Raw genomic sequence first — 57,671 nt, forward strand, 5'->3', positions numbered from 1 at the left:
GCTTGTCAATCACTTTTTGAAAGTTTTTTCCGCTCGAAGAATGCCTTCGGCAACCCTTCGGGGACCAAGAAACTTTTGGAAAAGTTTCTCTGGACTCTTCAAAACCTCTTAGCGTGCTTCGCTCTGCCCCGAACTCATTAAGGTGGGATTCGTCCAGAATACCCGCTCTCCAAAATGTGTTCTAAAAATCGATCCGAAGCTCTTCGTTTTGAGTCTCAAACTTTCATTTAGTTAATGATCTTAGCACGTTGTTTTCACTCAGTGCGGAGAGGCAAACTATTCAAACTCGCCGTCCCTGTCAATCATTAATTTCGATGTTCTCATAAAATATTTTTTCAATGATCTCAGTGCCTTGCTTTCACTCAGCGCGGATTGGGAAACTATGTAATCCCGTTCCGAATGTCAACCGTTTTACGACCGGTTAGTCACAAAAAATCTCGACGAGCTTGTGACTTCCAGCCGTTGCTGCGTCGAGAAAAACTTTCTATGGAATACTTAGCTCTGCGTCAATAGGTTTTTTAGTTATTTATGATATATTCGAGGGTTTGTTTACAAGGATGGCTTAATGATGCGGGCTACATCAAAATTGAGTATTTCTCCAATAAAAAAGGACAGAGACTCTGCTCTGCCCTCATGTATATCTTTATCCCTTACAGACTACTTCTGATCGCTAGTGATCATATCAAGGACTTCCACCGCTTGTGCTGGATTAACACTCACGCCAGCCTTCACTTTAGTCGACGAAGACTTCTTTGTGTAAGTATTGCCATCCCATCCTTCACTGGAAGATCCGCCTTTAGCTGTTACGCCACCATGTATAGTCGGGGCAGCCATAGCACCGGCCTTAACTGCATCCTTTAAAAAGGTATCAGAGTTCATTGTAGCGGGTTGTGAAGTTTCAACCCCGCTACCGTCATCGGTAATCATTGATGTGGATGCTCCATTACCAAGGATGTCCCACTTGCCGCCACCTACTCTGCTAGCTTTGGCATCATAGGTAGATTTTTGCCCGTGCGAAATCATCTTTAAAATAAATGAACGAGTCGGTGCATCATATCCGGGCAGAACAGTCCCCACCTTCACAGCATACTTGATACCAGTCTGCGCATTCGTCCAATTGAAGTCTGTCCCGGACTTCATGCTTTCCAGTATATAACTGATCTGGGCTCGGTCAGTAGGTGTGAGACTCTGAATGTTCGGTGCAGTTGACCCGGTCATTTCATATTGAGCTTGGGCTGTTAAAGGCGCGAGACGGACAGAGACAGCAGAGGGAGTCAGAATATATGCATCTCCGGTCTCTTCCTGTGAATCAATGGAGTTAACACCCTGCATCACTCCCCATGCCGTCTTATCCCCTCCACTACCAACGGCCATAGACGAAGACTGCATTCCCTGGGAAACGGCCTTCATCATGACCTTTTCCTGCTGATAAACACGTTTGATAATTACATCCTGCTGCCGATACTGATCTTTCTTCAACGTGAGTATATGATCGGCATTGCGTGGAAGATCGACTGTGCAAGGAGAAGTGCAGACAACTTTACCATCAGCGTAGACTGTGGCGCCCATGGGATTTGTCGAAACGGGTATAGACTGAGTCTTAACCACCGGAGCACAGCCTGACGCCAAAATCAAACTGCAACACACCACTAGAAATCTTTTTCTCATTCAATCCTCCCTTTTGATGCCTTCTCTATACATAATATATGGGAATAAAAAAAGGCGCGGTTTACCGCGCCTTTTTAATAGAGCTATTAAGCTTTCTTAACCTTGTTCCCGTCGCCGAGAAGGACAACCTTAGGCTTATGGAGCCCGAGCTCATCTTCATCCAGCCACGTGTAGGTACAGATAATAATCTTCTGCCCGGCTGCGCCCTTATGGGCAGCTGCGCCGTTCAAACAAAACTCACCCGGACCGCCTTCAATAGCGTAGGTGGTAAGTCTTTCCCCGTTATCGACATTCAGAACATCAACTCGTTCGTAGGGAAGGATTCCTGCTTTTTCAAGCAGGTCCACATCAATTGAAATAGAACCTTCATAATCGACGTTAGCGTCGGTGATGGTTGCTCTGTGAATTTTCGACTTCAAAAGGCATCTACTGCCCATAATTTCCTCCTTCAGGAGTATTTAATTTTCCTGAACGGATATGCCGATACCACGAGCCCAATAGATTATCAATATAATAAATTTTACATTGATTTTTATTAGAATACAGCCGCCATAAAAAATCTATTAGCGGCAGAACTTACGCCGCAGAAAAGCCAGTATAGAAAGGCCTCCGGCAAACGACAGAACTGCTCCTGGAATTGGGGTAGGGACATAAGAAATATCCCCTTTGGTATATTTCCAACTTTTATTGATATAAAAATTGGTCCCGGTAAGAGTGTTTCCCTGACTTAGTTCGGCCCATTCAACTGAAAAATCGTACTTTTTATATGGAGAAGTATGCAGGAAGTCCGGTCTTATTGCATTAACTCCGGAAGCTTTGGGGCCGTTCATAATCACGGATTGCTTTGTGTCATCCATGTATTTCCATGACCACAACGCACTTTCACCGTTCTTAAATTTTACACTCTTGATAGAGACATCCGGCTCTACATCCCAGATCTGCATTGCATATGCGCCTGGAGTTTCGTTATACCAATTTTTACCGTTAATGGTTGCCGCACCAACGGATGACGCCAAAACAGCGGTCAGAAAAAGATTTAAAATCAGTGCCCGCACAATAAATGACATACGCAGTCTCACCATTGGAAACAAATCAGCCTCCACCGACAGCAGGAAAAACACCTACTCGATCTCCATCCTTAAGAGCAGCATCAAACTTGGAGGACTTACCGTTAATAAAAACGATCTTTACCTCTTCAATTGGAATCCCGACCCTTTCAAGAACATCTGAAACCGTTTCACCTTCGGAGATTGGATATGCCTCAGAATTTTCGGGGCTTTTTACAGCAAAAGTAGCATAACAAAGCAGAGTAATTTTCATAAGACCCCATATTTAATGCCCATAGGCAGTTAGATAAGATTAGGAACCGTAAAAAAATTAATGCGGGAAATCAACCTTAACAAGGATGCTGCTGAACAAATAAAAAAAGTCCGGCAGGACTAAACCCGCCGGACTTACAGAAGCGATGTATACTTAACTTATGCGGAGAAAGCTTTCTCGAAGTTAGGTACAACCTGCTTTTTGCGGGACATTACGCCTTCGAGGTATACTTTGGTACCTTCGGGAGCAACGCCGAATGCTTTTTCAACAACGGAAGGATCATCGGAAACGATGAGCATTTCGGAACCTTCTTTCATGATGTCGGTAAGCAGCAGGAAACAGCTGTGACGGCCGTCAGCTTTAACTTTTTCAAGTTCAGCGTAGAGGTCATCTTTGATGTCGTTGAATACGGACAGGTCAACAACTTCGAGCTGGCCGATGCCAACTTTGTTGCCGGACATATCAAAATCTTTGTAGTCACGGAAGATCAGTTCGTTCATGGAAGCACCTGCAACAGCAGACTTCACGTTGAACATTTCCATTCCGAGAGCCATAACGTCTTCAACACCAGCGATCTTTGCGAGTTCTGCAACAGCTTCTTTGTCAGCTTCGGTGCAGGTTACGGACTTGAACATAACGGTGTCGGAGAGGATAGCACAGAGAAGTACGCCAGCAATGTTTTTGGGAACTTCTACGTTGTAGAATTTGTACATTGCGTTGATAACGGTACCGGTGCAGCCTACGGGCCATACCCACATTTCGAGGGGGTTGGGGGTAGTAACATCACCAAGTTTGTGGTGGTCAACTACTGCTACAACTTCACCCTTATCAAGGTTGTCCATGGACTGAGCGAGGTCAGAGTGGTCAACAAGGATAACTTTCTGATCGGTAGCGTCGGTCATTACTTCGGGAGCAGCGCAACCGAATTTTTCCAGAACAAAAGCGGTTTCAGGAGCGATTTCGCCCTGTGCAACAGCTTTGGTTTCTTCTTTTACTTTGGACCAGAGGTCAGCAATTGCGATTGCGGATGCAATGGTATCGGTATCGGGGTTTTTGTGTCCTACTGCGATAATAGCCATAATGATTTCCTCCTAAGAAATATGGTAGCTAATTGAGCTTGTGTCTTCTATCACAATCTTTTTTCTCTGCCAAGCCTATATAATCCCGGCAAGGATAAAAAAGCCGAACAAAACCACTCCGAAGACAAAAGTGGCATAGGCTTTCCGCAGTCTGAGGGCCAGTAGGCCTCCAAGACTTGCTGCAATCCATAGAAAAGACCATTTCATATCCACACCGGCGACCAGCGGTCCCCATTTGTGAAAAAATATACAAAGGATATAATGAAGGATTATGGTGCTTGTCCAGAAAAAAAGCCAAGAAGTGACAAAAGTTCTTAAAATAGATCGAAAAACCAGCTTTTGCGGGAGTTGATCGCCAGCTTTTCCCTTGCGAGCCCAGCCGATAAGCTTATTATGCCCCCTATTATGCCACTGCCTTAGTGAAGAATCCATCCACGCACCGATGCGTGCCAAAGGCAAACAAGCAAGCAGAATGACCATAACCTGTCGTGCTTCTGTAAACGCAAAAGAAGTGGTCAATGCAAGCGCGGCAAATGTAGGTGCTAAAATATGAGGAGGTATATAGGTTCCGGCCGGGATATTATCCAACCAGAATAGCTCAAAAAAGACGGCAATCTTAAGACTGGTAGCCACATCTCCGGTAACAGCACCCCAAAGAGCACCTACCACGAGCGGCCGTTCAAGAAGTCCGGGATTTATCGTAAAGCGGAAAAGCGAAAAAATCGCAAAAAAAAACCGATCAATGCAACCCAGACGGGAAAGGATAAAGCTAATCCTTGAAACAGACTCATGAGAACCTCACCTGTACAGGATCATTAGGAACGCAGCGGAAATCCAGTTCTATACCCTGTCCTCTAAAATAATGAAGACAGGATTCATCATCCGAACTTAAAGCCACGCTGGGGGAAATCTGTTTTTTACCGGGACCGTAATGAATGTTGCCGATATTAACCGAACTGAAAATGAAACCGGAATCCAGGGCCCTACGCACATCGGCACAGGATGAAAACAGAATGATAGTACTGCCGTTACCGTTGTTAAGAGCAGGAATCGTATCGTTTAAATCATCTACCGAACAAAAAGAGCAGCTCACCGATTGCGGAATCGCCAGCGACATGATCTGCTGCTGCAAATCATCCCGGGCAACAGCATCGTTAACCACGATTATATGTTTTGCGTGGGTGTACGGTAGCCATGTTTCAATAATCTGCCCATGAACAAGACGGTTATCAATTCTCACCCACATCATGGTTACCCTTTGGAAGTTCGTTTTCGCAGCATTTCACCGGCAATGACAATGCCTTTCGCCGCTGCTTTGCTGACCTCTTCGGCCATCTTCTGCAAAGACTCGTTACGCATCTGAAAAGCTTTCAGAAGCATGGGCAGGCTGACCCCGGTCACAACCTCAATATCATCCCCCTGCAGCAGGGAAAGACTGAGGTTAGTGGGTGTTCCACCAAACATATCGGTAAGGATGAGAACTCCGTTCCCGTTTTTCACTTCGGCAATATTGCTCTTCAATGAGTCCACCGCCGCATCGATGCCCTGAGAGACATCGACACTAAGGGAGAGCACTCCCTCCTGAGGACCGACAATAAGTTCACCCGCTTCAATAAGCGCCTGTCCGAAGTTACCATGGGTAACAAGAACAATTCCGTTTTTACTAGATTCTATGCCCATCTAAATTCCCGATATATTCTACAAAAAACTATTTCAAATGAATGTGCTTATGTTCAAGAGAAACAGAATAACCATTATCTTTAAGAGTTGCAAATACCCTTTCTGCTGTGGCAACGGAACGATGCCGTCCTCCAGTGCAGCCTAAAGCGATAGTCAGCCTGTATCTTCCCTCCTCCTCGTAAAGAGGAAGGACATATTGAAGGAAATCGAGATATTTCTCAATAAAAATAGAGCCCGGTTCAGTACCTAAAACATAATCTGAAATAGCTTTATCCTGACCGGAAAGTGGGCGGAGCTCTTCTTCGAAATATGGATTGGGAAGAAATCTCAGGTCCATAACCATATCGGCAGCGGTAGGCACGTCATGCTTAAAACCGAAAGACATAACATGTACGCGCAGTCCGCGAGTCTTTTCACTAAGCTCTGCCCATTTTTCCTGAATACGGCGGCGCAGATCGTGAATAGAATAGGTGGTGGTATCAATAACCAGATCGGCCTGCTGGCGCACTTCGCCAAGGATTTCCCTTTCTTTCTCAAGAGCCTGCTCTAAGCCGATATCTCGGGACTCAAGAGGATGCAGACGACGTGTAGTAGCGTACCTGCGCACAAGCTCCGGCAAGCGGGCTTCAAGGTAAAGAATGCTTGGGCGATACCCCTTGGAGGTTAATTCTTCGCGTGTGGCCTCCCAGTCAACACTGAACTCAAGCTGACGTAAATCCATACCCAGCACCAGACCGCGATATGCATTGTCACGAGTATTGAACAGCTCAACCAGGCGCGGAAGCATGCTCGCAGGCAATCCGTCCACACAAAAAAAACGCAGATCCTCAAAGACCCTTAGAACGGTAGATTTACCGGCTCCGGAAAGACCGCTCACAACAATCACAGGAAAGGAATCTACATCGACCACCTCAATATCCTCCTTGCGCAATAGCCTACAAACAAAATTAGCAATGACCCAAGTTCATTGCTAATCTGATTTGTTAATTTGAAAAATGTCGATTCTAGCTGAGACCGAGGAGCTTAAGCAGCTCCTGCTTGTCATCTGTCTCTATAAATGCCTGCCGAAATGCTTCATCTTTAAGTTGCCGGGAAATCTGTGCCAAAACCTTCAAATGAGCACCGGCCCCCTGTTCGGGGGCCAGTACCATAAAGAATATCTTACATGGCTGCATGTCCAGAGATTCGAAGTCGACTCCCTCGCTGGATCGGCCGACCACCACGACAATCTCTTCAAGACATTCCAGTTTACCGTGGGGGATGGCTATGCCATCCCCGATTCCGGTTGTTCCAAGTTTTTCGCGATCATTAAGGACCTTAAGGGCATTTTCCACATCCACTTCCAGACCTGCGTCCTTTAGGGTGGAAACCATTTCTTTCAGAACTTCACTCTTATCAGAGGCCTGCAGTTCATGAATTACAAGGTCCTTTGCCAGATTATCAGTTATATTCATCAGTTAGTATCCTGGGTCAATTAAACCGAAGTCGCCATTATTGCGGCGATAAATTACGTTTATGGCTTCATTATCCGCGTTGCGGAATACGAGGAATTCGTGGTCGAGAGTCTGAAGCTGCTCTGCGGCTTCATCGACACTCATAGGCTTGGGAACAAAGGAGTCAGACTCCACAATCACAGGTTCCCTATACTCTTCCTCTCCATAGCTGAGAATATCCATTCGGGCAGGAGCTGACTCCTTACGCCTATGGCTTCTCATCTTTTCGTTTGCGCGGCGAAGCTGGGCTTCAAGCTTGTCCAGAACCATATCCACGGTGGAATACATGTCCTCGGACACTTCGTAAGCTGAAACATGAAGATGATCAGAGCTGAAAACAACTTCCGCAACATGCCTGAACTTATCTACTGACAGATTCACCTGCATATCAGTGTTGTCAGGATTGCTTACGTACTTTACCAACTTGGAGAAACGGCTGTTTGCATATTCCTTAAGATGTTCGGATGCGTCGAAGTTCTTAAAAGTAAATGCTACGTTCATAAAGAGCCTCCTTAGTAAAGGGTGAATATGCGTTGATTTCTCCGGACTACATTAGAATACTTTTTTCCTCTTGGAAGAGGAGAGAATCCCCATTGCAGTCCTATACTTGGCTACGGTCCTTCTGGCTATGTTGACTTCCAGTTTCTCTTTGAGAATCTCAGCTATCTTTTCATCGCTGAGGGGTTTCTTTCCGTCTTCTTCACCGATCAATTTCTTGATCGTCGCCTTGACGGACTCGGAACCGACCTGAGAACCGTCATCCAGACCGAGCGCACTATTAAAGAAAAATTTAAGTTCATAAATCCCATGCGGAGTAGAAACATACTTATTAGTAGTGATTCGGCTCACAGTGGATTCATGCATCTCGATGTCTTCCGCAACCTCCTTAAGAATAAGCGGTTTTAACTTGGTGACACCGTGGGCGAAAAACTCTCGCTGGAATCTCACTATGGATTCAAGAACCTTATATAAGGTACGTTGCCGCTGATACAGGCTCTTCATCAGCCATTGAGCGGAACGCATCTTGTCCTGAAAATATTCCTTGTCATCTCCCTTGGTTGATTCAAGAGTCTCCACATAAAATGCATTCATTTGCAATTTCGGAAGACCGTCTTCGTTCAGAACTATGACAAAATCACCGTCATATTCATAAACATAAGCATCAGGGCTGACATAGAAAGAGTCTCCACTTGAAAAACTTGCTCCGGGCAGCGGATCAAGTGTCTGCATCAAGTCCAGATAACTCTTTAAATCCTCCATACTGAGCTTGAACTTTCTTGCCAGAGGCTTGTAGCGCTTCTTTTCAAGATCATCCAAATGATCCCGGACCAGCGAAACCAGAATTGGATCATCGTCAAGCTTCAATGCTTCCAGCTGGATAAGCAGACATTCCTGCGGAGTCCTTGCCGCCACGCCTACCGGATCGAATCGCTGAATGCGATGCAATACCTTTTCTACATCTTCGATTTCAGCATAGCATGTTTCACAGACTTCTTCCAAGTCTATCCGCAAAAAACCTCCCGAACTTAAATTACCAATAAGACATTCACCTATGGCAATATCCTTCTCAGTAAAATCGGAAAGAGTCATCTGCCAATGCAGATGGCCATCAAGGGATGCCGACTTGGTCAGGCGTGCTTCAAAAGAAGTTCCTTCTTCATATGATTCCGACTCGCGGGAAGAGGACTGCTTTGATGTACTGGAAAATTCACCGAGATAGTTCTCCCACTCGGCTTCCTTGGAAATTTGTGCTTCTTCGGCAGTAGCGGTGCCTGCATCCGCATCGGGAGAGTCTGTACGCTCCTGAGCTTCAGCTTCTTCAAGGATAGGATTCTCCATGAGTTCCTGGTGGACGGTATCCACCAACTCCAATCGGGAAAGCTGCAACAACTTGATCGCCTGCTGCAGCTGAGGAGTCATTACCAGCTGTTGAGTAAGCTTTAATTGTTGTCTAAGTTCCAACCCCATATATTCAGGCCACCTTGTAAATTGATTCGTGTATTTTCAGATTCAGATTTATTGTTACACTATATACTGGACTAAACTTTTTTTTCATTCTTTTAATCCGAGCTTGATTCAACTATGCCACATCCCATTGCAAGATGCAACAAAGACCTCTGATTTGTCTGAAATTTAAGGATTTTTTATAAAATAGAAATGCATATGAAAAAAGTGTACCAATGTTCTGCCCGACTGTAAATCGACAAAGACAAAATTCATCAAACTTTACCAAAAAAAAGCCGAAACTCATTAGAGTTCCGGCTTGTAAAAAATCAATTCTCAGCACGCAAAGCTAAAGACTGAAACTATCACCCAGATAAAGTCTGCGGGCCTTGGTGTTTTTCACGATGTTCTCAGGTGAACCATTCAAAATCACTCTGCCCTCATAAACAAGGTAAGCACGATCACAGATAGAAAGAGTCTCGCGAACGTTATGGTCGGAAATTAAAATCCCAAGCCCCATATCCTTAAGCGTGGAAATAATATCCTGAATATCAATTACCGCGATTGGGTCAATACCCGCAAACGGTTCATCAAGCAGAATAAACTTGGGGTTATTAATCATGGCGCGGGCGATCTCAAGCCTGCGACGTTCACCACCTGAAAGGTACATTGCCTTCTGGTCGGCAAGACGGAGAATGCCAAGCTGATCCAACAGCTCGTCCGCCCTTTTCGGCACATCCTTACCGGAAAGGCCCGTATGCTCAATAATTATCTCAAGATTCTTACGCACGGAAAGCTTTTTGAAAATTGAACTTTCCTGCGGAAGATAGCTTAGTCCCAAGCGGGCCCGCTCATGCAAAGGCAATCGGGTAATCTGCTGCTTATTAAAATAAACATCCCCGGACGTGGGTTTAACAACACCTACGAGCATATAAAATGTTGTGGTCTTACCGGCTCCGTTCGGACCAAGCAACCCCACAACCTCACCCTCACGCACGGTCAAACCGATTCCACGGACAACCTCTTTGGGTCCGTAGTTCTTAACCAGTTTTTTGGCGATAATTGCAGACATAAAATTCCTTTAATGACCTAAGGGGAAACATTTTTAGGGGTATAGAAAATGGCTTCGATAGGCTTATTACCGCCAACAACCTCTGCTCGGTTATCCTTCAGATAAAATTTAATTTCATCACCCTGAATAAGGTTGGGACCATCCTGCAGTTCTGCATTACCATTCATATAAATGATTGAATCACCCACCACATAGGTCAGCTTGTCGCAATGCCCTTTGCGTTTCTTCATGACTACTTTTACGTTACCGGCAGCCACGATCTTCTTAATCTTGTCCTGAGTATCGGAAAGAGAATCACCTTCAGGACGCAAATGAGCGGTCAAAGTGTCAGAAGTAAGAGTCACATCAAGGCGCACAACCTTAACTTTACCGGAAAAAGTAATCCGGTTGCGATTTTCACTGAAAGTCATCTTGGTAGACGTAATCTTGATGGGCACTTCGTCCGGTCCACCGGGCTTGCGCTTCTTGCTAGGTTTTTCTTTTTCCATGACCGGAGCTTCCGCCTTAAGATAAGTACCGAAAACATAGCCGACACGCTTCAGTTCATTATCCTTACCCGGCTTGAAAACAGGATACCATTTTCCTTCCCCCTGCCCCACGCTCACAGCTTCTCCAAGCTCAAGCTTATCTACAATCAAAGACTTGGCATCAGGTTCGGAACGAACATTAAGCACAGCTGTAGCATACATGGTTTTAGTTTTAACGGGAGCCATCAGCATTTCATCCATGGCTTCTTCCATGGCAGCAAGTTCGCTGCCACGCTTAACTTCCGCCTTTGCCTTACGCACCTCTTCAGCTTCAATCTCAGCTTTACGGGCGTCTATTCCGGCCATCTGGGTTTTCTCCAGATTTTTGGGATAAGGGGCAAGAAACGGTCCCCATGCATAACCCCAGACAGGGGTATCGTCTTTGACCATGGCATCAATGCGATAAAGGGCGTACATGCCACCCTTCTCAGCCCCGACCTGTGCGCGGTGTCCGGGACTGAGCACACCTACAGCCTTTGAAGTGGCCACAGGTTTTTCTATCACATTGATTTTGCGTACGGCGTAACGAATACGGGCATCATCAAGAACAATGTCCACATCATCCTTTTTGATATAACCAAGCGCATCAGCCTCGGAATATACCGGAGCGTCAGCTTTGAAAATTGCGTACCAGCCGTCCTTGAGAAATCCGACCTTGATTTTATCGCCGGACTTGATCATCCCGCCGGTTGAAGACTTAACTGTCCGCTCAAGATAAAACTTTAAATCCTTGCCTACATAACGGATATCACCCCAATCGGCCAAGGGACTGTCAGCTGCAGCGGAAACAACAACCTTGCGTGAAATATACCCTACAGGCGCGGCAGTCTTTTCAGCAGAAGCAGGATACACCGGAAACCAGCTCCCCTGAGCTTTACCCACCAGAAAACTTTCCGCCGGAGAAAGAACCCAGACGACCTCGCCTTTAAAATCCGGCTTGGAACGTACGTTGGCAATTGTCCGAGTAATTTTCAACTCGGATTTGTCATAGGCATGGGCAACAGGGCCGACCAAAACAAAGGCAAAGAAAAATACCGCACAGACAATGGCGGGAGAAAGCAGCGCAAATATGGACCTGCCGCGCAACAATGAACTCTTTTCAACTATATTATTCAAATGAATGCTCGCTTCTATTGAGGCATTACCACCATGTCCGGTGAAATCAGGGCTTCCATTCCGTCTTCAATCATAATTTCACGGGTAACAAGGTCCACCTTGACCCGTTTGGAAGTAATATAAACAGTCGGACTCTGCACCTTCACATTCCCTTCGAGGAAAAGCAGGTTATCCTTGGGTTTAAAATCAAGGCGATCAGCCACAAGCCCCATATCACCATAATGTCCTTTGACATCATCCCAGAGCTTAAGACCTTCACCTTTCTGGCTGACCTCACCATGCAAAGCACTAACAAAAACTTCCTTGCGGTCCCGACCAAGATAATATGTAACCCGGGGTTTGTCAGCAATGACCAGTCCTTTCTCCTGATCATAATCTGCACTTCCGGCCCGCAGAATCCACTCAATATCACCTCCGGTACCCTGAATCAGCTCAATCTCCTCAGCGGAAATATCAGACTGGTTCTTATTGGAAAGAAGCGGATTCTCCACAGCCTCACGGGCCATATGCGGAAAAGTTCCATACTTCTTACCAAGCAGGGTTCCGGCGCAGACCCCGATAAACAGGGCCAGAATCAAATATAAAACTAAGCCGACACGGCCCATCTAGCCTGCCCACTCTTTCCAGATGTCATTCAACTTGCCCTGCGCGTCAAGAATAAAAGAAATCGCTTCGCGCACGGCGCCATGCCCGCCATCCCGGCTGGAAATCCATTTGGATATACCAAAGACCTCAGGCTGGGCATTTTTTACTGCCATAGGCAAGCCCACACGGAGCATTACCGGGACATCAATCCAATCATCACCAACGTAGGCGACTTCATCGTCGTTGAGTCCTTTTTCCTTAAGCAGTTTCTCGTAAAAAGGAAGCTTTTCCTTCTGCCCCGGATAATATTCGGTAATCCCAAGCTCGGTAACACGCTTTTCAACGGCACCATGATTCAATCCGGTAATTACCGCCAGCTCGATACCTGCCTGCTGCGCGAACTTGATGCCAAGCCCGTCCTGCACGTTAAAACGCTTAGTTACGTTCCCGTCCTTATCGTAATAAAGACCGCCGTCAGTAAGCACGCCATCCACATCAAGGATAAGCAGCTTAATTTTTTCAGCACGAACTTTAGCAGACATAATCAATGCTCCATGCAGCCAGAAGGTCCTTGATCAGATCTTCAGCACGGTCAAGGGGCCAGCTGTTGGGACCGTCGCAAAGTGCGCAATCCGGATCCGGATGGGTTTCCATGAAAACACCGGAAGCCCCCGCAGCCACGGCCGCACGGGAAAGCACAGGAACGAACTCACGCTGGCCGCCCGACTTACCGTCCAGACCGCCGGGAAGCTGCACTGAATGGGTGGCATCAAAAACCACCGGGCAGCCCAGTTCTTTCATAATCGCCATGGAACGCATGTCTACCACGAGGTTATTGTAACCGAAGGAGGCACCACGCTCCGTAAGCCAGATACGTTCATTGCCGGCTTCGCGCAATTTACCCACAACATGACGCATATCAAGGGGCGCAAGAAACTGTCCCTTCTTAACGTTGATAACCCGCCCTGTATTGGCAGCGGCAACAAGAAGGTCGGTCTGGCGGCAGAGAAATGCGGGAATCTGGATCACATCAGCCACTTCACCTACAGCTGCGGCCTGATCCGGAATATGAATGTCGGTAACAACGGGAAGTCCGGTTTCATCCTTAACCCGCTGCAACCATTTAAGCCCTTCCTCCAAGCCCGGTCCCCTGAACGAAGTAATGGAGGTCCGGTTAGCCTTGTCGAAAGAGCTTTTGAAAATTACCGTCACATCAAGACGGGAAGCGATGTCAGCCAATACTTCTGCAGCACGCAGGGCAACATCTATGGTTTCCAGTGCGCAAGGTCCCGCTAGAATAAACGGTCCCTGCAAACTTTTTTGATATAATTCATCGGGGCTCAAAAGGGACTGCCCTCCAATTATAAGATTGCCCGGAGACACTGCATACCAGTATCCCCGGGCAATACAAAGTTAATTCTTATTTCTTTTTATTGTCGCAAGAAGCCTTGATGAAATCCCTGAACAGCGGATGTGCATGCATGGGATTAGACTTGAATTCCGGGTGGAACTGGCAACCCAGGAACCAAGGATGGTCGGCAACTTCAACGATCTCTACCAGAGCTTCATCAGGAGAGAGACCACTCAGCACCAGACCTGCTTCAACAAGCTGATCTGCAAATTTTTCTTTGTTGAACTCGTAACGATGACGGTGGCGTTCCTGAATTTCAGTTTTACCATACGCAGCCATCGCTTTGGTACCTTCAACAACTTTACAGGGGTATGCGCCAAGACGCATGGTGCCGCCCTTGTCACTTTCTTCGCAACGGTTTTCAGTCTTCTTGGTACGGTAATCGTACCATTCTTTCATCAGATAGATAACGTTGTCATCACCTTCGGGGTTGAACTCTTCGGAGTTTGCACCCTTAAGGCCCATGACGTTGCGGGCATATTCAATAACAGCACACTGCATACCGAGGCAGATACCGAAGAAAGGCACCTTATTTTCACGTGCATACTGAATAGCAGTAATCTTACCTTCAACACCACGGTTACCGAAACCGCCGGGAACAAGCACGCCGTCACAACCGGCCAGTTTTTCCTTAACGTTCTCAGGAGTGATCTCTTCAGAGTTCACATAACGCAGGTCAACCTTGACCTCATTTGCAACCCCGCCATGAATAAGCGCTTCATGCAGGGATTTATATGCTTCCTTGAGATCCACATATTTACCAACGATACCAATTGTGGTTTCACCTGTCGGATTCTCAAGGGTATGGTTGAGTTTTTTCCATGGTTCAAGATTACAATTTTTGGCCGGAAGCTTAAGCATAATAGCAATCTTCTGGTCCAATCCTTCGTTGTAAAAGCTGAGCGGAAGCTGGTAGATGGATTTTACATCAACAGCAGTGAAAACCGCATCACGATCAACGTCACAGAAAAGTGCAATCTTGCGTTTAATATCTTCATCCAGATCAACTTCACTACGACACAGAATGATATCGGGGTGAATACCGATGCTCCGCAGTTCCTTCACGGAGTGCTGGGTAGGCTTGGTTTTAACTTCACCGGCAGCAGCAAGGTAAGGAACAAGAGTCAGGTGGATGTAAAGTACATTCTCGCTGCCAAGTTCGGAACGAAGCTGACGGATGGCTTCAAGAAAAGGAAGACCTTCAATGTCGCCGACAGTTCCGCCGATCTCGATGAGAGCAACATCTTCGCCGTTGGGAACATTCATAACAGCATTCTTGATCTCGTCAGTAATGTGCGGAATTACCTGCACGGTACCGCCAAGGTAGTCGCCACGACGTTCTTTGGTGATTACGTTGTGGTACACACGTCCGGAAGTCATATTGTTTTTCTGACTCAGCGCAACATCAAGGTAACGCTCGTAATGCCCGAGGTCGAGATCAGTTTCTGCACCGTCGTCAGTTACATAAACTTCACCATGCTGAAAAGGGTTCATGGTGCCGGGGTCAACATTGATATAAGGATCAAGCTTCTGAATGGTTGCGGTCATCCCTCTGGCTTTAAGAAGTGCGCCGATGGATGCTGCTGCAAGCCCTTTACCAAGTGAGGACAACACGCCCCCGGTGATGAATATAAATTTGGTTTTCATAACGCTCCCGTCCCGTGGCGGACAATTTATTTTAAAATATCGCTGTTACATAAAACAAAATGGACAGCGAATAAAGTCGATAGCTATGAAAAAAACACAAAAAGGCACCCGCCCCGTTAACATTCTCATATTCAGGCGTATCCCACTTAAAAAAAATGTGTTAGCGGTACGTCCTGAGGAATATAGAGTGTTGACGGGAGGCTGACCCGCAATTATGTTCCTCTCTTCAAACACGCATTAGATAGTCTTGGAATATTTCTATTGTCAACATCTGGAGGACAAAAATATATGGCCCGCGTAAAAGTTTTGGTCATCACCGGTTACGGAACCAACTGTGAACACGAGTCTGCTCATGCCGCTAAAAAAGCGGGCGCAGACGAAGTAGACATCACTTATTTTTCCGATCTTGCTGCAGGCAAAAAAACTCTGGAAGGATATAACTTCCTGATTTTTCCCGGCGGCTTTCTTGATGGAGATGACCTCGGAGCAGCACAGGCTGCCGCGCTCCGCTGGAAACACGCACATACCACAGACGGCACCCCGCTTGTGGATCAAATTAAAAAATTCTTTGAAGACGGCGGCGTTATTCTCGGAATCTGCAATGGCTTCCAGCTGCTGGTCAAACTCGGCCTGCTGCCCGCAGTCGGTGGAGAATACTTCACCCGTCAGGTTTCGCTAAGCTACAATGATTCCGCAAAATACGAGGATCGCTGGGTACACCTTAAGGCCAACCCCGATTCCCCTTGTGTTTTCACCAAGGGAATCGAAACCCTTAACGTTCCCGTACGTCACGGCGAAGGTAAAATTATCCCCGCTGATGATGCCATGCTGGAAAAAATCGTGGAAAACAACCTCCACGCTGTTCAGTACATTGATCCCGAATCCGGCGAAGTGACCATGGATTATCCTGCCAACCCCAACGGATCCCCGCTGGGTATCGCAGGCCTCACTGATCCCACCGGCCGCATTCTCGGACTCATGCCTCATCCTGAGGCATACAACCACCCCACCAACCATCCCAAGTGGACCCGTGGCGACATCCCCACCCTCGGGTTGGCGTTGCTCGAAGGTGGCGTGAATTATATTAAATCGCTCTAAACAAAAAAGGGGGAGTTTGACTCCCCCTTTTTTTATTTATGACAAATATTATTACTAGAGGAAACCCGCCCGCTGAACCTCCGCAGGGTCAGACATGGCGATCCATGATGGATGTTGCCATACGCGAAGCTTTCAAAGCCCGCCAGCACGATGAAGTCCCCATCGGCGCAGCTCTTTTCACGGCTGAAGGCGAACTCCTCGCCACCGGAAACAATACCCCGCTCACCCGGAATGATCCCACCGGACATGCAGAAGTAAACTGCATCCGCAATGCCTGCGAGAATCTGGATAACTATCGTTTGCCACGCGGAACAATTCTTGTTGTCACGCTGGAGCCGTGCATCATGTGCCTTGGCGCTATTATCCATGCGCGGGTAGGAGGAGTTGTTTTCGGCGCTCCTGACCCCAAAGCCGGGGCCGTTGTCTCCAATCTGGAAGGTACGGACCTATCCTTCGTCAATCACAAATTCTGGACCATCGGCGGGGTTTGTGAGAATGAATGCAAGGAAATCTTACAAAGTTTTTTTCTGCATAAACGCAAAAAGTAAAGACAAGCTTGAATTTTGAAAAATAGCCCGTGCAACATAACTCGATTAATCGTTTTCCTGCTCTTGGCATTATGTCTTATGCCAAGCGATGGCTTGCGTCCAATCGATAGCAGGGAACAGCTTACATACGACTCCAGTTTTCTCCATCCTGCTCCTAAAGCTGCCGGATCACCGGCATACATAGTCGAGCTATCCCAGCAGACTGATAACTTTTTTTCCGAACAAGAACGCCCCCTGACTTTAACCACCGCAAAATTTCGTGTCGATTTTGTCAGGGCTACCGCATTTCTATCTAAAGAAGTAACTAGAGGTTTCATACCACGCATTGCGCATAGGATCATCCCTACCCGCGCACCTCCGTTTGTTTAAATCGAGTACTGAATCCAACTGATCCCACCAAGACCCATTTTGTCTTAGGTGAATTAATTACTCCTTTTAAAAAATAGAGGATTACTTCCTTATGTCTAAATCAACTTCTTCTAATAATGAAAAAAAACTTTCATCAGACTACAAAGCTAAAAAAGATTCCAACGGACAGTTGTCCATAGGACTCACACTTGCTGCAATTGCAGCTTTTTTTGCCCTGTTTGTATGGATTTGCGGCGTATAATAAATAACCCTTAAAAATAAGTCCCTAGACGATATCCTCGCTTAGGGACTTATTTTTAATAAACTGTCTCAACTTTTACTTCTTTTTATTCTTCTTTTTTTTATCTTTTTTCTTATTACTCTTCCGTTCTTCGCGCTCAACCTTTTTTTCCTCTTTCAGCCTCGCACGCTCCTCTGCTGCATCTTCTTTACGCTTTGCCTTATCCGCCTTTGATCCTTCCTTGCGGCTCTCACGCTCATCTTCTCTTTCATCCTTTAAACGGTCACGCTCTTCTTTATCGCGCTCACGCTCGGATTCTCTATCTTCTTTAGCGCGCTCACGTTCTTCTTTGTCCCGCTCGCGCTGTGCTTCGCGCTCTTCTTTTTCACGTTCACGCTCAGCTTTAGCACTTGCCTGCTCATCTTTATTCTTGCCTTTACCTTTTGCAGCGAAAGCAACACTGCCTATCATCGGCACACATACCAGTACTGACGCAGCTGCAATACGTTTAATGATGCTACGACGAGTAAATCTTGTCTTCATAACGATTCTCCCTATGTTTATTTTTTCAACCAGTCACAATTTTTCTTACTATGTTGTATAATACGGGCGACTTTAATCATTCGATCCGGTATCAAAAATTCCGATCTGATTCCCCAATCGGACTTTAATAGCTCCGGATTTATACTTACCCGGCTCAAAGATCAGGATAACCAACGAGCCTCCGTAAAGGAAATGACCAAGCTCATCACCACGCTTGACCGCAACAGAATTATTCCCTTTCAAAAACTTATTTTCAAATACAACTGATCCTACGGTGCTTAATCCAACTGGTACAACTCCTACCAACCCATACTTTCCGGTATCAATGATAAAGTATCCGCGTTGATAACTTTCAAAGGCACCGAAACTGGCTCCAAAATAGCCAACATTACCACTGGGGGGTACGAACTTCGGAAAGTCCTCCATGCCCAGCAGAGCACCATCAATAAGCCTTGTCTCGACAACTTTTCCACTCACTGGTGAATGGTAATGGTGATATGTGTTGGGCATCAAAATACAGGACATAGCGGTCCCGCCCACAAATTTTTCCCAATGCTTCGATCCGGCTAGCAATTGCCTGATATTCAGAACCTGCATTCCCTTAGTGGGAATTGTCGGGGACTCAGCCACAATCCTCGCCGGAATAGTATTCACAATAGCATCAGTGGGAGCTCCGATCACGTAATCCCGCTCCGGCATAGTTTGTGGTCGCACCTTCTTGATATCCTTGAATTTGCGTGAGAAAAACTCATTGTATGATTTGAACCCGCCGTCAGCAGCTTTCGGATCAGGGAGGATATACTCTTCTTTTTCAATACGCGGGTCCGCAAGCCAGCGAGCAACTAACTTTGTTGATGCCTTGCTGTTGAGGAAATCACCACGCTCTTTCGCAAAATTATCAAAAATCATAATCCCCGGACGAGTTTGAAATGCAGCCCTGCCGAATGGATTTTTGTAAGCAAAAAGGTCCATCTGCTCGATATAAAGGAGCCCGTTGTCAGAGCTGCCCTTTGCCTCCGGTAAAAATGAACACCACTCAACAAAGAATGGAACCATGTCCGCAAAGGATTTGCCCTGCCAAGGGTTTCCGCCTGCACGATATCCTTCCGGGACAGGCTGTATATTCTGGAAAGCTTCATCAATGAGCAGCCTGAAAACCTGATCTCCTTCATAAGACTTAACCAACTCCGAAATGGATTCCTTGCAAGGACAATCATCGGGAATGGTATATTCTGCTCCGCAACTTAAATATGGAAAAGAAAGAAAGACCAATAAACTTAAGGTCAATGTTAAACATTTTTTGCTCATAACCACTCCTTCCTGAAATATTAGTTAACTTCATCGGCTACGGAACACATGGAATACAAGCTCTAGCATACTACATTTAGATCAACCGTGAAATCAGAAAACACTCATTCAGTTGAAGCCCGCATCTACTCGGCATTATATGTCTATTTAAATTTTAGCGCTTCAATCCCGATCATTTATGCTTGCCAAGCCCCTTAAAAAAACATATAAATCGTGCCTTCCAAGACCGGATCGCCGGAATCGGTCTTGCTTATAAACGCGGAGAGGTAGCGAAGTCCGGCCGTAACGCGCTCGACTCGAAATCGAGTTATGGGTCAAACCATACGTGGGTTCGAATCCCACCCTCTCCGCCAGAAAAAACAAAGGACTTAGAAGATATCTTCTAAGTCCTTTTTTCTTGTTTATAACCACTGACAATATCTTACTGTTACGAAAAAAGTATTTTGCTTCTACTTACCTTTTAGACTTTGACTTTGCGTATTCTCGACTTGAAGTGTATCTCTTTTTAAGAGGAGACCCATGATAAATTCTAACACAAAAACAAACTCAATATCTGCCATCGAAAAGGAAGTAATCTCTCTTCACACAACCAATCGAGCCATCGACGATATGGTCAACCACATACTGCTAGACTTCTATCCTAACGAAGCTAGTACAGAGGCACACTTCAAAGACATCCCACAAGCTACGCTGTTCAACTCACGCCTCACCGACTTTCTCACGCCTGATGGGAGTGAACTGTGCATCAACAAGAATGAGTCGAGACTTGAGTCAACGATCCGCATAACACAATCTCCACACTTCAACCAAGATGACACAATTGGAGACCTAAAGAAGGCATGTGAGATCTTTGACGGATGGCTATTACAAGAACCCATTTTCGAAGAAATAAATCTCCCTTCCATCAACCAAGTGGTAAGTCTGAGACTACCGCGTATTTTCTTCATAAAAACCTGTGGAAACATTCTTAAACACAACGATATGAGCCTCAACAAAGTAGCCCAAAGACTACAAAAATGGTTTTCAAAGAACGATTATGTCCTTAGCTCTCAGGATTCGTACATGGTATTGGACGATTTCTTAGACTGGTTCCACAACAATATTTTTATCTATCATGGCTGTATTATAGCACAAATGCTCAACGATATTCGCCACGGGATCAAAGCTTATCTTCGTCCAGCAGCACTAAAATCAACGTACTGGGTATACGACGAATACCTTGAACGAAATACGCCACGCATAACAATTCCGCCAGAAATGGAAAGTGATTACAGCAAGCACTGCTACCAAAGCCTGATGCATGATGCTGCCCGTCAACGCGCCAATGTAAATTTATTCAAAACACCAGACTATTTCAAACTGCGATATTAACACAAATTTAATACTGAGTTGATATAAACTTAGTAGTTATTTCACATCTGAGTTAAGGGGAAAGTATACCCATTTAGTAGCCTGACCTATTGCCAAGTGATGCAAGAATCTTGCATGCAACCTTGTGGCTTATATGCAAGAAGCAAGAATAACCAAGCAATTTAAGATAGCTATCTAACTAGAGCCCCACCCTCTCCGCCAGAAAAAACAAAGGACTTAGAAGATATCTTCTAAGTCCTTTTTCTTTTGCTTAAAAAGCGCAATACATGAATATTTCTAAATAACTATCTGGCTTCTACCCTATTTTTAGGCTTCGCAATAACATAATGATCGGCCTTGCCAGAAAGCATATCCATCATTTTGCCGATTCTCTTCTCACCGGATTCAAACTTGTGTGAATCCCATTGCCCAACTCGCAATTTAACTTCTCCGGCTTCATTTCCATCGTGATAAGCCCTGATCTCAGCATCCGAAAGAAACAAAGCCATATCCCAAGACCAGTAACCATAATAACGCAACACCCATTCACAAGCGTCACTTCTAGAGCTGGCGGGAATTACCTGATTATTAATATTTTCCTTAGTCAGCCACTGCTTTAAAGCCGCCTCAAACCCTTCACGGGTATCTGGATGGTTCACGATACAAACCTTTTCAGCCTGTAATAAATCAGGAGTAGATCTATTAATCACATCAAACTTCCCACATCCGGAAACAGCAATAAGGACAACCAACAAAGCAACAGCTTTTATATATTTCATTACAAACTCCTTTATTAATGACCGCAAATACCATTAGCAATGCAAAAGTCAATAATATCCTGTAAATCGAGATAAATGTCTAAGAAAGAATCTTCTCTGCCCAAAAAAGCGCAGCCCCTCCCTACATTGTTTAATTGGTCGACTTGTTCACCGACATAAGCTAAACGGGCAGCAACAGGAGAACCAATGCTGATCGAAATTTCAAAAGACCTGACCATTACTGATGCCCCCGAAGAATTGATTGATGAGATCAAAGAAGCTTTGACCTTGATGAACCCTGATTACATCAATGCTATCAAGTACCGTGGCCGGGTCGGGAAGCGCATCCCCAAATACATTAAAATGTGGTCCGGTGACCGTAAAAAAAGACTGCATTGCCCGCGCGGATTCGGCATTGAGCTCCATCAAATCGCCAAGGCTGCGGATATAGAGCCGACCTACGAAGATAAGCGACTGGAACTTGATCCTGTAGATTTTTCTTTCAAAGGTGAGTTGCGCCCTTACCAGCAGGCAGCGCTGCAATCCTTTTCCAACCAGACGCAAGGACTGCTTGAGGCGGGAACCGGAGCGGGTAAAACCGTTATGGCTCTGGCGCTAATTGCTCAGCGCAAACAGCCATGTCTGATCATCGTGCATACCAAAGAATTGCTCTTGCAATGGATTGACAGGATCAACCAGTTTCTGGACATCGAAGCCGGGCAGATCGGCGGGGGTAAATTCAAAATCAAACCGCTGACCGTAGCGACTATACAAACTGCCCGTAATCGCTTGAAAGACCTGAAAAAAACATTCGGGCATATTGTAGTCGATGAATGTCACCGCACCCCAGCCAGCACATTCCAGAAGGTGGTCAAAAACTTTGATGCCAAGTACCTGACCGGATTATCCGCCACCCCCTACCGCGCAGACGGGCTGGATCGCATGATCAACCTTACCCTCGGTCCTGTGGTGCACCGGGTTAACCCGGACCTGCTGCGCGACACCGGAGCAATCCTTAAGCCGGAAATTTTCACTGTCGAAACCGCGTTCCGGTTTGCCGGAAATGCTTCTGAAGAATATTCACTCATGATGACCGCCATTGCCGAGGACTACCCGCGCAACAAGATCATCGCATCCTGCGTGAGCAAAGAACTCCAGCAGAATCAGGGAACCATGCTTATGGTGGCTGACCGCACCGCTCACCTCGACGCACTTTCTGATCTTCTGTTTAATCAGGGCGTGGAAGTAGCCGTACTGACCGGAAAGACTCCCACCGGAGAGCGCGAAGAAATCATTAACGATCTAAACGCAGGGAAGATCAAAGTGCTGGCCAGCACAGCATCGCTCATCGGCGAAGGTTTTGATTGTTCGGGTCTGTCCACCCTTTTTCTCTGTTCTCCAATTAAATCAAAAGGTAGACTGGTCCAGATAATCGGCAGAATCCTGCGCCCCGCAGACGGCAAACGCCCTCGGCTCTATGACTTTGTCGATATTGAAGTAGGGGTGCTCAAGCATAGTGCAGGACTAAGGCAGAAAATTTATGCTGAGATTGCATAACAAAAGGGTTCAGGAAAATTTATCCTGAACCCTTTTTTAATTAATATTACCTAGACATTAAAACTAAGCATCCAAAGCCAGCTTCACCCCTAAGCCTAAAAGACAGCAGCCCACAACATTCTCGATTGTTTTCCGCCATTGCCCAAAGATCCGCACAGTGCGAGGATTTGTCAGTACAAATACGACAAATGAGAACCACACCAAATGAGTCAATGAAATATAAACTCCAATTCCGACTTTGGTCATCATGGATGTTTCCGGGGAAATAACCTGAGTGAATAAGGCTACAAAAAACATCATGGTTTTAGGATTAAGTGCGTTGCACAAAAAACCATTCCGAAAGGCACTCCAAAACCCAACCGGAACAGCTTCTTCGTTACACTCGATATCCGCATCCTTACCGCTTGGAATAAATGCCGACACCCCGAGCCAGATCAAATATGCGGCCCCGATATAACGCACAACTTCCAATATCCATGAAAATTCCGCTACGAGATAGCTCAACCCCAGCAGGGTGTACGTAACATGTACAACCACTCCGCCAGCAATACCAAAAGCTGTCGCTAGTCCCATTTTGCGCCCATAACGCAAGCCATTCCGTACAATGACAGCAAAATCAGGCCCCGGACTGATTACCGCCAGTACAGTCACAATTCCAACAACGAACATATTTGATTCAAAAAAAGTCACAATTTACCTCCTCAATGGACATTCGATATCACCCGATATACATTGAGATGACGCAGAACAAAAACGAAAAGAAATCACATTTTATATGAATAAAAATCACAGATAAAAAATGAACAACCTTCCTCCACTAAAACCTCTTGTCAGCTTCAGAGCCGCAGCACGTCACAACAGCTTTACCAAGGCAGCACATGAACTGAATCTCACTCATGGCGCTGTCAGCAGAGCTGTTAAGCAATTGGAAGAATTCTATGGATTTGAACTTTTTGAAAGGCGTAACCGCGGACTTTATTTAACCGCAAAAGGAAAACAGCTGGCAGCCGGGGTTGAGGAAACTTTGGCTAATCTGGAAAAGATTAGTGAAACAATACGCATCCCGGATTCTAAGCGTCGACTTTCGGTTTCCTGCGAACCATCACTTGCAATGCGCTGGCTAATGCCCAGACTTGATAAATTCAGAACATTGAACCCGCTGATTGACATCCATCTCTCTGTAGGCGGCGGCCCTATAGACCTCTCAGCAGAAGGAGTTCATTTAGCCATAAGACGATCAGACTTCACATGGCCCTCTCATTACAACTGCACAATTCTAGGCAAAGAATCCGTCGGTCCGGTATGCAGTCCGGCATATTGGGATAAACACAGTAACACCGCGAAACAAATCCTACATACCAGAACCCGCCCGGAGGCGTGGTCAGAATGGCATGATCTTACAGACAAGCGGATTGATTCAGAATCTGAAAAATATTTCGATCACTTCTACTTCAGCCTGCAGGCAGCATCAACCGGATTCGGTCTGGCTATCGGTCCTGAACCACTTGTCCGTGAAGACATAAAGCACGGCCTTCTTATCGCCCCTTACGGATTTGAAACAACATCAATCGACTACATAGTGCTGTCACTGGAAAATCAAAAAAAGGCTGATGATTTGGAAGTATTCACAAGATGGCTCACAACAGAACTGAATCTACCGCCCGGCGAGTAAAGTAGACTGAGCTGAAGTCCTACCGCCCCGTCATCGAGGGCTTCTTTCAATTCATCCAACAGTTTTTTTATCTTGAATGCGCATTTTATACTCCAAATAGCGGAACTTTATGCTAGCATGCTTACCGATGTTGCATATGAATTCTACCGAAACATGCTCATCTTGAAAAATAAGGCAAACTGTTTGCAAAAATAAGTATTCATTAAAAAAACAGGAGTTAAAATGCTTAACTTTAGCTTTTACAACCCGACCAATATTGTTTTCGGCGAAGGCCAGCTTCAGAAATTGGATAACCTTGTCCCTAAAGATGCCAAAGTGCTTATCACTTACGGTGGCGGCAGCGCCAAGAAGACCGGCCTTCTCGATCGAGTTAATGCCGAGCTTGCCAAGAGCGGCCGCACTGTAGTCGAATTCGGCGGAATTCCTGCAAACCCGAAATTTGAAGTTTTAATGGATGCCATCAAAATTGTCCGTGACGAACAGATCGATTTCATTCTTGCAGTGGGTGGCGGGTCCGTCATCGACGGGACCAAATTCATTGCGCTGGCAGCACCTGCCAAAGCATATGAAGGTAAGGAAAAAGAACTGATGCATTTCGGTTTCACCCCTGTCCCGGTGGATTCAGCTGTTCCTTTCGGAACAGTGCTGACCCTTCCTGCCACAGGATCGGAAATGAACAACGGTGCTGTAATCAGTGATGGCGAAGATAAGCTTCCTGTTTTCTCCACTCACACATTTCCTAAATTCTCCATTCTTGATCCGAAGATTACCTTCACCCTGCCTAAAACTCAGGTCGCTAACGGCGTTGTGGATACCTTTATCCACACCATTGAACAATACCTGACCTACCCTGCGGAGGGACGTTTTCAAGACCGCACAGCTGAAGGTATTTTACAGACTCTGATTGAAATCGGCGAAACAACCGTTAATGAGCCTGAAAACTATGATGCCCGCGCCAACCTTGTATGGTGTTCCACCATGGCCCTTAACGGCCTTATCGGTGCAGGTGTTCCGCAGGACTGGACCACTCATATGATCGGCCATGAGTTGACAGCTCTCACCGGATTGGACCATGCCAAGACTCTGGCAGTAATGCAGCTCGCCAACTGGAAAGTCCGCCGTGCGGAAAAAAAAGAAAAGCTCATCCAGTATGCCGAGCGGGTCTGGGATATCCGCGAAGGCGATGATGATGCACGTATTGATCAGGCAATTGCCAAGACTGAAGAATTCTTCAACTGTATCGGTATGGCAACCAGACTCTCCGATTATGAAATCGGACCTGATATTGTTGACCGGGTTATTGCCGGCCTTGAAAAACACGGAATGACCAAGCTTTCCGAGCGCGGCGATGTCACCCCGGAAATTTCCCGTAAAATGCTCGAAACAGCACTCTAAAAGACAAAGGGCCGTAGTACTCAGTACTACGGCCCTTTAAATTTACTATCTTACAAATACTACATCTCTACCTTGAACGGCCAGCCCATAATGCCGCCTTCCATAACTTTAACGTTGGTCCAGCCGTTTGCTTCAAGTACTCGCTGGGCTTCATAGCCACGCATGGATATTTTGCAGAAAGTAATGATCTCCGCATCCTTGTCTGGCGGAAATTGATCAAGAGCATTGCGCAGCTTGCCAAGGGGAATAAGTTTTTCACCTACGTTCAAACGCATCTCCTCAAATTCATTGGGTGCTCGCACATCCAGAAGGAACGGCTTTTCACCTGCATCCAATTTCTCTTTCACTTCAGCATTACTAATCCCGGTCATCTGTCCGGCCATCTTATTATCAAGGATGTGCGCGGTAGTGATAAAATGGTCAATAGCAAGAGAAAACGGAGGAGCATACGGCAGGTCAGCCATACCCACTTCCCAAATGGTGTTGCCGTTCATTACCGCCATTGCAGCCTCGGCCAATTGGCGGTTCACCTCGCCGGGGCCTACGCACTGAAACCCAAGAATGCGTCCGGTTGCGGCATCGGCGACCATCTTTGAAACCAGCAGCTTGGCCCCCATGAAACCGGGCTTGTCCGGACTGGCATTGGTTGCGGTAATAACATCATACCCTTCTGCTTTTGCACGCTGTTCGGAGAATCCGGTAGCTCCGGCACTCAGATCAAAGACCTTGCAGATTCCGCTGTTCACAGTTCCGGGAAACTTGTGCTTATCACCACGGGCGATATTATCCGCAACGACACGGGCCTCAAGGTTAGCAAGGTCACCATAGGGAGCATAGGTTTTCTTTCCAGTGATACGCTGGGTAATCTCAACGCAATCCCCGGCAGCATAAATGTCAGGATCGGAAGTTCGCATGAAATCATCTACTGCAACACCTCCGAATCCGCCGATTTCGAGCCCAGCATCTGCTGCCAGCTCGGCATTGGGTGTTACACCGATAGCAACAACGGCAAGTTCGCATGGAACCACAGAACCGTCATTAAGTTTAACTCCGGTCAGTTTGCCATTCTCACCCAAAAATTCAGCCACGCCGTTATCAGTATGGACAGTGACACCTTTGGAGGCAACGTGCTTCTCCACCAACTTAGCGATTTCCCAGTCCAGAAACATAAGCAGCTGAGAAAGCATTTCTACAACATTCACATTCATGCCGGACTCGGACAGAGCCTCGCAAACTTCAATTCCGATCAGCCCGCCACCGACAATGACTGCGTCCTTAACCTTGCCGGAATCAACCAGTTCACGCAGTTTATCTGCATCGCGCATTTCGGAAAGAGAACGGACTCCTTCGAGATCAATCCCGGGAATAGGCGGACGGCGCGGTGTAGCTCCAGTACATAGGACAAGTTTATCGTATGCCACTGAGCAGGACTCACCTGTCAAAACATCCGTGCAGGACACAGTCTTATTGTGACGGTTGATAGCTGTTACTTCAGTGTTAACCCGGGCACTAACCCCCTTGGCTGCGGCAAAGAAACCTTCATCGCGCACGACCCCGGTGGGTGTGGCAAGCAAAGCATTTCGCTCATCAAAATTACCGCCGATGTAGTACGGATAACCGCATGAAGCCATAGATAACTCCGGGGCCTTCTGAAGCATAACCACTTCCGCATCAGCATCAAGACGCTTAGACCTAGCTGCAGCCTTGGGTCCGGCAGCAGAACCGCCGATTACGACTATCTTTTTGGAACTCATCTGTATCTCCTTTTCGCTTTCAGCTTAAATTGAGTCATGGATTGAATTTGCTTGAGCATACCGATCAACAAATTGAGCGCATTGATCCAGATCAACGGAACTGATTTATTACAGAAAAACAGACAGATCTAACTTTCAGCGAACTATATTATTATGAGATCAACGAAAGATATCTCGGTCTCAATCATAAATCTTTATATTTACTTTTCAATGGACCAATCCCCACCTCTATCGTATAAATTAGCTTAAATCATGCAACATTTAAGGATACACCGTGAGATCGAAGAAGCCAACATACGAAGAACTGGAGCAGCGCGTGGCTGAACTTGAAAGGCGTGAAGAACAAACTGAATGCCTTAATACAGTTCATTTCTTTTTGGATGCCAACAAAAAATCTTCTCTTGTCATGGACATTCTCTTCGATTCCATCCTCAGTGGAATTATCATTGTGGACGCACAAGAATTCACAATCGTTGAAGTCAACAGCACAGCCCTTGAAATGCTGGGCCGAGATAAAAATGAAGTAGTAGGCAAGGTGTGCCACAACTTCGTCTGTCCTGCAGAACGCGGAAAATGCCCCATTGCAGACCTTGGACAGACTGTGGATATGTCTGAGCGAATCCTGCTCACCGCAAAATCCGGTAATCGCAATATCCTTAAGACAGTTAAAACCCTTAATATTAAGGATAAAAACTACTATATCGAAAGTTTCATCGATATAACCGACCAAAAGAAAGCTGAACTGGATAAAGAAGAACTCATTAAAGAACTTTCGGAAGCCCTTGAAAAGGTGAAAGTACTCAGTGGACTTATGCCTATCTGCGCTAAATGTAAAAAAATACGAGATGACAAAGGCTATTGGAATAATCTTGAATCATTTATTGAGAAGTACTCCGAGGCATCATTCAGCCACGGACTCTGCCCGGAATGCTCAGATGAAATGTATGGCGATCAGCAGTGGTATATCAAGGGCAAAGAAAAACGTAAGAAAAACAAAAAAGATTAGAAATCCCAAAAAAAAACGGACACAAGCTCAAAAGCATGTGTCCGTTTTTTTTGTTTTAACAAAAAGGCCTAGTTGGGCAACTTGCGATGCATCTTTTCCGGAGCCGGATCAGCGATATCGCCATAAGTCTGTCGACCTTCGTGGTCTTCGGGAAGATGCTCAGTTACAGGCATACCTTCCTCATTAACAAACAGCATACAGTGACAGTACTTGTAGGTCTTCATGTCTGAGCAGGGACACAGCCATTCACGCTCGGCAACCGCCTGCTGTTTGTCCGGATAAAAACGGCAGGGACAGAGGGGACGTTTAAGATCATCAAGATGCATGGCCAGACCGGTGGTCACAGCATCGGAAACATCCTTCATGGGATGAAGGTTCAGACCGGTACGTTCACAATACTTCTCCACATAATTGGAGATCAATTTTACACTTTTTTCAGTAGGCTGAGACAAAGCTATCACCTTATATATTGATATTTTAATACAAATTACGCACTACGAAATACTAACGGAATTTCTTAGTGCGTAAGAAACGGCTAATTAACATTCATTGCGAGAGAATGAAAGTGATTAATTGCCGTATAAAATTTCTGAACTAATCTTTAAGGCTATGAAATCGTCAACAATGGCAATAATTCTCCTGCCTTGCTGATTTCAACATAATCACGACCACAAATATCATCTGCACATACAACTTCATGGACCCAAGTAGTATGAAATGGAATATGTACAGCACTTCCACCAATCCTCACAACCGGAAGAACGTCTGATTTAACAGAATTCCCGACCATGAGAAATTCATCATGCCGAATGCTGTGCTTATGCAGAATGCGTTCGTAAGCAGCCTCATCCTTCTCGGCAAGAATCTCAATGTGATCAAAATACACAGACATGCCGGAAAGACTTATTTTGCGTTGCTGTTCAGCGACATCGCCCTTTGTAATCATTAGCAATTCATAGTCACTTCCCAAAGTGCGCAGCACCTCTTCAACTCCTGCAATAGGTTCCACAGGAGCGGTCAGCATGGACCTGCCAATAGCAATTATACGTTCAATTTCAGAACTTTTTATCTTATCGGGAGCAGCAAAGTTTGCCGCCTCAATCATGGAAATAACAAAACACTTTACCCCGTATCCAAATACGGCAACGTTTCGGGACTGGGTCTTCTCCAAAATCAGGGTAAACTCATCTGGCGGGATATAGACAGACATCATTTCTGCAATTTCAGCCTTGGCCCGGTCAAAAAAAGGTTCATTTACCCACAAAGTATCGTCAGCATCAAAGGCCACCGCCTTTACTTTTCCATGAAACATTACTTTCTCCTTGCAGGAAAACTAAGTACTGACCAGCCACAAGTCAAATCCAACCAACAAAAAAGCACGATCCGTAACGGACCGTGCTCAGCGATACTTAGAAAAGTCTTATCTTTAAATTGTCTGAGAAAGATCTATCGCTTCAACCGGACAGACCAGCATGCAGCTTCCGCATTCATCGCAGCGGAAACCATCTACCCGATAAACATCACCAGGAACAATCGCCTTGAAGGTACATGCTTCTTGGCATTCTCCGCAGGCAATACATTTTTCAGGGTTTATGCGCGCCCCGGCTTCATTAAACCCCTCACCGCCAAAAGCAAAACGAGTTCGCAAAAGTTTATGATCGCGATGCTCCATTTCAAAATCGAAGTCGAATATTTCGCCTTTGCCCTTGTGTACACAGAACATACAGATGGCAGGATAACGTTCGTGATCCTCAAGCACATATTGATGGATAGGGTTTCCGGCTTCCGCTTTTGCACGCAATTCATCCATGGAAACTTCACGGGCTTCCCCGGTAATTCTCAAGGTGTACCCCGGAGGAAAATAGGGCTGACCTTCGCTGTTCTTTCCTTCCTTGCGGCTGGTGGGATAAATTCCGCACATGGAAACTTGGGGATTGGCTTTAAGCTGGCGGTAAAAAGGCTTTACATTCATGGTCAGAAAATAAATTCCTTCATCATCCCCGCCGCAAATACTGATTATCCGACTATGCATTATTCCACCATCAAGGGTGGTAACTGACAGACAACCGATCTTCTCAACAGCTTCAGTAATATCTTTCAAAGTCATGAGTTATCTCCTTTCAGCAAAAATTAACTGCAAAAATTTAACCCATGAGTACTTTTGAAAGAAGGTGATTTTATACCAATTGCTGGTACTTTCCTCTTACATGCTCCCGGAAGACAGATGGTGTGAACCCGGTCTCGCGCTTAAAAAACCTGCCGAAATATGAAGGGTCTTCGAATTCAAGCTCATAGCAGATTTCCGAAACATTCTTATCGGAATTAGCCAGCATACGCTTGGCCGTGTTGATCAACTCGTTACGAACGATCTGACCCGGCGTCATACTGGTAACTTCTTTAATAACAGCGCTAAGCCTGCTAACGCTGACATTCATTCGTTCTGCATAATCCTGAACCCGCAACTGAGGACTATGATGCGCTGAAACAAGTTTTTTGAATTCCCTGACCATGGGATTTTCCGCCCGTGCACCGGGACGCTGCATCCGATCAGCAAAGATACGCTGTAAACAAACCATAAAAATATGAAAATACGACCGCAGTACAGTTTCAAATCCGGGCTTTTTAGAACTGAATTCCCGACAAAGACTGGACATCACGCTGGATAACTCGGCTTTCTGGTCCGTTGAAAGCATAAACATAGGGGAATTGACTACGCTATTGAAAAATTCAAGTTCATAAGCACTATGAATAGGCGCTTCCGGTGACTTGAGAAATTCATCGGTAAAAACCATTACAAAACCGTCCACCACATCTTCAGGATTCCATAGGTGTAATTGTCCGGGAGATACGAAATACAAAGAACCGGGAAGGATGTCATAGGTCTCAAAATCAATAACGCAACTGCCACTACCAGCTGAAACATAATGGACTACATAAAAATCATGTAAATGCGCTTCCTGAACATCACTAATGGGACAACCGGTTCCGTCAGTGAACGGATAAATTTTAAAATTCGACTCAATGCCGATCAATTCTTCTGCTTTATGCACGGAATGATTCTCTTTCATAGCCGCTGAATATCACCAGCAATAACTAGACATCAAGGATAAAAACACACACATCGATCGGCCTTTGCCGAACGTCCGTACAACTCTGTCTTAATTTTGGGAATTAAAGACTGACTTTAAACATAAAAACAGATAAGGTTTAATTGAAAAACACAATTAAACCTTGCGGACCAATAAAAATATAATGAAACTCCTATTTTTACTCATTATTTATTTGCTATTTGGTATCCCAGCACCGGTTCGGGCTGAAAACGTCATCAACTGGTATCATGCGGACTTTCCTCCTTCGAGCATTATGTGCGGCGAAATGAAAGGGAAAGGGCATGAGAATTATCTGGAAGATAAACTTCAAAAAGCCCTGCCAGAATACAAACACCTGGAACACATAGCCAACTACGGACGCATTTTAAAACAGCTTTCTGAGAACAACGGATGTTGCGTGACAATGCTGAAGACAAAGCAGCGGGAAAAATTCATTGAATTCAGCAATCCTATAATGCCTTATATTTCAAATGGAATTATCACCCTGAAATCCAAATTCGATGACTTCAAACCTTTCATAGATGAACAGGGTTACATCTCAATAAAAAACCTGTTTAACTCCTCTGAAATGCGCATGGGAATCTCCATGGGGCGCCGTTACGGCGGCATGGTGGATAATATTGTAGATACCAATAAAAAATCTAAAAAAATTATAGTTCACTACAAAATGGACTTACTTGAAACACTGGTAAAAAACATTCAGGCCAATCGTACCATTGACTATGCCATAGGCTTTCCCCACGAATTACAGTGGCTTGTCTCGCAGAAACTTATTAAGGATAACTTCGTTTTTATCCCCATACGTGAGATGCCCGAATACGTTCTCAGCTACGTAGGATGTACCAAGAACAAATGGGGCAAAAGAATAATCAATAAAGTCAACAAGATCATCAACGGGCAATACGAAGAACAATACAAGAAAAAATATCAGCAATACCTCCCCAAAGATATGATCGAATTGCATGAAAGATGTTCATCAAATATCTTCCCATTGAAAAGTAATTGATTTTACTTAAATTTATCATATAATTAATCCTCAAAAACAGTCCTATACCGAAAACAAGGGAGAAATTATGGGAATTCTTGATGGTTTAATGGGCAATGCCTCTGAAATAGATATTGATGATGTGCAGGAAGAGCTCTCCCCTATACTGGGAGACAGCGAGCGAGTAGAACGGGCTTTCAAGGTCATCCGCGACATGTATGTTTTCACTTCCGGGAGACTGATACTGATCGATAAACAGGGACTGACCGGTAAAAAAGTTGAGTACCTATCTATCCCCTACAAATCCATCTCCAACTTTTCCGTGGAGACTGCAGGTCATTTTGACATGGACTCCGAACTGAAAATGTGGGTTTCTGGACGTCGCGAGCCTATCACCAAAGAGCTGAAGAAAGGCAGTGATGTTGTCGGCATTCAAAAACTGCTGGCAAATAAGATTCTAAGATAACAATTCATCTTACACCACTTACACCACCGATGATATTTTATCAGCAATTTGAGCCTACCCTAATCCGGCAGGCTCTTTTTTTGTGTCCGATTAAACTTGATTCCCGCTCCTCGAATCCATACACTCTGCCGCACAAATAAAAAATGATCACAAGGAAAATATAATGGGATACAAAAACACCAAAGAATGCCTTGATGCACTTGAAGCCAAAGGCGATCTGCTACGCATAGATCAGGAAATCGATCCGAATATTGAAGCCGGGGTTATACAACGACGTGTATTTCAAGCGGGCGGCCCTGCCCTGCTCTTCACTAATGTGAAAGGCTGCAAATTTCCCATGGCCGCCAATATCTTCGGCACCAAGGAAAGGCTGCATTTCATTTTCCGCGATACTATCGAAACAGTGGAACGGCTCATGAAGCTGAAAATGTATCCCATGGAAGCCATCAAAAAACCGTGGCAATACCTCGGCGCACCGCGCACTGCATATCACACCATGCCGCGAAAACTTTCCGAAGGGCCGGTAACCTCCAACGAAACCACCCTTGCTCAGTTACCGCAGCTCAAATCATGGCCGATGGATGGAGGGGCATTTGTCACCCTGCCGCAGGTCTACTCCGAAAGCCCGGAGAACCCCGGATTCGCCGGTTCCAACATCGGCATGTACCGTGTGCAGATTTCCGGTAATGAATACAACAATATCGAAGTAGGACTGCATTACCAGATTCACCGCGGCATCGGGCATCATCATGCGCAGGCACTGAAAAAAGGTGAACAACTCAAAGTAAATATTGTTGTCGGCGGCGCACCGTCCATGACCATAGCCGCTGTTATGCCGCTACCTGAAGGATTAGCGGAAATATTCTTTGCAGGAGCACTCGGTGGACACCGCATACCCATGGTCATGCGTCCCAACGGACTGCCTGTCCCTGCTGAAGCGGACTTCTGTATATGCGGAACTATCAGCAATGAACAAAAGCCTGAAGGCCCCTTTGGTGACCATATCGGCTACTACAGCCTGACGCACGATTTTCCAGTACTCAAAGTCGATAAAGTATACCACCGCGATGACGCTATCTGGCCTTTCACCACAGTAGGACGCCCGCCGCAGGAAGACACCATGTTCGGTGACTTCATCCATGAACTGACATCCGAACTGGTGCCGTCAGTCTTTACCGGTGTGCACGAAGTCCATGCCGTGGACGTAGCCGGAGTCCATCCGCTGCTACTGGCAGTAGGCAGCGAACGCTACGTTCCCTACGCTGAAGAACGCCAGCCGCAGGAATTGCTGACCAACGGAATGGCTCTGCTGGGCAATACCCAGACAGCCCTAGCTAAATACCTTTTTATCGGTGCCAAAGAAGACATGGAGCATGGCGAGAACTGCCACAACATCCCGGTCTTCTTTAAACACATGCTTGAGCGCGCCAACCTTAAGCGCGACCTGCATTTCATCACCAGAACCACAATCGACACCCTCGATTACTCCGGTATGGGCTTCAATGAAGGTTCAAAACTGATCTTCGCCGCTGCCGGATCAAAGAAACGTGAACTAGCCCAAAAGCTGCCCCACCTTCCCACCCTGCCCGACGGTTTCGGTGAAGCAAAAGTTTTCGCTCCCGGAATAATGCTCCTCAAAGGACGTAAAAGTGATACATCCAGAGGCGAACAGGACCCGCAGATGGAAAAGCTAGGTGAAGCTCTCAAGCACGCCGAAGGACTCGAAGGATTCCCCATGATCGTGGTTGTGGATGATCCTGACTTCACTGCCAAGGACTGGGAAAACTTCCTCTGGGTAACATTTACACGCTCCGACCCGGCAACCGATATATATGGAGCCGGAGCCTTTACCAGAGCCAAACATTGGGGAACAGAGAAAGCCTTCATAATCGACGCCAGAATGAAAACATATCAGGCACCGCCGCTTGATCCTGACCCGGAAGTGGAAAAACGGGTTGATGCGCTGGCTGCGTCCGGCGGGCCGCTTTATGGGGTGATTTAATAAAGAACTAAAATCCCCTCTTCAGCATAACCAAACTGAAGAGGGGATTTTTTTATCGTTTCAAAAGCAGAACCTTCTTCTTACCACCCTGCAATCCATACTTACGCTTTAATTCAGTAAGCCGCCCATCTGACGACATTTCTTGCAAGGCAGAGTTTATCCTCTCAATAAGCTTTCTGGTTTTCGGAGTATGATTACCGAAAATATGAAAGCGCAAAGACTCAACACCAGGCATGAGAAGATAAGAGATATCCCCACCACCAATGCCTTTCAGTCGCATGCGTGAGCACACTATCTGCTCAAACCCAATTGCAAGTTCAAACCGCCTGCGTTCAAGCATCTTTAGCATAGTCTCTATGTCTTTTGCGCCTTGCTGGACCATCGAAACATCAAAAGGGTAAACTTTGTAATTAAAACCAAAGACTCCTCCCAATGAAAATTTATCAACATCAGCAACAGTTTTGATCTGCGGTCCATTTGGAAATCTACTCTTCAGATAAAATAAGGCATTATCTAAATGATAAATCTTGTGCGAAAACACAAACTTTTGAAGACGCGGGGAATCCTTGCTTCCGTCTAGAACAAGATCAATCTCATTGTTTTCCAGCATTACCAAACATCTTTTCCACGGAAGAACCAAAAAATGAAGCTCATCATCGGGTTGGTTAAATACTTCTTTGAGAAATTCAACAGTAAAGCCCTTGAGCGTTAGCGGATCATCCGGGCTGATGTAACAATAAGGAGACCAGTATCCAGTTCCACCAACCCTGATTTTAACCGCTTCAGCTTCTGACGTGAACAAAACAAAAAATATTGTTAACCAGACAATATAACGCATTGTTTCCCCGTATGACATGCAAACAATCTATAGCTATGCTCGGATCATACAATATGACTCAACTTTAAACTAGTATAAGAATAAAACAACTCTCATAAATGAGAATCAAAGAACATTACCCTTGAAAGGCAACTCAGTACTAGCCTAGGAACAATTCATGCAGTATATTAAGGTAACTAAAAAAGAGTCAAAATATTGCCTCACAGGAGGCAACGCATGGTTAAACAGCACCGCAACAATTTATTTAATGACTGTGAGTTAAGCGTAATTCTTGAGAATGTTTGCAACAGCATTATCTCGCAGATAGAAGCCATCCCGGAAAAGGAATTCTTTGCCGCTTCCGATGTTGAGCTGATGGAGAATATTATTGCGCAAAATTCCATCAGACAGATAACCCTGCATGAAGATAAAATATTTATCCACAAGCCAATTCTCTGCCGAATCACCCCGGCAGGAAGAATATACCGCCCTGATAACGGCCAAGATCCTCCGGAATTAAAAGACGGAATAATAACCCAAGTAGAGATTCCATACTCGGGCGATAGAAGGCTTCTAGTCAGCAAACCAAGTATGCATTACAAGAATGGAGGTCCCAGCTTCACCATTAAAAATGACCGCATAGTAAAACATTATGTAGGACCGCTTTATTCTGATCCGAAATCGTTCAAACTCCACCTCCTACGCAACTTAGAAAAGATAAAGAAGTATCTTGAATGGCAGGCTCACGACATTTCACTGTTCGAAATTAAGTTACGTGAACTTATGACCACCGGCATTGCCAATAGACGTATGAGAGGTAGTACCGTTGCTCTGCATCTTGATACTAAACTCGGCGCGAACGAATTCAACCCTATACACGTACGTAACAAACTACCTCTCCCAAAATTGGATTATTCCGCTACACCTGTGATTTCCAATGATGATTTCATCAAAACTATTCGAGTTCTACGACATACAGGAAAAAGCTTTGAAAGAACTCCTGCCATATATCATGTTCATAATGATCAGGATCTGCGCAATATACTGGTATCAAATCTGAACACCCAATTCTCAGGACGAAACGACGAAGATATATTCAGCCGCATAGGAGAAAACGGATTCGCTGTTGCTTTTGCGAATAAAGCAGCACTCATCGGCAGATGCTCAACTTGGCGCTGTTCAGAAGGCCTGATACACAGCATCAACTCTCTATTACAACAAGACCTCTGCCCCGGATGCAAAATTGCTGTTACAATATTTAACAGAACAGAAGAAAATTTTAACTACCTGCTCAAGTCCATACGTAAACTACTTATTGAACATCCATGCCTGATAAAACTTGAAAAAGAATATGCTGAAAATGAATGGCATACCATAATGGGAAAGAAGAATGATTTAATGCACAACCATTGGCTGCACCTAATGGTCTTTAACCTTTATTTCAAAACTTCTATACACTTACCACATTTAACTGATGCAGAACTCAAGTTCTTTGCCAACATGTAAAAAAAGGACCTTCATAATTTTATGAAGGTCCTTTTAAATGGAAATCTTAATTGGTCTTACGTTCCCGGTCATATTCGGTCAGATATTCCGGCAATTGATACACCCATCTCAAAATACCGCTAAATGAAAAACCAGATGAAGTTTGTCCAACATCTCTGCGCTCCGCCAGTAAAGCCGAAAACAGGCTAACCTCTTCCGCATGGCTTTCATGCCCTACTCTACCGCCATTAATATCCGCTATTAATCTATTAAGACTGCTCAAAAGCTTCAGTCCAATGGAGTCATCAGGCGAGATCCTGACCGCAAGCCCGGTATGCAACTGCCGCAACTTAGCAACGGCCATATGTGCAGCCTTGTCATTTGCACACCCACCGTATTGCCGGGGCGTATGATTTGTAATCAGCAAAGCCATCTTTCGTATCTCTTTACGCCATTGCTGAAACTCTTTGTCTTCAATCCTGCCCTGCTCACGCGCCTGCATCAGAGCATATGCCAAAGCAAATCCACCAACCCCCGCTAATAACACCGCCCACGCATCGCTCATAATCCCCCCCCATCAGCTTACGTTTATTGATTTATTTAATCAGGACTATTTCACGGTCAGATACTTTTTTCAATCGCAAAAATATGAAGCCTATATTGACCGCAAAAAGGTTCAGGTTAATCAAGCCAGAAACCAAATCAAATGAGAGGGGATCTTATTCAAAAACAACGGTCTTTCAATTCACATAACAAAAAAAGCACGAACCTAAATCCGTGCCTTTCGTACCTACCGATAGAAAAATTATTGGTTCTTTTTCCATTCTTCCCATTCTTTTTTGCTCAGTTTTCCATCTTTATTCAGGTCAGCTTCACGCATAATACGTTCAGCATTAAGAGGATAAACCTTCACAATTTCAGAACGGATAATGGTTTTATTGCCATCTTTATCGATATCAACAAAAGCTCTGGCAAAACGAATTCGCTCCATCGAGTAATAAATGGCTTTGGCTTTACGGCCACTCTCAAGGTAATAAAGGGACATGTTTTCTTTTCCGGTCAAAGTCCCCAGAGTGAAACCATCTTCATGTTCAGCAAAATAGAGACTAACACCGTCAGCTCCAATAATACCGCTGAACCCTTCGGTTATTAGATTGTCCTTGTTATCAGCGAACCATGCTTTTTCGCCGGAAAAGAGATTACCCTCTTGCTTTTTGATAATAAAAACCGCTTTGTTTTCTTTAGTGTTGCCGTCTTTAGAGATCATCTTAACCTGCCCGACCCAAGTACCACGCAGCTCAGGGCAGCCGGCAGCAAAGGCAAAGGAACTCATCAGAACCAGAACAAGAGCAACAATGCTGCAACTCAGAAACTTTCTCATGTTATCTGCCTCCCAGATTTCAAAATTAAAGATACTACTGTTATTTAGCAAAGAAACAGATACGTCAACCTATTCCAACAAAACAAGTCCTTATAAAAAAAGGCAGCCCCCGAAAGGACTGCCCTGTAATTCCAATTATTGAATTGCTTACATTAAATATGGGAAACAACTTTACCAAGGAAATCCTTAAGGCGGGGATTCTTGGGATTGGCGAAAACCTCAACAGGATCACCTTCTTCCTGAATGATGCCCTCATCAATGAAAATAAGCCGATCTGCAACTTCCTTTGCAAAACCCATCTCATGGGTAACTACGATCATAGTCATACCTTCCTTGGCAAGCTTCTGCATTACTTCCAGAACTTCTCCGACCAGCTCAGGGTCAAGAGCGGAAGTAGGCTCGTCAAAAAGGATAACTTTAGGCTTCAGTGCCAAAGAGCGGGCAATTGCAACACGCTGCTTCTGCCCGCCGGAAAGCTGTTCCGGATAATTGCGTGCCTTATCTTTAAGGCCAACCTTATCCAGCAGCTTGAGGCCGAGCTCGTCAGCATCACTCTTGGACATATTACGAACCTTGACAGGACCGAGGGTCACGTTTTCAAGGATAGTCATATGCGGAAAAAGATTAAACTGCTGAAAAACCATCCCGGCTTCAGCACGTACTTCGTTAATATTAGTAGAAGGAGCCATAATGTCATGACCGTCTACAATAATAGTACCGGAAGTAGGTTCCTCAAGCTTGTTGATACAACGCAGCACTGTGGATTTACCCGACCCGGAAGGGCCGATAACACAGACAACTTCGCCGGACTCAACTTTAAGGTCAATTCCTTTGATAACTTCAAGCTTCCCGAAACTTTTATGAAGGTTCTTAATCTCAATCATATCACTACCTCCGGGAAGTATTCAACTTTTTCTCAATGTGACGCATTGCAAATGCGATGGACAGGGTCATAACAAGATAAACACAAGCAACAGCAAGGTATACCTCAAAGGCGCGGAAGTTCACCGAGGTGATTTCCTGACCGGTTCTCATGAGCTCACCTACACCGATAACCATAAGCAGAGAGGTGTCTTTAAGGCTGATGATGAACTGGTTACCAAGTGGTGGGATCATACGCTTAAGAGCCTGAGGCCAGATAATAAAACGCATGGTCTGAGCATTGGTCAGGCCGATGGAACGACCGGCCTCAAACTGCCCTCTATTAATGGACTGGACCGCACCACGAACGATTTCGGCAATATAGGCACCTGAATTGACTGCAATTATAATAATCCCGGCGGTCATAGGCGGAATGCGCATCCCGATTGCCATGGGAAGTCCGTAATAAAGGAACATGGCCTGAACAAGCATGGGCGTACCCCTGATAGCTTCAACATAAACCCCGGCAATCTTTCTAGTAAAAAAATTGCGGGATATTTTCATTAAGCCTGCTGCGCTTCCAAGTAAAAATCCGAAGAAAAGACCGCCGATGGTAATCTCAATTGTAAGCTTGAGACCACGCATGAGCATGGGAAATGTGTCCCAGAAAACTGATGTGTCAAATGCGAATGCCATTAGGACCTCTGTTTAAAAAATAATTAGGGGCGGCCAAATAGCCGCCCCACAAAACACATTGAAATAGTTACTAATAAATTATTTAGGCTCGGTACCGAACCATTTTACGTACAGTTCACGGTAGGTGCCGTCTGCACGCAGGTCTTTAAGAGCTGCGTTAACTTTGGCTACGAGGCTGCTTCCTTTGGGGAAAGCGATGCCATACTGCTGGCCGTTGTAAAGAGGACCAACAACTTTAACCTGACCTTTACCGGCCTTACGCATGAAATTACCAACAACAGGAGAATCAAAGATAACCGCATCAGCACCACCGGTCATAAGTTCCATGAACATAGCGTCACTGTTAGGGAAAAGCTTGACGTCAGCTGCGCCTGCTCCCCGAGCAACATCAACAGAAGTGGTATTAAGTTTAGTAGCGATTACTTTACCTTTGAAGTCTTCAAGAGACTTAATAGAGTTGTTATCATTCTTAACAAGAATAAGCAGACCAGAGTTGTAGTAACCGTCAGAGAAATCGACAACTTTAGCACGCTCTGGCTTAATGGTGATACCTGCGATACCTACATCAAGCTGATTGGACTGGAGGCCGGGAATGATGCCGTTGAAATCCATGGGCTGCAGATCATAATCAGCGCCGATCTTTTTAGCGATAGCTTCCCAAAGCTCAACGTCAAAGCCGGTGTGCTTTCCGGTAGCAGGATCTTTAAACTCAAAAGGAGGGAAGCTGGTGTCACAAGCAACAGTAAGTTTACCTGCGAAAGCAGTTCCGACCATGGTAGCGGTAATCAGAGCGGCAACGATTATTGAAAGCAGTTTTTTCATGAATCCTCCAAAAATGAACATCATTTCTTAAAAATCTTCATCAGAATAAAATGAAGATAGACCGATCAACGAGCAATTTACCCGACGATAATTTGTCGAAGTAGGAAAATTTAGCACCTTTTTACACTAAATTCAAGACATAGACCGCACAACGATTCAATTAGAAACCCAATCAAACCCAATAGATACGTTAACAGTTCAAGAATACATGTCTTTTAAAAGCAAACACTCACCTGATCACTCAATCAACCTACCCACGTCTAAATCAAAAATAACTTTAACCACCCCTATCTTATTTAACAAATACCCTTCGCGGTTACTTTAAAAAAACACAAAAAAAATGAAACAGTTTCTGATCAAAAACACTAAAATTCCCCTAAACAATTATCTAAAACCAGTGCAGATATAAGTTTCAATCTTTACTACTGACTTTTTAAGTATATTAATGTAGGGATGCAGCAACAGGCAGGGACAAGTGCAATCTTTCCCAAACCGTTATTTTCACGTAAACTAAGGTATCTTATCTCAAAAAAACAGTTTGACCAATCAAATTATACAAATTTGTAAGAGAAATACCCTTCATTTGAGCTTTGGTTAAAAAAAATAACAATTTCGTAATAAAGCTACCCTCTTAAAATTGGATCATTCTACATTTTTGTAAGATACGAAAGCATAAGAAATAACCCAGACTACAATAAACCACTGTAATATCGAATTTTTAAACACTACGGCACATCTCCTGCTTATGTCTGAGCAGATTTGATTAACGCCCAAAATTCTTCGCCAAGCGAAGATCACCAATAAAAAAGATTCAAGGAGTTTTTTCAAATGAGTTCAAACACCTCCCGCCAGGGTGCGATCACTGCAGTGACCAACTACTCTACCCCTGAAGCTTCCTTCAGCTTTGCCGACACCAAACCTACCGAACTCTTCGGCTGCAACGTCTTCAACGACAGCGTAATGAAGGATAGACTTCCCAAGAAAGTCTACAAATCCCTGAAAAAGACTATTGAAGAAGGTGCTGCGATCGATCCTTCCATCGCCGATACCGTTGCAAACGCAATGAAAGAATGGGCCATGGAGAAAGGCGCAACCCATTACACTCACGTTTTTTATCCCCTGACCGGCCTGACCGCAGAAAAGCACGATAGCTTCATCTCCCCCGATGGTAACGGTAACTGCATTGCCGAATTCGAAGGCAAACTCCTCATTCAGGGTGAGCCTGATGCATCAAGTTTCCCCAACGGCGGCCTGCGCGCTACCTTTGAGGCTCGTGGATACACCGCATGGGACGTAACCAGCCCTGCCTATATCCTTGAAAATCCCAACGGAACTTTCCTCTGCATCCCCACCGCATTCATTTCCTGGAAAGGTGAGGCTCTCGACAAAAAGACCCCTCTGCTGAAAGCTACTCAGGTAGTTAACACATCCGCACAGCGCATCCTTAAGATTTTCGGTGACAAGTCCGGTAACCGCGTTGCTTCCAATGCCGGTCCCGAACAGGAATACTTCCTCATTGACCGCAACTTCTACTTCGCACGCCCCGACCTCATGATGTCCGGCAGAACTCTTTTCGGTGCCAAGCCCGCTAAAGGACAGGAACTGGATGACCACTACTTTGGTGCTGTTCCCCGCCGCGTACTTTCTTTCATGATGGACGTTGAGCACGAACTCTACAAACTGGGCGTTCCGGTAAAGACCCGTCACAACGAAGTAGCTCCCGGACAGTTCGAAATCGCTCCTGTCTACGAACAGTCCAACATTGCTACCGACCATAACCAGATGGTCATGACCACACTGAAAAGCGTGGCAAAACGTCACGGCATGGTCTGCCTGCTCCACGAAAAACCTTTTGCAGGAATCAACGGTTCAGGTAAGCACGTCAACTATTCCCTGAGCAGCAACGGGCACGGCTCCCTTTTTGATCCGGGCGACAACCCCAATGAAAACGCACAGTTCCTCATTTTCTGTTCCGCAGTTATCCGCGCAGTACACATGCACAGCAAACTTCTGCGTGCTGTAGTTGCCACCGCTTCAAACGATCACCGCCTTGGTGCAAACGAAGCACCTCCGGCAATCATGTCCATTTTCCTCGGCGATCAGCTTTCTGAAATTCTTAACAAGATCCAGGAAGGCAATTCCCCGAATCCTACTTCCACTGGTTTTCTCAAGGCCGGCGTAGACACCCTGCCTCCGCTGCCCAGAGACGCTGGCGACCGTAACCGTACCAGCCCGTTCGCATTCACTGGTAACCGTTTTGAGTTCCGTGCAGTAGGTTCCAACCTTTCCATTGCCGGACCTCAGGTTGCATTGAACACCATGATGGCAGAATCACTTGATTTCATCGCTGATGAAATGGAAGCTTTCATGGGCGGAGACGAGTCCAAACTCAATGATGCTGTGAATAAAGTCATCAAAGACATCATGGACAAACACGGTCAGGTTGTTTTCAACGGCGACGGCTACTCTGAAGAGTGGCACAAGGAAGCAGTTGAAAAACGCGGCCTGCCCAACCTGCGCACTTCCGCTGACGCAATCCCCGAGATAGCTTCTGCTGAATCCGTAGAAATGTTCACCAAGTACGGTGTGTTCACCAAAGAAGAACTGGAAAGCCGTAAAGAAATCTATCTTGAACAGTACAATCAGGCTATCGTCACAGAAGCTGCACTGGTAACCAAACTCGCCAAGACTCACATCCTCCCCGGCGCAGTTCGCTACCAGAAAGAACTTGCTGAAACCTGCGCTGCAATGAAAGCCATCGGCGTAGAATTCACCACCGGCACCCTTGAAGACGTAACCGCTAAACTTCGCGGCATGCAGACTGCAAACATCGAACTTGAAAAAATCATGGCTGCCAAGCCTGAGGGCGATGTAGAAGAAGAAGCAAAATACCTCTGCTGCACCGCACTTCCCGCAATGCTGGAAGTCCGCAAATACGCAGATCAGCTCGAAGAAGTTGTTGCAGACGACCTCTGGTGCCTGCCCAGCTACTCCGAAATGCTGTTCATCAAATAATTAATTACTGCCATATCCCAATACCAAGAAGGGTCTCTGCTTCGCATGAAGCAGAGACCCTTCCTTTTTGATCATCCCTCTTTACAAAATCTCAATTTAATATATATCCATTATCATTAGTCGGGGGTAAATAATCTGCTTGGAGGAATGATGCTTAAAAAGATACTGTTACTGGTCGCATTGACCTTCCTTTTCGCATTCACAGCGAATGCTATGTCCCCTCTTACCGGAGATCAGGTAGAGAGAGTGGTAAAAACACTGGAACAGCTGGACCCGATCATGGACCAAATGGAAGAGGAAATGGAAAATTCCGGAGAAAGCGATGCAGACCCTTTGGATCCTGAAATGCTTAATAAAGAATTCGCAATGCTTTATGGCTACACCCCGCAAGCAAAAAGAATCATTGAAGCAAACGGATTCACATACAAGACATGGCCCGAAACCGCAGGCCGCGTAGTTAAGGCTTTTGCCTCCATCGCCATGGAAGCGGAAGGGAATGCGGGCATGGCTGAGCTTGAAGCCGCAATAGCCCAGATGGAAGCTGATCCGAATATGAGTCCGGAACAGAAAAAAATGATGAAAGAACATATGCTTTCTTCAATGAAGGCTGCCAAAGCTATGATGAAAGCACCATCTGAGGATGTAAAAGTTGTACGTCCTTATTTTGAAAAGCTTTCAAGTGCTATGGAATAAATTATATATTCTAATGTTGCTTAAAGAGGCCATATGGCCTCTTTTTTTTGCATAAGCCATTATGACACAGAACATAACATACTAAAAAAGCTTCAATTAAACAGGCTATATCTTTAATACGAGTCATTAGTGTGCTAATATGACTCACTTTTGCATACCCAAAACAACCCAAACAAAACCCTGTCCATTGTTACAATAGAAGAACAAACACATGGCACTATACATGCTTCAGGTCACTCAGCACTTCTACCAAAGAACGGGAGACTAAAATGACTGTACGCCTGAATGCCTTCATTGCAATAATTGCCCTTCTCCTTGGAGCAGCACTATTCTTTATCCATAGTCAAATAGCTATCATTATTATTTCAGTTTCAATTGCATCATTGATCACCTTCGCCTTTCTTATAAAGCGCCATATAATTTCACCGATTAAGATGCTCATCGGTGAGGTAGAAAGAATTTCAAGTGCAGACTACACTCCCATCGCCCACCACAATTTCATGGCAGAAATCGGAGTTCTTTCAAATGCAATCGAAGGACTCAACAACATACTGAATGAAAAAGTAGGCATGAGTGAATCCATGCTCGAAAATATCATGACTCCTATGGTAGTGGTCGATCCTACAGGCAACATCAGATGGATCAATGAAAGCATTATAAAATTAATTGAAGAGGATGAAGAACCAAACAAATACATCGGTCAGGACTTCTCAACTTTCTTCTACGGCAAAAAGCAAGAAACGGTATCCGAAAGATGTATGGAAGAAAAAAAACAACTCTTCGTCAAAGGACAAGTTGACGGACGTAAAGGCACCACAAAATATATATCTGTTGCCTCCTCACCAATTTATGATGCCAGAGGAAATCTGCTCGGCGGTTTTACCACCATCATGGACTTCACAAACATCAAGCTTAAAGAAGATTTCATCACTGCCCAGAATGATAAAATTGCCAAGGGAGTGACCGATGCCACAAAAATATCCGAACAACTTGCAGGAACTTCAGATGAAATAAGCTCCGAAATCCATAACTCAAGCAAGGGCATCCATGACCAGCGAGCCAGGACAGAAGAAGTGGCAACTTCTATGGAGCAGATGAATGCATCCATCCTAGAAGTTTCCAGGAACTCGAGCGATGCTGCCCGTATGGCCCGACAGACTCAGGAAACTGCCAACGACGGTTCCGGGCTTGTCGAGAATGTCATCGGGGTTATGGACGAAGTGAACATGAAGGCCGAAAACCTAAAGCAGGAGATGAGCACTCTTAAAACCCACAGCAACGGCATAAACACCATTATGCAGGTGATCTCCGATATTGCCGACCAGACCAACCTTCTTGCCCTTAATGCCGCTATTGAAGCAGCCAGAGCCGGGGAAGCAGGAAGAGGTTTTTCCGTTGTAGCCGACGAAATCCGAAAACTGGCTGAAAACACCATGCACGCAACCAAGGAAGTTGGCGAATACATAAGTGCTATTCAAAACAGTTCACAGAAAAGCACTTCTGCCACAGAAGAGACTCTGCACAGCATTCAGCAGGCCACAGAAATGTGCAGTAAAGCTGACACAGCACTTAAGCAGATACTTGATATATCCAAAAAAACAGCAGGCCAAGTGGAAGGGATAGCAACTGCAGCAGAACAACAGTCAGCCGCCAGTGAAGAAATTACAAGCGCAATTGAGATGGTGAACAATATCGCAACACAGACATCAGACTCAATGGATATGGTTTCCGGTGCGGTTTCGGAGCTGGCATCACTCGCAACAGACCTAGATGAATTCATGAACAAGATGCAAACTCAAGAGGCATAAAAAAAGCCGGGATCTTGCCTGATACAAGGGCCCGGCTTACTCTCCTTAAAAATCTATTTTTTATTTTCTTCAATCTGCTGTACATCTTCGCGCTTAATCGTTGTCTGCTGGCCATCAAGATTCTCATAGGTATAAGTATTGGAATCTTTGTTATATTGCGGTGCGCCCACACTTACCGCAGTAGAGCCATCTGTCTTGGTAATTGTATGATGCTTTGACCCGCATCCGGCAAATATCAGCAAACCAACACACAATAAGCCCGCAATTAAAATATGTTTCATTTTCCACTCCTTCTATGGTTTGGAAAACTTTAACAGATTATTACATCTACAACAACGGGCATAATCAACTACTCCACTTCCTTCATCACGTGCCCTACTTTAAGAGCCTTTTCGGTGAAATCATTTTCCAACCGCTCGATATCACGTTCAATAATCGCCGCAACATCACGTGCTTCATATTTGGATTCCAGTTTCAGCACATTGCCTGCACCGCTGCCACGGGCTGCCCGGTTTATTGATACAGCAGAACCGGACTTACGCTTATGCTGAACCTTAAGCTTACCCTGATACACCGCAGTTTTCCCTGCCTTGGCAAGCATCATGTCATGATCAAGGTCGTCATACTGGGTAGGAGAATAACGCAAATCAAAATCTCCGCTCTGGCTCAAAATATCCTGCCTGAAAAGATGAAAGCATCCGGTAACGGAAACGCAGGGACGGCAATAATCAAACTGCCCGTAATCAAGATCCTGATTATATGGATCAAGATAAGCAAACTCGAAACTACGGACCACATCTTCAAATCCAGCAGGAGTTTCACGTAGATGCAAGTCCGCATGCTGGATTACTTCCTGCTGATCCTCATTAACAACCTTGCATCCCCAGACACCGGCTTCAGGGTATGATTCCACCGCCGCACTGAAATGAGCCTGCCAATCAGCCGGAATAAAGGCATCATCATCAAGGTAGGCCACGTAATCATAGAGCTTAAGCTCATTCATATTCTTCAACCAGTTACGCGCCGCCGGAGCACCAACATTAACCGGTAGGTCTATGCGCCTGAAACGATCACCCAACTGCGCTTTCCAGCGGCTTAGTACTTCGGAAGTATGATCTGAGCTTCCGTTATCAAGCGCGAAAATATGCACATTATCCAGCGGGGACTGCGCCAGCGACTTAAGCGTCTCATCAAAGTCATCCGCTTTGTTAAAGGTATACAGACAAACTGCAACCTGACCGTCGAGCAGTTTAGAACCACCACCGCCGAGCAAACGGTCATAAACCTTAAACCAGGTATTAACCTGCCAAGGACGGGCTGTCATACGATCCCGCCAAAGGATCATTGCTTCATCGCGCCTGCCCATACGGTCCACACTCTCAGCAAGACGCAGCAAGTTTTCACCCAAAATTAATGCGCCGTCAGAGATGTCGGAATAAATTGCCTCGGCCTGCTCATAATCGCCGGAGCAGAAAGCAATATCCCCGGCATATTTATTGAGCACCATGTTCATGGCTGTAGGCCAGTCACGGGCAAGGGCAGCACTGGCGACCTCATGTCTGCCGAGAAAAAATGCCAGATCGAGCAGATGGGACAGCCAAAAAAGATTTTCCGGTTCACGCTCAGTCTGCTTGGAAAGATAATCGAGCAGCTTATCCTTATCATCTTTAGCGATAAGCCGTTGCAGATACCCCAGATTTTCCGGGATGGCACTATTTGAGGCAATCAGCGACATATTTTCCACCAGCGGCGCTGGCAGAAAGTCTAACTGCTTGTTGATAGCCAGCAGATTGGATGCAAGTTGCCCGTCTAAAGGACTGGCTTCCCAAGCAGCCAGAAGCATATCCACACCCAGATCAATGAGCGTACTTTTCTCGCGGCTGCTCTCGGCACTGTTGATGACGCGATTTGCAGTTTCCATAAGATGAGGCTTGCCATGTCCTGAGACAAGAAGCCTGTAACGGGAAGCAGTATCCAGAAATCCCCAGAATTTACCTGACATAATCTTATTCCTACCCGAATGTTTGACGCATTTTTTCCAGCAAAACGGAAAGCCTGTGTTCGTAGGTATGTTCGGCCATAATCCGTTTACGCGCGGCTGCAGTCACCTTGGCCCGTCCCACATCATCGGCCAGCCATTTTTCCAGCAACGGGCCGATTTCCGAAATTTCATTATAGGCAATGATCTCAGTGCCCGGTTCAAAAAGAGCTTCCATTTGCTCCCGGTAATCCGTAAGCACAAATCCTCCGCAAGCCGGAACATCAAAAACCCGCTGATTGACCGCGCCTTTCATCTGCCTGCTGGTACAATTGAATCCGACCTTGGACATGGGATAAAATCCGGGCAGATCATTATAGTAATCCAAAGAGGGCAGATAACGCCAGCTTCCTTTTGCCAGCAGTTCATGCCAGCCGTCATCACCTACAATAAGTGGATTAAAGGGTAACAATTCCCGTACACAGGATAAACGATATAGGCGGGTTGCCTCCCATGTAATCAGCCCCTCAAAAGAGAGCCTGTTTTCATCAGTGGCTAAATTTTCCATCCTCTCCAGAAGTTCCGGATGCGAATTACGCAAAAACTCTTCCACAGAAAGCTCTGCCCGTTCACCGAACTCTATTGCCAAATCCGGCACTCTCTGTTCCAACTCAGCATCCAGTTCACTGGACCGCAGATACTTATCCACCGCATGAACCATGGAATTGCCGAGAAAAGACACCTCAGCCCGCCATTCATCGCGCCCCGAAAGCCCCGGCTTAAAACGCTCCACATCCGTTGCGAGCGGAAGGTAAAAGACATTTTCGAACCCCTTCTCACTCATAATTTCCAGATTTCCGGCATCATAAGTAAAGATGGCGGTCAAATCAGGCGAAACATCGGCATAGCGGTAAAGAATCAGGTGCGGATTATCCACAAACCAAGAGGCCAGCGGTAGTTTGAGTTTCAGCAGCAGATCGGTGAGCTTCCCTTCCCGGTCCACCCCAAAATGGTTCACGGTCAGCGCAAAATCGGGCTTGAAATCAACAAGAGTACGTAACAGATCTTCCACAAATCCTTCACGAACAGTGTCCCCGGTGCCGATATCCACACTGCGAAATTCAACGCCCAAACGTTCCAGCGCGGCGGTAATCTCGCCCATCAGGAAATATTTACGATGAAAGAAAAGTACTTTCGGCTTTTCATTTTGGAATTTCGGATAGGCAACCTCGGACCAGAAATCCACAGGCTCGGAATCCTTTTCATCCGCAAGGGTATTGCCGATAGCGAGATACCATTCACGATCCAACCGCTGGTACAATGGAATCTTCACAAGTTCCAACGGACCGTTACCATTAGTCGAACGCCACTGCCGAACCTGTTCCAGAACCTGCACCGGATCACCGCTCAGCCATGTAACCTTAGGATGATCCCGATACTCAGCTGCTCCGGAAGTTTCAGCTATTAAAAGATCATTATCCAGCACTGCCACCGGGCCGGATTTCAGCAATTCTTCTATACACACCCCAAGTCCGGCACCAAGCAACACGGGCAACTTTCCGGGCGTAACCGCTTCAGCAAGTCCGCGTTCGCGTTCTGCCCCTTTACGGCCCCAGAGATGCCATTTCTTACCGTCGATATGGATGCGCACATCAACAACGCTATCCTGATCCATCACTGGTTCTACATTGTAAGCTCGTTTCGACATATTGAATATGTATGTCATTACAGCATGCTGTGACAATCCTTGAATGTGTTTTTTTTGGATAAGTAATGAACTGTTTACGGACCGCCCTTTCTTTCGTTATAGCTGGCCCAAATTCGATTTTAAAACTAAAAAATATATACGGGAAAACTCATGACAAACAAAGCTCTGCTGACTGAAAGCAAAATGGAATTTCTGGACATGGAAACATGGGAACGAGCTGAACACTTTACCTTTTTTCAATCCCTGTGCACCAGCCGCTACGGTTTCACCGTGCAGCAGGATGTGACCGAACTTCTCAACTACCGCAAAGAACAGAACAGCGGTTCTGCAAAAATTAGATTCTCGTCCATACTCTACTATCTGGCAACCCGTGCAGCAAATGAAATACCTGAATTCCGCACCCGCATAGTGGAAGGCAAGCCGGCAATTTACGATGTGATCCATCCGGCATTTACCTACATCCCAAAAGGCCGCAATCTGCACGCCAACTGCCTCTGCCGTTTCGGCGAAAATTTCAGCGAAACAGCCTCCAATATCGAAGTTGCCCGTCAGGCCGCAGACGAAAAACCGACCCTCACCCCAACAGGGGGAGATAAATCCAATCTGTTCTATTTCAGCGTGGTCAACGGCGTGGCCTTCACATCAGCCAGCAACCCGTGGGGGAATTGCAACACAGACTCAGTGCCCCGAATCCTGTTCGGTCATGTGACCGAAAATGAATCCGGCAGAAAGATAATGCCCGTGGCAGTTGAAGCCCTGCACGGCCTCATGGACGGCAAGCATTTCGGTGAGTTTTTTCAGAAATTTGATGCGATGTGTAAGGGACCGGGGGATTATTTGTAGTGCCTCCGGCGACTGGGGAAGGTAAAACTTTTTAACAAGCTTCGCATATAGCGCGATAAGGCGTTTCGTTATTATCTTTGCGTCGCCAACTCCCTCAAAAAAACAACCTTCTGCGCAGCCCGTTTCCGCTTAACAGAGTACTCAGCGCGATAGGCTGCTCGTTTATCCGGAAAGGATTCATACGCTTCAAATTCAACAGGCAACCGGCAACGGGTGTACTTTGCACCCTTGCCGGAATTGTGTTCTTCCAGCCTGCGCTCCGGGTCAGTGGTTACACCGCAATAGAGGGAATTGTCGCTGCAACGCAGCAGATATACGTACCATGTGCTCATGAATTTGGGATAGCCGTTACTAAGGTTGCGGTCAAAACTTTATTCTTGAATCATATTTGCTGATTAACGTCCGGTAGCACCCATTTGCCCTTGCATTCTGCGCCTTGAACATATAATTTGACGGGCTTACTTAGTTTATGACCGCCTAACGCAATCATTCCTGCGTTTCGCGTATCTATATTACAAATTTCATTATAATTTCTGCCTTTTTGAGAGGGCCGATAGCCCTAAACCGGAGACATGATGCCCAGAATTACTATTTCATCCCTTGAAAAATCCTATAACGGGGAAGACCTTTTCAGCGACCTTTCATTTGAAGTGAGTGCCGGAATGCGCCTTGCCGTAGCCGGACCGAACGGTTGCGGTAAATCCACCCTGCTCAAGCTTATTGCCGGAAAGATCGAACCGGACGCTGGTGTGCTATCCATCTCTAAAGGTGCCCGCCTCGGCTATGTAGCTCAGGAATTGACCGGGGAAATCCTTGAACAGACCCTGCTCAGCTGGGTTCTTTCTGCCCTGCCCTCATGGAATAAGCTCTGGGAGCAGTGGGAAGAAGCCGGACAGAAAAATGATCAGGCTCACATGGAAAGGCTATCTGAAAAGCAGGCCGAACTTGAGCATCAATTCGGATACAATCCCGAGCACAAGGCCAGAACCATCCTGACCGGACTGGGGTTCTCCGAACACGACCTGCTCAGCAAAATCAAGGAACTTTCCGGTGGATGGCGTGAACGCGCCAAGCTGGGACGTGTTCTGCTGCAAGGTGCAGACCTGCTTCTCTTGGACGAACCTACCAACCACCTTGACCTTGAAGCTGTTGAATGGCTCGAAAGCTACCTGCTCTCTTTCCGTGGCGCGGTAATCTACGTGGCTCACGACCGTATTTTTCTAGATAAAGTCGGCACCCACGTGCTTTTTCTCGGTTCCGGCCGTCCTCAGGTCAGACGCGGTAACTTCACTGAATTTCTTAAATGGCAAGCTGAAAACGCTGACCAGCGCAGCCGTGAAGCGGCCAAGCTTTCCGCGCGCATTGAGGCTGAGAACTCCTACATCAACCGCTTCCGGGTCAAAGCACGCAAAGCGGCGCAGGCCCAGTCCAAGATCAAAAAAGTGGAAAAGATGTCCAAGGAGCTGAACAAGATTCAGGAAGAAGCCGAACTCAACCGTTCCGGCAGAACCCTGAGCTTCCGCCTCCCGCCCACTTCACGTGGAGACAAAGCAGCCATCAACGTGGTTGATCTTGAATTTTCCTATGACGGAAAGCCGCCATCCATGTGGCCTCTGCTCAATTTCCAGCTTTTCCGGGGCAAGAAAGTCGCTCTTGCCGCGCCTAATGGTGCGGGTAAATCCACCCTGCTCAAGGTGATCATGGGCACACTCAAGCCTAACGCCGGTTTTGCCAAGGTCGGACAGAACACATCTCTCGCCTACTTCAGCCAGCACCAGAGCGACATCCTGCGTGATGAAGCTACCGCATTGTCCGAAATCCGCCGTCTCTGCGACCCGGACACCACCGAGGAACAGCTTAAAAGCGTACTCGGACTGTTCCTGCTTGGAGAAGGATACTTTGAGCGCAAAGTTTCCGCCCTTTCCGGTGGAGAAAAGAACAGACTGATCCTCGCATCCCTTTTTCTTTCGCGAGCCAACCTGCTCATTCTTGACGAACCTACAAACCATCTGGACCTTGAAAGCCGTGAAGGTTTGATCCGGGCCTTGAAAGACTATGACGGCACTCTTTTCTTTGTAGCGCATGACCGCTACCTGCTTGGTGAAGTTGCTGATGAAATATGGGCTTTGACTGATTCGGGAACCGAAACCTTTTTCTCTTTCGAAGAGTACGATAACTACCGCAAGGAGAAGCTTGCAGCACCGACCGCCAAAACCGAATCCGAGGATTCCAGCGACAGCTACAAGCCTGCCAATCGCAAACTGAGCAAGGAAGACAAGCGCAAACAGGCTGAAATCCGTAATGCCCTGTACAAGGAACTCAAGCCTAAGACCGCAGAGTACGAGAAGCTTGAAAAGGACCTTGAAAAGACTCTTGAAGATCAGGCGGCCATGGAAGAGCGGCTTAACGATCCGGAACTGTACAGTGACGGAGCAGCCGCTGTGGAACTGAATTCACGCTACACAGAAACCAGCGCTTGGGCTGATGAACTAATGGAAAAAATGGCTGTACTCGAAGAAGAAATCACCGAACTGGAAGAACGTAAGAAGCAACTTTTGGAAGAAGGTTAATGAATAACAAACCAATTGAAGTTGTTGCAGGCGTTATCTGGAAAGATGGTCTTTTTCTTTCTGCAGAACGCCCAGCAGGTAAAGATTATGCTGGCTGGTGGGAATTCCCCGGCGGCAAGGTCGAGTTTAATGAATCCTTGGGTGATGCACTGGTGCGTGAACTTCAGGAAGAACTGGGTATAACACCTACAAACTTTGACTTCTGGATGGAAAAGACTGTAGAGTACCCCGAATATACAGTACACTTAAATTTTTTCGACATCTGGGAATTTTCCGGTCAAGTGTCATCACTTGAAAATCAGCGTTTTGACTGGTTTGATATAACCGACATACGCAATGTAAAATTCCTGCCCGTCAATTACGAAATCCTAGAAATGCTGAAAGAACGGGAACTTAACAAATAAGCTCTCTCCCCTCACAATCTGCCTGATGGAACGGCGAAGCCTGCTGAAAGTTTTTGGGATTATTAAACCCTTTTGCGAAAGGGTTTAAGCCGCCGGCGGCGAAATCAAATCGTCAAAAGCGCAAAGCGCATCAAATTGGAGTTAAGCATGAAAATTATCGACTTGATCAATAAAAACGGACAGTTCATCTCGCTGGAATTCTTTCCTCCCAAGGATCGTGAATCTTGGCCTAATTTTTTTGAGGTTGTAGATAAACTCAAAGCACTGAATCCTCTTTTTGCTTCCGTAACTTACGGTGCAGGTGGCGGAACACAAGACAATTCACTTGAAATTGTCAAAAGAATGAAGCAGGATGCAGGCATTGAGCCTCTCGCACACCTGACCTGCGTCGGTGCCAGCCCTGAAAACATCAGTGAATTTGTTTCCGCACTCCAAGAGGCCGACGTTGAAAACATCCTTGCCCTGCGCGGCGATGCCCCTGCCGATGATAAGGATTTCGATTTCAACACCCAGACCTTCAAGCATGGCTCCGATCTGGTTACTTACGTTAAAGATAAGCATCCCGGCGTTGGCATTGCTGTAGCCGGGTACCCGGAAGCACACCTTGAATCACCTTCTATCAAGGAAGATTTCAAGTGGATGAAATACAAAATCGATGAGGGCGGCGAATTCATCATCACCCAGCTCTTTTTCGATAACCGGGTCTACTTTGATTTCTGCGACAGACTCAAGGGAATGGGCATTGATGTTCCAGTGCTCCCCGGAGTACTTCCCATCATGAGCCTCAAGTCTGCGAAGTTCATCCTTTCCCTGTGCGGTGCTGCAATTCCCGGAAAATTCCTCAGTGCACTGGAAAAGGCCCATACTGAAGGCGGAGATGAAGCGGTATACAAACTGGGTATTGAATTCGCTACCAGACAGGCACAGGAACTGCTGGACGGAGGCGCACCCGGAGTTCATCTTTACACTTTGAACAAAGCTAAAGCCTGCCTTGAAATCGGTCAGGCATTAAAATTTTAATACGGCTATCGAACAGCATTTTACATGCTTAAAATGATTAACAAATAAACCGGACTGCCGATGGTCCGGGTCAAGAATACGGAGGTTTAGCTATGAGTACCAAAAATCCTAGAGTTGCTGTTGTAGGGGCCACAGGCGCGGTTGGACGCGAAATGCTCAAAGTCCTTGAGCAGCGCGACTTTCCCGCATCCGAAGTTGTTCCCTTTTCTTCCGCCCGTTCCGCCGGAACCAAAGTTCCCTATAAAGGTGAAGAACTCACCGTTATCGAACTGAAAGAAGACTCCTTTGAAGGTTTTGATCTCGCTCTCTTTTCCGCAGGCGGCGGTACCTCCGAAAAATTCGCACCCCTTGCTGCCAAAGCGGGCTGCGTAGTCGTCGATAACTCCAGCCAGTGGCGTATGGACCCCAAAATTCCTCTCGTTGTTCCCGAAGTGAACCCCGAAGACCTCGACTGGCACCCCGGCATCATCGCCAACCCCAACTGTTCCACCATTCAGATGGTAGTTGCGCTGAAGCCCATTCACGACGCTGCAAAAATCAAGCGTATCATTGTTTCCACCTATCAGGCTGTATCCGGTACCGGACAGAAAGCCATCACCGAACTGGAAACTCAGGTAAGCAGACTTTTCAACGGCAAGGAAATTGTTCCCAGCGCCTACCCGCACCAGATCGCCTTCAACTGCCTGCCGCACATCGATGTTTTCATGGATAACGGCTACACCAAAGAAGAAATGAAAATGGTCAACGAGACCAAGAAGATCATGGGCGATGACTCCATCAAGCTCACCGCGACTACCGTGCGTGTACCTGTTTTCTACAGCCACTCCGAGTCAGTCAACATCGAAACCGAGGAAAAAGTTACTGTTGAGGAATGCCGCAACATGCTTTCCAGCTTCCCCGGCATCACCGTTGTGGACTACCCTGAGAAGAACCTCTATCCCATGGCTATCGACGCCACTGGTGAAGATGATGTATTCGTCGGACGTATCCGCGAAGACGAAACCATCGAAAACGGCCTGAACATGTGGATTGTTTCCGATAACATCCGCAAAGGTGCTGCACTGAACACCGTACAGATCGCCGAGACTCTCATCGAGCGCGATCTGGTTCGTGTAAAATAGCATAATAGCTACCTATAATTTTAAAAAGCGGTGAAGTTTATTAAAACTTCACCGCTTTTTTATTCTGTATTCCCACTTGCGGAAGATTGTCCTTTGGCGATAGTATAACAAGGCTTTGTTAATGAATATTTCTGCAAGGCTTATGGCGGTTATGATCCCTGACGGGGTTTAAATAAATTTACGGAGTCCGGAATTGATTAAAAAAGTAGACAGCAACGAATATATTGATGCCATGCTTTCCGCCATGCGTGCGGGAACCGAAAAGATCTGCGCATTTTACGAACACCGCATCGGATTGGTCTGCACTGACCCGAAACTCATGCTCATGCCTTGGGATGACCACTTGGTCCATCGCGGAGATGGTGTATTTGAAAGCATGAAGTTCGTAGACGGCAAACTATACCAGCTTGAACCGCACCTGCGCCGCATGAAACGTTCTGCACGCACAATCAGCCTGGAACCGCCCTGCTCATGGGATGAACTTAGAGAAATCATTCTAGAGGTAGCGGGAGCATCCGGTGTTGATTCCGGTATGGTCCGGGTAATGCTTGGACGCGGCCCCGGCGGATTCGGCATCACTCCTTATGAATGTCCGGTTCCGTCTCTGTACATTGTAGTCTACAAACTCGAGCCCAAGCCTGAATCATGGTACGAAAAAGGAGTAACCGCTTTCAGAAGCAAGGTTCCGGCTAAGCAACCTTATCTGGCAACAATCAAATCCATCGATTACCTGCCCAACGTAATGATGAAGATTAACGCCAAAGAG

The 57,671-nt window shown here is 46.0% G+C and carries 58 protein-coding genes and 1 tRNA gene (1 of these 59 only partly in view); 22 read left to right on the forward strand and 37 right to left on the reverse strand.

Features of this window, described 5'->3' with window-relative positions; genetic code table 11:
• Positions 1-657: 657 nt before the first annotated feature.
• From ACNI23_RS06830 to pyrG, 18 genes are all read right to left on the reverse strand, one after another.
• Positions 658-1,668: a PEGA domain-containing protein gene (locus tag ACNI23_RS06830; RefSeq protein WP_420247446.1), complete on the reverse strand. Its 1,011-nt coding sequence runs from the start codon at positions 1,666-1,668 to the stop codon at positions 658-660.
• A gap of 86 nt (positions 1,669-1,754) precedes the next feature.
• The gene (panD, locus tag ACNI23_RS06835) at positions 1,755-2,105 is read right to left on the reverse strand and encodes an aspartate 1-decarboxylase (RefSeq protein WP_420247447.1); all 351 of its coding nucleotides are present in this window, start codon (positions 2,103-2,105) and stop codon (positions 1,755-1,757) included.
• A gap of 126 nt (positions 2,106-2,231) precedes the next feature.
• Complete coding sequence (locus ACNI23_RS06840; RefSeq protein WP_420247448.1) at positions 2,232-2,750, reverse strand: hypothetical protein; 519 nt, start codon at positions 2,748-2,750, stop codon at positions 2,232-2,234.
• A 10-nt stretch (positions 2,751-2,760) separates the two neighbouring features.
• Positions 2,761-2,988 (reverse strand): MoaD/ThiS family protein, encoded by a 228-nt coding sequence (locus ACNI23_RS06845; protein WP_420247449.1) that lies wholly within the window; start codon positions 2,986-2,988, stop codon positions 2,761-2,763.
• Positions 2,989-3,146: 158 nt separating this feature from the next.
• Entirely contained in the window at positions 3,147-4,067 is a 921-nt protein-coding gene (locus ACNI23_RS06850; RefSeq protein ID WP_420247450.1) for a manganese-dependent inorganic pyrophosphatase, read from the reverse strand.
• 75 nt (positions 4,068-4,142) lie between these two features.
• The gene (locus ACNI23_RS06855) at positions 4,143-4,841 is read right to left on the reverse strand and encodes a PTS sugar transporter subunit IIC (protein WP_420250558.1); all 699 of its coding nucleotides are present in this window, start codon (positions 4,839-4,841) and stop codon (positions 4,143-4,145) included.
• Positions 4,842-4,854: 13 nt separating this feature from the next.
• Positions 4,855-5,316, reverse strand: coding sequence for a PTS sugar transporter subunit IIB (locus tag ACNI23_RS06860; RefSeq protein ID WP_420247451.1), 462 nt, complete (start codon positions 5,314-5,316; stop codon positions 4,855-4,857).
• Between the two features lie 2 nt (positions 5,317-5,318).
• A complete protein-coding gene (locus ACNI23_RS06865; protein ID WP_420247452.1) occupies positions 5,319-5,747 on the reverse strand; it encodes a PTS sugar transporter subunit IIA in 429 nt (142 codons plus the stop codon).
• A 28-nt stretch (positions 5,748-5,775) separates the two neighbouring features.
• Entirely contained in the window at positions 5,776-6,657 is an 882-nt protein-coding gene (gene rapZ, locus ACNI23_RS06870; protein ID WP_015852124.1) for an RNase adapter RapZ, read from the reverse strand.
• A gap of 94 nt (positions 6,658-6,751) precedes the next feature.
• Positions 6,752-7,201, reverse strand: a complete 450-nt coding sequence (locus ACNI23_RS06875; RefSeq protein WP_420247453.1) for a PTS sugar transporter subunit IIA — start codon at positions 7,199-7,201, stop codon at positions 6,752-6,754.
• Positions 7,202-7,204: 3 nt separating this feature from the next.
• Positions 7,205-7,741 carry a ribosome hibernation-promoting factor, HPF/YfiA family gene (hpf, locus tag ACNI23_RS06880; RefSeq protein ID WP_420247454.1) on the reverse strand — a complete coding sequence of 179 codons (537 nt, stop codon included), beginning with the start codon at positions 7,739-7,741 and terminating at the stop codon, positions 7,205-7,207.
• Between the two features lie 51 nt (positions 7,742-7,792).
• Positions 7,793-9,208 carry an RNA polymerase factor sigma-54 gene (rpoN, locus tag ACNI23_RS06885; RefSeq protein ID WP_420247455.1) on the reverse strand — a complete coding sequence of 472 codons (1,416 nt, stop codon included), beginning with the start codon at positions 9,206-9,208 and terminating at the stop codon, positions 7,793-7,795.
• Between the two features lie 325 nt (positions 9,209-9,533).
• Complete coding sequence (lptB, locus tag ACNI23_RS06890) at positions 9,534-10,256, reverse strand: LPS export ABC transporter ATP-binding protein (RefSeq protein WP_015852128.1); 723 nt, start codon at positions 10,254-10,256, stop codon at positions 9,534-9,536.
• A gap of 17 nt (positions 10,257-10,273) precedes the next feature.
• On the reverse strand, positions 10,274-11,899 hold the full coding sequence (locus ACNI23_RS06895; RefSeq protein WP_420247456.1) for an LptA/OstA family protein: 1,626 nt from the start codon (positions 11,897-11,899) through the stop codon (positions 10,274-10,276).
• Positions 11,900-11,913: 14 nt separating this feature from the next.
• On the reverse strand, positions 11,914-12,504 hold the full coding sequence (gene lptC / locus ACNI23_RS06900; protein ID WP_420247457.1) for an LPS export ABC transporter periplasmic protein LptC: 591 nt from the start codon (positions 12,502-12,504) through the stop codon (positions 11,914-11,916).
• Positions 12,505-13,026, reverse strand: a complete 522-nt coding sequence (locus tag ACNI23_RS06905; RefSeq protein WP_420247458.1) for a KdsC family phosphatase — start codon at positions 13,024-13,026, stop codon at positions 12,505-12,507.
• A complete protein-coding gene (kdsA, locus tag ACNI23_RS06910; protein ID WP_420247459.1) occupies positions 13,016-13,828 on the reverse strand; it encodes a 3-deoxy-8-phosphooctulonate synthase in 813 nt (270 codons plus the stop codon). Before kdsA ends, ACNI23_RS06905 begins: the two co-directional genes overlap by 11 nt.
• 76 nt (positions 13,829-13,904) lie before the next feature.
• Positions 13,905-15,542 (reverse strand): CTP synthase, encoded by a 1,638-nt coding sequence (gene pyrG / locus ACNI23_RS06915; RefSeq protein ID WP_420247460.1) that lies wholly within the window; start codon positions 15,540-15,542, stop codon positions 13,905-13,907.
• Positions 15,543-15,830: 288 nt separating this feature from the next.
• On the opposite strand from pyrG, the gene ACNI23_RS06920 reads away from it, so the two are divergent.
• From ACNI23_RS06920 to ACNI23_RS06930, 3 genes are all read left to right on the forward strand, one after another.
• Positions 15,831-16,640, forward strand: a complete 810-nt coding sequence (locus ACNI23_RS06920) for a phosphoribosylformylglycinamidine synthase subunit PurQ (protein WP_420247461.1) — start codon at positions 15,831-15,833, stop codon at positions 16,638-16,640.
• Positions 16,641-16,678: 38 nt separating this feature from the next.
• A complete protein-coding gene (locus ACNI23_RS06925; RefSeq protein ID WP_420247462.1) occupies positions 16,679-17,188 on the forward strand; it encodes a nucleoside deaminase in 510 nt (169 codons plus the stop codon).
• Between the two features lie 460 nt (positions 17,189-17,648).
• Positions 17,649-17,798, forward strand: a complete 150-nt coding sequence (locus ACNI23_RS06930; protein WP_420247463.1) for a hypothetical protein — start codon at positions 17,649-17,651, stop codon at positions 17,796-17,798.
• A 75-nt stretch (positions 17,799-17,873) separates the two neighbouring features.
• Here the strand turns inward: ACNI23_RS06930 and ACNI23_RS06935 are convergent, their stop codons facing one another.
• Together ACNI23_RS06935 and ACNI23_RS06940 are read right to left on the reverse strand one after the other, a co-directional pair.
• Positions 17,874-18,320 (reverse strand): hypothetical protein, encoded by a 447-nt coding sequence (locus ACNI23_RS06935; protein WP_420247464.1) that lies wholly within the window; start codon positions 18,318-18,320, stop codon positions 17,874-17,876.
• A gap of 72 nt (positions 18,321-18,392) precedes the next feature.
• The gene (locus tag ACNI23_RS06940; RefSeq protein ID WP_420247465.1) at positions 18,393-19,628 is read right to left on the reverse strand and encodes a phosphatidylserine decarboxylase; all 1,236 of its coding nucleotides are present in this window, start codon (positions 19,626-19,628) and stop codon (positions 18,393-18,395) included.
• A 260-nt stretch (positions 19,629-19,888) separates the two neighbouring features.
• On the opposite strand from ACNI23_RS06940, the gene ACNI23_RS06945 reads away from it, so the two are divergent.
• Positions 19,889-19,981, forward strand: a tRNA-Ser gene (locus tag ACNI23_RS06945).
• Between the two features lie 166 nt (positions 19,982-20,147).
• The gene (locus ACNI23_RS06950; RefSeq protein WP_420247466.1) at positions 20,148-20,999 is read left to right on the forward strand and encodes a hypothetical protein; all 852 of its coding nucleotides are present in this window, start codon (positions 20,148-20,150) and stop codon (positions 20,997-20,999) included.
• 284 nt (positions 21,000-21,283) lie between these two features.
• Here ACNI23_RS06950 and ACNI23_RS06955 read toward each other — a convergent pair whose 3' ends face one another.
• On the reverse strand, positions 21,284-21,757 hold the full coding sequence (locus tag ACNI23_RS06955; protein WP_420247467.1) for an Sbal_3080 family lipoprotein: 474 nt from the start codon (positions 21,755-21,757) through the stop codon (positions 21,284-21,286).
• A gap of 186 nt (positions 21,758-21,943) precedes the next feature.
• Here ACNI23_RS06955 and ACNI23_RS06960 point away from each other — a divergent pair, with 186 nt between their 5' ends.
• A complete protein-coding gene (locus ACNI23_RS06960) occupies positions 21,944-23,293 on the forward strand; it encodes a DEAD/DEAH box helicase (RefSeq protein ID WP_420247468.1) in 1,350 nt (449 codons plus the stop codon).
• A 63-nt stretch (positions 23,294-23,356) separates the two neighbouring features.
• Here the strand turns inward: ACNI23_RS06960 and ACNI23_RS06965 are convergent, their stop codons facing one another.
• Positions 23,357-23,983 carry a LysE family translocator gene (locus ACNI23_RS06965; protein WP_420247469.1) on the reverse strand — a complete coding sequence of 209 codons (627 nt, stop codon included), beginning with the start codon at positions 23,981-23,983 and terminating at the stop codon, positions 23,357-23,359.
• A gap of 109 nt (positions 23,984-24,092) precedes the next feature.
• Here ACNI23_RS06965 and ACNI23_RS06970 point away from each other — a divergent pair, with 109 nt between their 5' ends.
• The gene (locus ACNI23_RS06970; protein WP_420247470.1) at positions 24,093-24,965 is read left to right on the forward strand and encodes a LysR substrate-binding domain-containing protein; all 873 of its coding nucleotides are present in this window, start codon (positions 24,093-24,095) and stop codon (positions 24,963-24,965) included.
• A 222-nt stretch (positions 24,966-25,187) separates the two neighbouring features.
• Positions 25,188-26,360, forward strand: a complete 1,173-nt coding sequence (locus tag ACNI23_RS06975) for an iron-containing alcohol dehydrogenase (protein ID WP_420247471.1) — start codon at positions 25,188-25,190, stop codon at positions 26,358-26,360.
• A gap of 59 nt (positions 26,361-26,419) precedes the next feature.
• On the opposite strand, the gene ACNI23_RS06980 is transcribed toward ACNI23_RS06975, so the two are convergent.
• Entirely contained in the window at positions 26,420-28,114 is a 1,695-nt protein-coding gene (locus tag ACNI23_RS06980; RefSeq protein WP_420247472.1) for an FAD-dependent oxidoreductase, read from the reverse strand.
• 274 nt (positions 28,115-28,388) lie between these two features.
• Between ACNI23_RS06980 and ACNI23_RS06985 the strand changes: the two genes are divergently transcribed.
• The gene (locus ACNI23_RS06985; RefSeq protein ID WP_420247473.1) at positions 28,389-29,120 is read left to right on the forward strand and encodes a PAS domain-containing protein; all 732 of its coding nucleotides are present in this window, start codon (positions 28,389-28,391) and stop codon (positions 29,118-29,120) included.
• Positions 29,121-29,188: 68 nt separating this feature from the next.
• On the opposite strand, the gene ACNI23_RS06990 is transcribed toward ACNI23_RS06985, so the two are convergent.
• The 4 genes from ACNI23_RS06990 to ACNI23_RS07005 all read right to left on the reverse strand — a co-directional run bounded on the left by ACNI23_RS06990 (position 29,189) and on the right by ACNI23_RS07005 (position 32,170).
• Positions 29,189-29,572 (reverse strand): ferredoxin-thioredoxin reductase catalytic domain-containing protein, encoded by a 384-nt coding sequence (locus tag ACNI23_RS06990; protein ID WP_420247474.1) that lies wholly within the window; start codon positions 29,570-29,572, stop codon positions 29,189-29,191.
• Between the two features lie 155 nt (positions 29,573-29,727).
• A complete protein-coding gene (locus ACNI23_RS06995) occupies positions 29,728-30,432 on the reverse strand; it encodes an HAD family hydrolase (RefSeq protein WP_420247475.1) in 705 nt (234 codons plus the stop codon).
• A 114-nt stretch (positions 30,433-30,546) separates the two neighbouring features.
• The gene (locus tag ACNI23_RS07000) at positions 30,547-31,227 is read right to left on the reverse strand and encodes a 4Fe-4S binding protein (protein ID WP_420247476.1); all 681 of its coding nucleotides are present in this window, start codon (positions 31,225-31,227) and stop codon (positions 30,547-30,549) included.
• 70 nt (positions 31,228-31,297) lie between these two features.
• Entirely contained in the window at positions 31,298-32,170 is an 873-nt protein-coding gene (locus ACNI23_RS07005) for an AraC family transcriptional regulator (protein WP_420247477.1), read from the reverse strand.
• Between the two features lie 202 nt (positions 32,171-32,372).
• On the opposite strand from ACNI23_RS07005, the gene ACNI23_RS07010 reads away from it, so the two are divergent.
• The 3 genes from ACNI23_RS07010 to ACNI23_RS07020 all read left to right on the forward strand — a co-directional run bounded on the left by ACNI23_RS07010 (position 32,373) and on the right by ACNI23_RS07020 (position 35,683).
• Positions 32,373-33,236, forward strand: coding sequence for a TIGR02285 family protein (locus ACNI23_RS07010; protein ID WP_420247478.1), 864 nt, complete (start codon positions 32,373-32,375; stop codon positions 33,234-33,236).
• 67 nt (positions 33,237-33,303) lie between these two features.
• On the forward strand, positions 33,304-33,681 hold the full coding sequence (locus ACNI23_RS07015; protein ID WP_420247479.1) for a PH domain-containing protein: 378 nt from the start codon (positions 33,304-33,306) through the stop codon (positions 33,679-33,681).
• 163 nt (positions 33,682-33,844) lie between these two features.
• Positions 33,845-35,683 (forward strand): UbiD family decarboxylase, encoded by a 1,839-nt coding sequence (locus tag ACNI23_RS07020; RefSeq protein WP_420247480.1) that lies wholly within the window; start codon positions 33,845-33,847, stop codon positions 35,681-35,683.
• A 52-nt stretch (positions 35,684-35,735) separates the two neighbouring features.
• On the opposite strand, the gene ACNI23_RS07025 is transcribed toward ACNI23_RS07020, so the two are convergent.
• Positions 35,736-36,521, reverse strand: coding sequence for a substrate-binding periplasmic protein (locus tag ACNI23_RS07025; RefSeq protein WP_420247481.1), 786 nt, complete (start codon positions 36,519-36,521; stop codon positions 35,736-35,738).
• A gap of 216 nt (positions 36,522-36,737) precedes the next feature.
• Between ACNI23_RS07025 and ACNI23_RS07030 the strand changes: the two genes are divergently transcribed.
• Complete coding sequence (locus ACNI23_RS07030; RefSeq protein WP_420247482.1) at positions 36,738-38,006, forward strand: hypothetical protein; 1,269 nt, start codon at positions 36,738-36,740, stop codon at positions 38,004-38,006.
• 46 nt (positions 38,007-38,052) lie between these two features.
• On the opposite strand, the gene ACNI23_RS07035 is transcribed toward ACNI23_RS07030, so the two are convergent.
• The 5 genes from ACNI23_RS07035 to glnH all read right to left on the reverse strand — a co-directional run bounded on the left by ACNI23_RS07035 (position 38,053) and on the right by glnH (position 41,745).
• Positions 38,053-38,550, reverse strand: coding sequence for a hypothetical protein (locus tag ACNI23_RS07035; RefSeq protein ID WP_420247483.1), 498 nt, complete (start codon positions 38,548-38,550; stop codon positions 38,053-38,055).
• 240 nt (positions 38,551-38,790) lie between these two features.
• Complete coding sequence (locus ACNI23_RS07040) at positions 38,791-39,366, reverse strand: EF-hand domain-containing protein (protein WP_420247484.1); 576 nt, start codon at positions 39,364-39,366, stop codon at positions 38,791-38,793.
• 152 nt (positions 39,367-39,518) lie between these two features.
• On the reverse strand, positions 39,519-40,250 hold the full coding sequence (locus ACNI23_RS07045; RefSeq protein WP_420247485.1) for an amino acid ABC transporter ATP-binding protein: 732 nt from the start codon (positions 40,248-40,250) through the stop codon (positions 39,519-39,521).
• A 4-nt stretch (positions 40,251-40,254) separates the two neighbouring features.
• Positions 40,255-40,923 (reverse strand): amino acid ABC transporter permease, encoded by a 669-nt coding sequence (locus tag ACNI23_RS07050; RefSeq protein WP_420247486.1) that lies wholly within the window; start codon positions 40,921-40,923, stop codon positions 40,255-40,257.
• A 78-nt stretch (positions 40,924-41,001) separates the two neighbouring features.
• A complete protein-coding gene (gene glnH / locus ACNI23_RS07055) occupies positions 41,002-41,745 on the reverse strand; it encodes a glutamine ABC transporter substrate-binding protein GlnH (protein ID WP_420247487.1) in 744 nt (247 codons plus the stop codon).
• Between the two features lie 828 nt (positions 41,746-42,573).
• Between glnH and ACNI23_RS07060 the strand changes: the two genes are divergently transcribed.
• The 3 genes from ACNI23_RS07060 (at position 42,574) to ACNI23_RS07070 (ending at position 47,261) form a co-directional block, all read left to right on the forward strand.
• A complete protein-coding gene (locus ACNI23_RS07060; RefSeq protein WP_420247488.1) occupies positions 42,574-44,760 on the forward strand; it encodes a glutamine synthetase III family protein in 2,187 nt (728 codons plus the stop codon).
• A 150-nt stretch (positions 44,761-44,910) separates the two neighbouring features.
• A complete protein-coding gene (locus ACNI23_RS07065) occupies positions 44,911-45,453 on the forward strand; it encodes a hypothetical protein (RefSeq protein WP_420247489.1) in 543 nt (180 codons plus the stop codon).
• A gap of 269 nt (positions 45,454-45,722) precedes the next feature.
• On the forward strand, positions 45,723-47,261 hold the full coding sequence (locus ACNI23_RS07070) for a methyl-accepting chemotaxis protein (protein WP_420247490.1): 1,539 nt from the start codon (positions 45,723-45,725) through the stop codon (positions 47,259-47,261).
• 53 nt (positions 47,262-47,314) lie between these two features.
• Here the strand turns inward: ACNI23_RS07070 and ACNI23_RS07075 are convergent, their stop codons facing one another.
• From ACNI23_RS07075 to ACNI23_RS07085, 3 genes are all read right to left on the reverse strand, one after another.
• Positions 47,315-47,542, reverse strand: coding sequence for a YgdI/YgdR family lipoprotein (locus ACNI23_RS07075; RefSeq protein ID WP_420247491.1), 228 nt, complete (start codon positions 47,540-47,542; stop codon positions 47,315-47,317).
• A gap of 68 nt (positions 47,543-47,610) precedes the next feature.
• Positions 47,611-49,263, reverse strand: coding sequence for a glycosyltransferase (locus ACNI23_RS07080; protein ID WP_420247492.1), 1,653 nt, complete (start codon positions 49,261-49,263; stop codon positions 47,611-47,613).
• A gap of 10 nt (positions 49,264-49,273) precedes the next feature.
• Complete coding sequence (locus tag ACNI23_RS07085; protein ID WP_420247493.1) at positions 49,274-50,965, reverse strand: CgeB family protein; 1,692 nt, start codon at positions 50,963-50,965, stop codon at positions 49,274-49,276.
• 132 nt (positions 50,966-51,097) lie between these two features.
• Here ACNI23_RS07085 and ACNI23_RS07090 point away from each other — a divergent pair, with 132 nt between their 5' ends.
• On the forward strand, positions 51,098-51,790 hold the full coding sequence (locus ACNI23_RS07090; protein ID WP_420247494.1) for a CatA-like O-acetyltransferase: 693 nt from the start codon (positions 51,098-51,100) through the stop codon (positions 51,788-51,790).
• A 71-nt stretch (positions 51,791-51,861) separates the two neighbouring features.
• On the opposite strand, the gene ACNI23_RS07095 is transcribed toward ACNI23_RS07090, so the two are convergent.
• On the reverse strand, positions 51,862-52,122 hold the full coding sequence (locus ACNI23_RS07095; RefSeq protein WP_420247495.1) for a GIY-YIG nuclease family protein: 261 nt from the start codon (positions 52,120-52,122) through the stop codon (positions 51,862-51,864).
• Positions 52,123-52,365: 243 nt separating this feature from the next.
• On the opposite strand from ACNI23_RS07095, the gene ACNI23_RS07100 reads away from it, so the two are divergent.
• From ACNI23_RS07100 to ACNI23_RS07120, 5 genes are all read left to right on the forward strand, one after another.
• Positions 52,366-54,360 carry an ABC-F family ATP-binding cassette domain-containing protein gene (locus tag ACNI23_RS07100; RefSeq protein WP_420247496.1) on the forward strand — a complete coding sequence of 665 codons (1,995 nt, stop codon included), beginning with the start codon at positions 52,366-52,368 and terminating at the stop codon, positions 54,358-54,360.
• On the forward strand, positions 54,360-54,764 hold the full coding sequence (locus ACNI23_RS07105) for a (deoxy)nucleoside triphosphate pyrophosphohydrolase (protein WP_420247497.1): 405 nt from the start codon (positions 54,360-54,362) through the stop codon (positions 54,762-54,764). Before ACNI23_RS07100 ends, ACNI23_RS07105 begins: the two co-directional genes overlap by 1 nt.
• 147 nt (positions 54,765-54,911) lie before the next feature.
• Positions 54,912-55,784, forward strand: a complete 873-nt coding sequence (gene metF, locus ACNI23_RS07110; RefSeq protein WP_420247498.1) for a methylenetetrahydrofolate reductase [NAD(P)H] — start codon at positions 54,912-54,914, stop codon at positions 55,782-55,784.
• A 92-nt stretch (positions 55,785-55,876) separates the two neighbouring features.
• Positions 55,877-56,905 (forward strand): aspartate-semialdehyde dehydrogenase, encoded by a 1,029-nt coding sequence (locus ACNI23_RS07115; protein WP_420247499.1) that lies wholly within the window; start codon positions 55,877-55,879, stop codon positions 56,903-56,905.
• A 193-nt stretch (positions 56,906-57,098) separates the two neighbouring features.
• Positions 57,099-57,671, forward strand: partial view of an aminotransferase class IV gene (locus ACNI23_RS07120; RefSeq protein WP_420247501.1) — the 5' portion only. The gene runs 378 nt beyond the window's last position; the window shows 573 of its 951 coding nt (coding positions 1-573); the start codon lies at positions 57,099-57,101; its stop codon lies beyond the right edge, outside the window.

This window comes from Maridesulfovibrio pacificus (SeqCode) (assembly GCF_048612815.1).
In the GTDB taxonomy this organism is placed as follows: domain Bacteria; phylum Desulfobacterota; class Desulfovibrionia; order Desulfovibrionales; family Desulfovibrionaceae; genus Maridesulfovibrio; species Maridesulfovibrio pacificus.

Bases quoted from the DNA above. Each gene is read 5' to 3' on its own strand.
- ACNI23_RS06830 (WP_420247446.1), bottom strand. From the start codon at position 1,668: ATGAGAAAAAGATTTCTAGTGGTGTGTTGCAGTTTGATTTTGGCGTCA.
- panD (WP_420247447.1), bottom strand. From the start codon at position 2,105: ATGGGCAGTAGATGCCTTTTGAAGTCGAAAATTCACAGAGCAACCATC.
- ACNI23_RS06840 (WP_420247448.1), bottom strand. From the start codon at position 2,750: ATGGTGAGACTGCGTATGTCATTTATTGTGCGGGCACTGATTTTAAAT.
- ACNI23_RS06845 (WP_420247449.1), bottom strand. From the start codon at position 2,988: ATGAAAATTACTCTGCTTTGTTATGCTACTTTTGCTGTAAAAAGCCCC.
- ACNI23_RS06850 (WP_420247450.1), bottom strand. From the start codon at position 4,067: ATGGCTATTATCGCAGTAGGACACAAAAACCCCGATACCGATACCATT.
- ACNI23_RS06860 (WP_420247451.1), bottom strand. From the start codon at position 5,316: ATGATGTGGGTGAGAATTGATAACCGTCTTGTTCATGGGCAGATTATT.
- ACNI23_RS06865 (WP_420247452.1), bottom strand. From the start codon at position 5,747: ATGGGCATAGAATCTAGTAAAAACGGAATTGTTCTTGTTACCCATGGT.
- ACNI23_RS06875 (WP_420247453.1), bottom strand. From the start codon at position 7,201: ATGAATATAACTGATAATCTGGCAAAGGACCTTGTAATTCATGAACTG.
- hpf (WP_420247454.1), bottom strand. From the start codon at position 7,741: ATGAACGTAGCATTTACTTTTAAGAACTTCGACGCATCCGAACATCTT.
- rpoN (WP_420247455.1), bottom strand. From the start codon at position 9,208: ATGGGGTTGGAACTTAGACAACAATTAAAGCTTACTCAACAGCTGGTA.
- lptB (WP_015852128.1), bottom strand. From the start codon at position 10,256: ATGTCTGCAATTATCGCCAAAAAACTGGTTAAGAACTACGGACCCAAA.
- lptC (WP_420247457.1), bottom strand. From the start codon at position 12,504: ATGGGCCGTGTCGGCTTAGTTTTATATTTGATTCTGGCCCTGTTTATC.
- ACNI23_RS06905 (WP_420247458.1), bottom strand. From the start codon at position 13,026: ATGTCTGCTAAAGTTCGTGCTGAAAAAATTAAGCTGCTTATCCTTGAT.
- pyrG (WP_420247460.1), bottom strand. From the start codon at position 15,542: ATGAAAACCAAATTTATATTCATCACCGGGGGCGTGTTGTCCTCACTT.
- ACNI23_RS06920 (WP_420247461.1), top strand. From the start codon at position 15,831: ATGGCCCGCGTAAAAGTTTTGGTCATCACCGGTTACGGAACCAACTGT.
- ACNI23_RS06925 (WP_420247462.1), top strand. From the start codon at position 16,679: ATGACAAATATTATTACTAGAGGAAACCCGCCCGCTGAACCTCCGCAG.
- ACNI23_RS06930 (WP_420247463.1), top strand. From the start codon at position 17,649: ATGTCTAAATCAACTTCTTCTAATAATGAAAAAAAACTTTCATCAGAC.
- ACNI23_RS06935 (WP_420247464.1), bottom strand. From the start codon at position 18,320: ATGAAGACAAGATTTACTCGTCGTAGCATCATTAAACGTATTGCAGCT.
- ACNI23_RS06940 (WP_420247465.1), bottom strand. From the start codon at position 19,628: ATGAGCAAAAAATGTTTAACATTGACCTTAAGTTTATTGGTCTTTCTT.
- ACNI23_RS06950 (WP_420247466.1), top strand. From the start codon at position 20,148: ATGATAAATTCTAACACAAAAACAAACTCAATATCTGCCATCGAAAAG.
- ACNI23_RS06955 (WP_420247467.1), bottom strand. From the start codon at position 21,757: ATGAAATATATAAAAGCTGTTGCTTTGTTGGTTGTCCTTATTGCTGTT.
- ACNI23_RS06960 (WP_420247468.1), top strand. From the start codon at position 21,944: ATGCTGATCGAAATTTCAAAAGACCTGACCATTACTGATGCCCCCGAA.
- ACNI23_RS06970 (WP_420247470.1), top strand. From the start codon at position 24,093: ATGAACAACCTTCCTCCACTAAAACCTCTTGTCAGCTTCAGAGCCGCA.
- ACNI23_RS06975 (WP_420247471.1), top strand. From the start codon at position 25,188: ATGCTTAACTTTAGCTTTTACAACCCGACCAATATTGTTTTCGGCGAA.
- ACNI23_RS06980 (WP_420247472.1), bottom strand. From the start codon at position 28,114: ATGAGTTCCAAAAAGATAGTCGTAATCGGCGGTTCTGCTGCCGGACCC.
- ACNI23_RS06995 (WP_420247475.1), bottom strand. From the start codon at position 30,432: ATGTTTCATGGAAAAGTAAAGGCGGTGGCCTTTGATGCTGACGATACT.
- ACNI23_RS07000 (WP_420247476.1), bottom strand. From the start codon at position 31,227: ATGACTTTGAAAGATATTACTGAAGCTGTTGAGAAGATCGGTTGTCTG.
- ACNI23_RS07010 (WP_420247478.1), top strand. From the start codon at position 32,373: ATGAAACTCCTATTTTTACTCATTATTTATTTGCTATTTGGTATCCCA.
- ACNI23_RS07015 (WP_420247479.1), top strand. From the start codon at position 33,304: ATGGGAATTCTTGATGGTTTAATGGGCAATGCCTCTGAAATAGATATT.
- ACNI23_RS07020 (WP_420247480.1), top strand. From the start codon at position 33,845: ATGGGATACAAAAACACCAAAGAATGCCTTGATGCACTTGAAGCCAAA.
- ACNI23_RS07025 (WP_420247481.1), bottom strand. From the start codon at position 36,521: ATGCGTTATATTGTCTGGTTAACAATATTTTTTGTTTTGTTCACGTCA.
- ACNI23_RS07030 (WP_420247482.1), top strand. From the start codon at position 36,738: ATGGTTAAACAGCACCGCAACAATTTATTTAATGACTGTGAGTTAAGC.
- ACNI23_RS07035 (WP_420247483.1), bottom strand. From the start codon at position 38,550: ATGAGCGATGCGTGGGCGGTGTTATTAGCGGGGGTTGGTGGATTTGCT.
- ACNI23_RS07040 (WP_420247484.1), bottom strand. From the start codon at position 39,366: ATGAGAAAGTTTCTGAGTTGCAGCATTGTTGCTCTTGTTCTGGTTCTG.
- ACNI23_RS07045 (WP_420247485.1), bottom strand. From the start codon at position 40,250: ATGATTGAGATTAAGAACCTTCATAAAAGTTTCGGGAAGCTTGAAGTT.
- ACNI23_RS07050 (WP_420247486.1), bottom strand. From the start codon at position 40,923: ATGGCATTCGCATTTGACACATCAGTTTTCTGGGACACATTTCCCATG.
- glnH (WP_420247487.1), bottom strand. From the start codon at position 41,745: ATGAAAAAACTGCTTTCAATAATCGTTGCCGCTCTGATTACCGCTACC.
- ACNI23_RS07060 (WP_420247488.1), top strand. From the start codon at position 42,574: ATGAGTTCAAACACCTCCCGCCAGGGTGCGATCACTGCAGTGACCAAC.
- ACNI23_RS07065 (WP_420247489.1), top strand. From the start codon at position 44,911: ATGCTTAAAAAGATACTGTTACTGGTCGCATTGACCTTCCTTTTCGCA.
- ACNI23_RS07070 (WP_420247490.1), top strand. From the start codon at position 45,723: ATGACTGTACGCCTGAATGCCTTCATTGCAATAATTGCCCTTCTCCTT.
- ACNI23_RS07075 (WP_420247491.1), bottom strand. From the start codon at position 47,542: ATGAAACATATTTTAATTGCGGGCTTATTGTGTGTTGGTTTGCTGATA.
- ACNI23_RS07080 (WP_420247492.1), bottom strand. From the start codon at position 49,263: ATGTCAGGTAAATTCTGGGGATTTCTGGATACTGCTTCCCGTTACAGG.
- ACNI23_RS07085 (WP_420247493.1), bottom strand. From the start codon at position 50,965: ATGACATACATATTCAATATGTCGAAACGAGCTTACAATGTAGAACCA.
- ACNI23_RS07090 (WP_420247494.1), top strand. From the start codon at position 51,098: ATGACAAACAAAGCTCTGCTGACTGAAAGCAAAATGGAATTTCTGGAC.
- ACNI23_RS07095 (WP_420247495.1), bottom strand. From the start codon at position 52,122: ATGAGCACATGGTACGTATATCTGCTGCGTTGCAGCGACAATTCCCTC.
- ACNI23_RS07100 (WP_420247496.1), top strand. From the start codon at position 52,366: ATGCCCAGAATTACTATTTCATCCCTTGAAAAATCCTATAACGGGGAA.
- ACNI23_RS07105 (WP_420247497.1), top strand. From the start codon at position 54,360: ATGAATAACAAACCAATTGAAGTTGTTGCAGGCGTTATCTGGAAAGAT.
- metF (WP_420247498.1), top strand. From the start codon at position 54,912: ATGAAAATTATCGACTTGATCAATAAAAACGGACAGTTCATCTCGCTG.
- ACNI23_RS07115 (WP_420247499.1), top strand. From the start codon at position 55,877: ATGAGTACCAAAAATCCTAGAGTTGCTGTTGTAGGGGCCACAGGCGCG.